49 protein-coding genes and 1 tRNA gene (2 of these 50 running past the window's edge) are annotated in these 57,005 nt (G+C 63.9%); 17 read left to right on the top strand and 33 right to left on the bottom strand.

The window, feature by feature from the left end; genetic code table 11:
• The 3 genes from bioB to ACS5Q0_RS02100 form a co-directional block, all read right to left on the bottom strand.
• Window positions 1-619, bottom strand: partial view of a biotin synthase BioB gene (gene bioB / locus ACS5Q0_RS02110; protein WP_473124937.1) — the 5' portion only. Its footprint begins 320 nt before the window's first position; only the first 619 of its 939 coding nucleotides appear in the window; its start codon is at window positions 617-619; the stop codon falls past the left edge of the window.
• Window positions 620-623: 4 nt separating this feature from the next.
• Window positions 624-1,208 carry a biotin transporter BioY gene (locus tag ACS5Q0_RS02105; RefSeq protein WP_473124936.1) on the bottom strand — a complete coding sequence of 195 codons (585 nt, stop codon included), beginning with the start codon at window positions 1,206-1,208 and terminating at the stop codon, window positions 624-626.
• Window positions 1,209-1,337: 129 nt separating this feature from the next.
• Entirely contained in the window at window positions 1,338-2,009 is a 672-nt protein-coding gene (locus ACS5Q0_RS02100) for a GntR family transcriptional regulator (protein WP_473124935.1), read from the bottom strand.
• 151 nt (window positions 2,010-2,160) lie between these two features.
• Between ACS5Q0_RS02100 and ACS5Q0_RS02095 the strand changes: the two genes are divergently transcribed.
• Window positions 2,161-2,787, top strand: coding sequence for a LysE family translocator (locus ACS5Q0_RS02095; RefSeq protein WP_473124934.1), 627 nt, complete (start codon window positions 2,161-2,163; stop codon window positions 2,785-2,787).
• A 9-nt stretch (window positions 2,788-2,796) separates the two neighbouring features.
• On the opposite strand, the gene ACS5Q0_RS02090 is transcribed toward ACS5Q0_RS02095, so the two are convergent.
• The 5 genes from ACS5Q0_RS02090 to ACS5Q0_RS02070 all read right to left on the bottom strand — a co-directional run bounded on the left by ACS5Q0_RS02090 (window position 2,797) and on the right by ACS5Q0_RS02070 (window position 8,884).
• Window positions 2,797-5,193 carry a transketolase-like TK C-terminal-containing protein gene (locus ACS5Q0_RS02090; RefSeq protein WP_473124933.1) on the bottom strand — a complete coding sequence of 799 codons (2,397 nt, stop codon included), beginning with the start codon at window positions 5,191-5,193 and terminating at the stop codon, window positions 2,797-2,799.
• 187 nt (window positions 5,194-5,380) lie between these two features.
• Window positions 5,381-6,352: a quinone oxidoreductase family protein gene (locus ACS5Q0_RS02085; RefSeq protein WP_473124932.1), complete on the bottom strand. Its 972-nt coding sequence runs from the start codon at window positions 6,350-6,352 to the stop codon at window positions 5,381-5,383.
• Between the two features lie 151 nt (window positions 6,353-6,503).
• Window positions 6,504-7,385, bottom strand: coding sequence for a LysR family transcriptional regulator (locus ACS5Q0_RS02080; RefSeq protein ID WP_473124931.1), 882 nt, complete (start codon window positions 7,383-7,385; stop codon window positions 6,504-6,506).
• 146 nt (window positions 7,386-7,531) lie between these two features.
• Window positions 7,532-8,692, bottom strand: a complete 1,161-nt coding sequence (locus ACS5Q0_RS02075; RefSeq protein ID WP_473124930.1) for an AAA family ATPase — start codon at window positions 8,690-8,692, stop codon at window positions 7,532-7,534.
• Window positions 8,693-8,809: 117 nt separating this feature from the next.
• Window positions 8,810-8,884, bottom strand: a tRNA-Gly gene (locus ACS5Q0_RS02070).
• Between the two features lie 151 nt (window positions 8,885-9,035).
• Here ACS5Q0_RS02070 and ACS5Q0_RS02065 point away from each other — a divergent pair.
• The 4 genes from ACS5Q0_RS02065 to ACS5Q0_RS02050 are packed head-to-tail and all read left to right on the top strand — an operon-like array spanning window position 9,036 to window position 11,463.
• Entirely contained in the window at window positions 9,036-9,563 is a 528-nt protein-coding gene (locus ACS5Q0_RS02065) for a prolyl-tRNA synthetase associated domain-containing protein (protein WP_473124929.1), read from the top strand.
• A gap of 51 nt (window positions 9,564-9,614) precedes the next feature.
• Complete coding sequence (gene trxA, locus ACS5Q0_RS02060) at window positions 9,615-10,520, top strand: thioredoxin (RefSeq protein ID WP_473124928.1); 906 nt, start codon at window positions 9,615-9,617, stop codon at window positions 10,518-10,520.
• Between the two features lie 29 nt (window positions 10,521-10,549).
• Window positions 10,550-11,221: an LON peptidase substrate-binding domain-containing protein gene (locus tag ACS5Q0_RS02055; protein ID WP_473124927.1), complete on the top strand. Its 672-nt coding sequence runs from the start codon at window positions 10,550-10,552 to the stop codon at window positions 11,219-11,221.
• 11 nt (window positions 11,222-11,232) lie between these two features.
• Complete coding sequence (locus tag ACS5Q0_RS02050; protein WP_473124926.1) at window positions 11,233-11,463, top strand: Trm112 family protein; 231 nt, start codon at window positions 11,233-11,235, stop codon at window positions 11,461-11,463.
• Between the two features lie 169 nt (window positions 11,464-11,632).
• Here ACS5Q0_RS02050 and ACS5Q0_RS02045 read toward each other — a convergent pair whose 3' ends face one another.
• The gene (locus tag ACS5Q0_RS02045) at window positions 11,633-11,890 is read right to left on the bottom strand and encodes a hypothetical protein (RefSeq protein ID WP_473124925.1); all 258 of its coding nucleotides are present in this window, start codon (window positions 11,888-11,890) and stop codon (window positions 11,633-11,635) included.
• 688 nt (window positions 11,891-12,578) lie between these two features.
• On the opposite strand from ACS5Q0_RS02045, the gene ACS5Q0_RS02040 reads away from it, so the two are divergent.
• Window positions 12,579-13,589 (top strand): sensor domain-containing diguanylate cyclase, encoded by a 1,011-nt coding sequence (locus ACS5Q0_RS02040; RefSeq protein ID WP_473124924.1) that lies wholly within the window; start codon window positions 12,579-12,581, stop codon window positions 13,587-13,589.
• A 472-nt stretch (window positions 13,590-14,061) separates the two neighbouring features.
• Here ACS5Q0_RS02040 and ACS5Q0_RS02035 read toward each other — a convergent pair whose 3' ends face one another.
• The 8 genes from ACS5Q0_RS02035 to ACS5Q0_RS02000 form a co-directional block, all read right to left on the bottom strand.
• The gene (locus tag ACS5Q0_RS02035) at window positions 14,062-15,366 is read right to left on the bottom strand and encodes a TRAP transporter large permease (protein WP_473124923.1); all 1,305 of its coding nucleotides are present in this window, start codon (window positions 15,364-15,366) and stop codon (window positions 14,062-14,064) included.
• A 10-nt stretch (window positions 15,367-15,376) separates the two neighbouring features.
• A complete protein-coding gene (locus ACS5Q0_RS02030) occupies window positions 15,377-15,901 on the bottom strand; it encodes a TRAP transporter small permease (RefSeq protein ID WP_473124922.1) in 525 nt (174 codons plus the stop codon).
• A 42-nt stretch (window positions 15,902-15,943) separates the two neighbouring features.
• A complete protein-coding gene (locus tag ACS5Q0_RS02025; protein WP_473124921.1) occupies window positions 15,944-16,933 on the bottom strand; it encodes a TRAP transporter substrate-binding protein in 990 nt (329 codons plus the stop codon).
• Window positions 16,934-17,225: 292 nt separating this feature from the next.
• Window positions 17,226-17,936 carry a FadR/GntR family transcriptional regulator gene (locus ACS5Q0_RS02020; protein ID WP_473124920.1) on the bottom strand — a complete coding sequence of 237 codons (711 nt, stop codon included), beginning with the start codon at window positions 17,934-17,936 and terminating at the stop codon, window positions 17,226-17,228.
• 158 nt (window positions 17,937-18,094) lie between these two features.
• Window positions 18,095-18,580 (bottom strand): RidA family protein, encoded by a 486-nt coding sequence (locus tag ACS5Q0_RS02015; protein WP_473124919.1) that lies wholly within the window; start codon window positions 18,578-18,580, stop codon window positions 18,095-18,097.
• A 47-nt stretch (window positions 18,581-18,627) separates the two neighbouring features.
• Entirely contained in the window at window positions 18,628-19,830 is a 1,203-nt protein-coding gene (locus tag ACS5Q0_RS02010) for a pyridoxal phosphate-dependent aminotransferase (protein ID WP_473124918.1), read from the bottom strand.
• Between the two features lie 75 nt (window positions 19,831-19,905).
• Entirely contained in the window at window positions 19,906-21,543 is a 1,638-nt protein-coding gene (locus ACS5Q0_RS02005; RefSeq protein WP_473124917.1) for a hydantoinase B/oxoprolinase family protein, read from the bottom strand.
• Between the two features lie 19 nt (window positions 21,544-21,562).
• Window positions 21,563-23,650 (bottom strand): hydantoinase/oxoprolinase family protein, encoded by a 2,088-nt coding sequence (locus tag ACS5Q0_RS02000; RefSeq protein ID WP_473124916.1) that lies wholly within the window; start codon window positions 23,648-23,650, stop codon window positions 21,563-21,565.
• A 331-nt stretch (window positions 23,651-23,981) separates the two neighbouring features.
• On the opposite strand from ACS5Q0_RS02000, the gene kdgD reads away from it, so the two are divergent.
• Complete coding sequence (gene kdgD, locus ACS5Q0_RS01995) at window positions 23,982-24,887, top strand: 5-dehydro-4-deoxyglucarate dehydratase (protein WP_473124915.1); 906 nt, start codon at window positions 23,982-23,984, stop codon at window positions 24,885-24,887.
• Between the two features lie 136 nt (window positions 24,888-25,023).
• Here the strand turns inward: kdgD and ACS5Q0_RS01990 are convergent, their stop codons facing one another.
• The 6 genes from ACS5Q0_RS01990 to ACS5Q0_RS01965 form a co-directional block, all read right to left on the bottom strand.
• A complete protein-coding gene (locus tag ACS5Q0_RS01990) occupies window positions 25,024-25,713 on the bottom strand; it encodes a substrate-binding domain-containing protein (protein WP_473124914.1) in 690 nt (229 codons plus the stop codon).
• Between the two features lie 38 nt (window positions 25,714-25,751).
• Complete coding sequence (gene ligK / locus ACS5Q0_RS01985) at window positions 25,752-26,435, bottom strand: 4-carboxy-4-hydroxy-2-oxoadipate aldolase/oxaloacetate decarboxylase (protein ID WP_473124913.1); 684 nt, start codon at window positions 26,433-26,435, stop codon at window positions 25,752-25,754.
• Between the two features lie 11 nt (window positions 26,436-26,446).
• Entirely contained in the window at window positions 26,447-27,475 is a 1,029-nt protein-coding gene (locus ACS5Q0_RS01980) for an amidohydrolase family protein (protein ID WP_473124912.1), read from the bottom strand.
• A 326-nt stretch (window positions 27,476-27,801) separates the two neighbouring features.
• On the bottom strand, window positions 27,802-28,278 hold the full coding sequence (locus ACS5Q0_RS01975) for a tripartite tricarboxylate transporter TctB family protein (RefSeq protein ID WP_473124911.1): 477 nt from the start codon (window positions 28,276-28,278) through the stop codon (window positions 27,802-27,804).
• On the bottom strand, window positions 28,275-29,246 hold the full coding sequence (locus tag ACS5Q0_RS01970; protein WP_473124910.1) for a tripartite tricarboxylate transporter substrate binding protein: 972 nt from the start codon (window positions 29,244-29,246) through the stop codon (window positions 28,275-28,277). The genes ACS5Q0_RS01975 and ACS5Q0_RS01970 overlap by 4 nt, the downstream gene beginning before the upstream one ends.
• Before the next feature lie 26 nt (window positions 29,247-29,272).
• Window positions 29,273-30,760, bottom strand: coding sequence for a tripartite tricarboxylate transporter permease (locus tag ACS5Q0_RS01965; RefSeq protein WP_473124909.1), 1,488 nt, complete (start codon window positions 30,758-30,760; stop codon window positions 29,273-29,275).
• 281 nt (window positions 30,761-31,041) lie between these two features.
• On the opposite strand from ACS5Q0_RS01965, the gene ACS5Q0_RS01960 reads away from it, so the two are divergent.
• From ACS5Q0_RS01960 to ACS5Q0_RS01950, 3 genes are all read left to right on the top strand, one after another.
• A complete protein-coding gene (locus ACS5Q0_RS01960) occupies window positions 31,042-32,280 on the top strand; it encodes a LysR family transcriptional regulator (protein WP_473124908.1) in 1,239 nt (412 codons plus the stop codon).
• A gap of 170 nt (window positions 32,281-32,450) precedes the next feature.
• Window positions 32,451-33,320 (top strand): NAD(P)-dependent oxidoreductase, encoded by an 870-nt coding sequence (locus ACS5Q0_RS01955; RefSeq protein WP_473124907.1) that lies wholly within the window; start codon window positions 32,451-32,453, stop codon window positions 33,318-33,320.
• A gap of 63 nt (window positions 33,321-33,383) precedes the next feature.
• The gene (locus ACS5Q0_RS01950) at window positions 33,384-36,260 is read left to right on the top strand and encodes an FAD-binding and (Fe-S)-binding domain-containing protein (protein ID WP_473124906.1); all 2,877 of its coding nucleotides are present in this window, start codon (window positions 33,384-33,386) and stop codon (window positions 36,258-36,260) included.
• A 27-nt stretch (window positions 36,261-36,287) separates the two neighbouring features.
• On the opposite strand, the gene sctX is transcribed toward ACS5Q0_RS01950, so the two are convergent.
• Both sctX and ACS5Q0_RS01940 read right to left on the bottom strand, forming a co-directional pair.
• Window positions 36,288-36,626 (bottom strand): type III secretion apparatus assembly protein SctX, encoded by a 339-nt coding sequence (gene sctX / locus ACS5Q0_RS01945; RefSeq protein ID WP_473124905.1) that lies wholly within the window; start codon window positions 36,624-36,626, stop codon window positions 36,288-36,290.
• 116 nt (window positions 36,627-36,742) lie between these two features.
• Window positions 36,743-37,624 (bottom strand): HpcH/HpaI aldolase/citrate lyase family protein, encoded by an 882-nt coding sequence (locus tag ACS5Q0_RS01940; protein WP_473124904.1) that lies wholly within the window; start codon window positions 37,622-37,624, stop codon window positions 36,743-36,745.
• 39 nt (window positions 37,625-37,663) lie between these two features.
• Here ACS5Q0_RS01940 and ACS5Q0_RS01935 point away from each other — a divergent pair, with 39 nt between their 5' ends.
• The 5 genes from ACS5Q0_RS01935 (at window position 37,664) to ACS5Q0_RS01915 (ending at window position 46,712) form a co-directional block, all read left to right on the top strand.
• Window positions 37,664-38,434 (top strand): DUF429 domain-containing protein, encoded by a 771-nt coding sequence (locus tag ACS5Q0_RS01935; RefSeq protein ID WP_473124903.1) that lies wholly within the window; start codon window positions 37,664-37,666, stop codon window positions 38,432-38,434.
• Window positions 38,431-39,369: a threonine/serine dehydratase gene (locus tag ACS5Q0_RS01930; protein WP_473124902.1), complete on the top strand. Its 939-nt coding sequence runs from the start codon at window positions 38,431-38,433 to the stop codon at window positions 39,367-39,369. Before ACS5Q0_RS01935 ends, ACS5Q0_RS01930 begins: the two co-directional genes overlap by 4 nt.
• A gap of 17 nt (window positions 39,370-39,386) precedes the next feature.
• A complete protein-coding gene (locus tag ACS5Q0_RS01925; protein ID WP_473124901.1) occupies window positions 39,387-40,067 on the top strand; it encodes a carbonic anhydrase in 681 nt (226 codons plus the stop codon).
• A 136-nt stretch (window positions 40,068-40,203) separates the two neighbouring features.
• Window positions 40,204-40,971, top strand: coding sequence for a hypothetical protein (locus tag ACS5Q0_RS01920; RefSeq protein WP_473124900.1), 768 nt, complete (start codon window positions 40,204-40,206; stop codon window positions 40,969-40,971).
• 275 nt (window positions 40,972-41,246) lie between these two features.
• Entirely contained in the window at window positions 41,247-46,712 is a 5,466-nt protein-coding gene (locus tag ACS5Q0_RS01915; protein WP_473124899.1) for a beta strand repeat-containing protein, read from the top strand.
• Between the two features lie 473 nt (window positions 46,713-47,185).
• Here the strand turns inward: ACS5Q0_RS01915 and ACS5Q0_RS01910 are convergent, their stop codons facing one another.
• The 3 genes from ACS5Q0_RS01910 to ACS5Q0_RS01900 all read right to left on the bottom strand — a co-directional run bounded on the left by ACS5Q0_RS01910 (window position 47,186) and on the right by ACS5Q0_RS01900 (window position 49,958).
• Window positions 47,186-47,905: a site-2 protease family protein gene (locus ACS5Q0_RS01910; RefSeq protein WP_473124898.1), complete on the bottom strand. Its 720-nt coding sequence runs from the start codon at window positions 47,903-47,905 to the stop codon at window positions 47,186-47,188.
• An 11-nt stretch (window positions 47,906-47,916) separates the two neighbouring features.
• Entirely contained in the window at window positions 47,917-48,813 is an 897-nt protein-coding gene (locus ACS5Q0_RS01905) for a DUF2167 domain-containing protein (protein ID WP_473124897.1), read from the bottom strand.
• A 113-nt stretch (window positions 48,814-48,926) separates the two neighbouring features.
• Window positions 48,927-49,958, bottom strand: coding sequence for an aspartate-semialdehyde dehydrogenase (locus ACS5Q0_RS01900; protein ID WP_473124896.1), 1,032 nt, complete (start codon window positions 49,956-49,958; stop codon window positions 48,927-48,929).
• A 481-nt stretch (window positions 49,959-50,439) separates the two neighbouring features.
• Here ACS5Q0_RS01900 and ACS5Q0_RS01895 point away from each other — a divergent pair, with 481 nt between their 5' ends.
• Window positions 50,440-51,222, top strand: coding sequence for a hypothetical protein (locus ACS5Q0_RS01895; RefSeq protein WP_473124895.1), 783 nt, complete (start codon window positions 50,440-50,442; stop codon window positions 51,220-51,222).
• On the opposite strand, the gene ACS5Q0_RS01890 is transcribed toward ACS5Q0_RS01895, so the two are convergent.
• The gene (locus ACS5Q0_RS01890; protein ID WP_473124894.1) at window positions 51,200-52,321 is read right to left on the bottom strand and encodes a sulfite oxidase; all 1,122 of its coding nucleotides are present in this window, start codon (window positions 52,319-52,321) and stop codon (window positions 51,200-51,202) included. The two genes, ACS5Q0_RS01895 and ACS5Q0_RS01890, sit on opposite strands and share 23 nt — an antisense overlap.
• A 134-nt stretch (window positions 52,322-52,455) precedes the next feature.
• On the opposite strand from ACS5Q0_RS01890, the gene ACS5Q0_RS01885 reads away from it, so the two are divergent.
• On the top strand, window positions 52,456-52,794 hold the full coding sequence (locus ACS5Q0_RS01885; RefSeq protein ID WP_473124893.1) for a hypothetical protein: 339 nt from the start codon (window positions 52,456-52,458) through the stop codon (window positions 52,792-52,794).
• Window positions 52,795-52,975: 181 nt separating this feature from the next.
• Here the strand turns inward: ACS5Q0_RS01885 and leuB are convergent, their stop codons facing one another.
• The 4 genes from leuB to ACS5Q0_RS01865 form a co-directional block, all read right to left on the bottom strand.
• Complete coding sequence (gene leuB, locus ACS5Q0_RS01880; RefSeq protein WP_473125000.1) at window positions 52,976-54,082, bottom strand: 3-isopropylmalate dehydrogenase; 1,107 nt, start codon at window positions 54,080-54,082, stop codon at window positions 52,976-52,978.
• A gap of 145 nt (window positions 54,083-54,227) precedes the next feature.
• A complete protein-coding gene (locus ACS5Q0_RS01875; protein ID WP_473124892.1) occupies window positions 54,228-55,637 on the bottom strand; it encodes a serine/threonine protein kinase in 1,410 nt (469 codons plus the stop codon).
• Between the two features lie 2 nt (window positions 55,638-55,639).
• Complete coding sequence (locus ACS5Q0_RS01870) at window positions 55,640-56,380, bottom strand: metallophosphoesterase family protein (RefSeq protein ID WP_473124891.1); 741 nt, start codon at window positions 56,378-56,380, stop codon at window positions 55,640-55,642.
• 70 nt (window positions 56,381-56,450) lie between these two features.
• Window positions 56,451-57,005, bottom strand: the 3' portion of a protein-coding gene (locus ACS5Q0_RS01865) for a LysE family translocator (RefSeq protein ID WP_473124890.1). 69 nt of this gene lie beyond the right edge of the window; the window shows 555 of its 624 coding nt (coding positions 70-624); its start codon lies beyond the right edge, outside the window — the gene reads right to left on this strand; the stop codon is at window positions 56,451-56,453.

Genomic DNA, 57,005 nt, shown 5'->3' with positions numbered 1-57,005 from the left:
GGAGCGATGCGCGGTCGCGGATGCTTTCGCCCATGCCGACGATCCCGCCGCAGCACAGCTGGATCCCTTCCGCGCGCACGGCGGCAAGCGTGCTAAGCCGGTCCTCATAGGTCCGTGTCGTGATGATGCGGCTGTAGTATTCGGGGCTCGTATCCAGGTTGTGGTTATAGGCCGTGAGGCCGGCCTGCGCGAGGCGGCGGGCCTGATGCGGCTTGAGCATGCCCAAGGTCACGCAGGCCTCCATCTCCAGGGCCCTCACCCCTTCCACCATGGCGATGACGGCGTCGAACGCCTTTCCGTCCCGCACCTGCCGCCAGGCCGCGCCCATGCAGAAGCGCTCCGCACCGGCCGCCTTGGCCTTTCGCGCCAGGGCGATCACGCCCTCCGGCTCCATCAGATGCTCCTTGGTGAGGCTGACTTCCCGATGGTGGGACGATTGAGGGCAATAGGCGCAATCTTCCGGGCATCCGCCCGTCTTGATGCTCAAAAGGCTCGCCCTCTGGATCCTGTTGGGATCGTGATACCGGCGGTGCGCCTCATTGGCGCGGCCGACGAGATCGAGGAGCGGAAGCGTATAGAGAGCCTCGATCTCCTCGGTGGTCCAATCGTGGCGGATCATGGTCTTAGAAGCCGGCCAGAGATTTCATCCGCGACGCCAGGCTCGACCTGGACAAGGCGGCGCTTGCGGCGGCGACGATGCCGATCTTCACGAGATCGCCCAGCAGGAACGGCGCGACCCCGAGGGCGAGAAGCCGCGGGGCGGGCACGTAGAGCAGAAGCCACGCAAGCCCGAAGCCATAGACGATCAGGAGCCCGGCGAGCATCGCGCCGCATTGCCCCAGAGCCTTTCGCCCCGCGGCAAGGTGCCCGACAACTCCCGAAGCGACGAGGAAGCCGAGGAGGTAGCCGCCCGTCGGGCCGACCATATAGGCCAAGCCGATGCCGCGCTCGGGCGAACCCGAGAAGACCGGGAGGCCGGAGGCTCCCGCGATCAGATAAGCCGCTGTGACCGAGACGGCCGCAAAGGGGCCGCACGCCACCGCGATCGCCATGACGGCCAGGGTGTGGAGGGTCATCGGAACCGGCCAGAAGGGAATCTGGACCTTGGCGCTCAGGGTCATGAGGGCGACGCCGCATGCCAGAGCCACAATGTTTCTGACAGTCAGGCGGGAAAGAACCTGTTGTTTCAGCCGGAGAGTCGAGGTCATGCCAATCATGGGACGCCTTTATCTATAAAATCGGAATCATCGCCCCAAGAGATTCCAAAATATCTATAATCCAGCAAGGTCTATTTCCGGACCTCTGGATAACCTCCCAATTTTATAGATAAAAAGCTCTCAGCCGTTGATCGCGAAGACTTCGCGGACTCGCCCTGAACGGGTCGTCACGGGCCTTTGTCCGATCCGGCGGACATGCCGCTCCAGGAGGCTGACGGCGATCTCCACATCACCTTGCTTCAGGGCCGTCAGAATCGCGCGGTGATCGTGATCGGTCCGGGCCTCCCATTCGGAGCGCCAGGCCGCGAACAGAAAGCGGGCGCTCGCCGCCTGAAGATCGTCGATGGCGGCCAGGAGGCGCGGCATGCGGCACGGCGTCAGGATCAGGCGATGGAAGCTGCGGTTGGCCTGCTCCCAGGATTGCACGTCCGCCGATTTGTCGCCCGCGCGGATGGCCTGCTCGGCCTGCTCAAAAACCGCCGGGGTCAGGTGGGGAGCGGCATGGCGCAGGGCCAACCCCTCGAGGGCGGCGCGCATCTCGGCGACTTCCCTCACCTCTTCGAGATTGAACAGGGCGACCCGGACGCCCCGGCGAGGCTCGCTGACCACGAGGCCCTGAGCCTCCAGGCGGCGAAACGACTCGCGGACGGGCACATGGCTCGCCCCAAATTCTTCGGCGATGTGGTCCTGCCGGAGCTTACTGCCCGGCTCGAGTTCACCCGCGATGATGCGCTCGGCCAGAGCGCGGCTGATCCGTCCTGCGATCGTGTTGTCGGGTGCTTTCGGTGCCATGCCTGCCAAATAATCTATAAAACCTCCCGGCACAAATCGACCAAGGTCGTCTTGGCGGCGGAAACCGGTGCGACTTGCGAGCCCCCGCCCTCCCCTCGACAGGCTTCGCATTCTGTGGCTGATTTCCTGCGATCCGGACAGGAGAACAGCCGTGCCCTTCGAGACCTGGCTCGCCTTTACCGCTGCCGCCGCCGTGCTGCTCGTCATCCCGGGACCGACCATTCTGCTGGTCGTGTCCTACGCCCTCGGACAGGGCTGGCGCACGGCCCTGCCCATGGCCGTCGGGGTCGCGCTCGGCGACTTCACCGCCATGACGCTGTCCCTGGTGGGTCTCGGCGCGCTGCTGGCCGCATCGGCGACGGTGTTCACGATCCTCAAATGGATCGGGGCCGCCTATCTCGTCTGGCTCGGGATCAAGCTCTGGCGCGCGGGCGGAAGCCTCGACGTGACGCCCCGCACGGACGCCGCCTCGTCGTGGAAGATGCTCGGCCACGCCTGGCTCGTGACGGCCCTCAATCCGAAGGGCCTCGTGTTCTTCGTGGCCTTCCTGCCGCAGTTCATCGACCCGAAGCTCGCCTTTCTGCCGCAGGTGAGCCTGTGCGCCGCGACCTTCCTGACCCTGGCCTTTGCGAATGCCTTCACCTATGCGCTCGTCGCCTCGCGGGCGCGGCGGATCATCCGCAGCCCGCGCACGATCGGCCTCGTCAACAAGACCGGCGGCAGCCTCCTGATCGGCGCCGGCATCGCCACCGTGGCCCTGAAGGCGGGGCAGGCCTGACGGCCTGCCTCACACCGCCCGCAGGTACCGCATGGGCTTGCCCGGCGCGATCATCTCGGCCGCGGCGATGATGCCCTGAGCGTCGATACCGAAATGGCGGTAGAGATCCTTGATCGTGCCCGTCTGGCCGAAATGCTCCACGCCCAGCGAGCGGGTGCGGTGGCCCATCACGGAGCCCATCCAGGCGAGCGTCGCCGGATGGCCGTCGATCACGGTCACGAGGCCGCAATGGGGCGGCACCTCGGCGAGCAGGCGCTCCACATGGGATCTCGCATGGACGAGGCCGCGCTCGCGGGCGCGCTGCGCCGCCGTCCAGCCCGCATTGAGCCGGTCGGCGGACGTGATGGCGAGCAGGCCGATGTCGCGCCGGTCCTCGGCCATGAGGCCCACCGCTTCGACGGCCTCGGGCGCGACCGCGCCCGTATAGGCGACGACCACCTGGGCGTTCGGGCCGGGCTTCCGCAGCCAGTAGGCCCCGGCCATGATGTCGTCCGCGAGGTCCGGCGTCATCTCGCGCTGGGGCTGCTCGAGGGTCCGGGTGGACAGGCGCAAATAGACCGAGCCGCCGGTCTCGTCGCGCAGCCACGTGGTCTCGTTCGGCTCGCCCTCCCCGTCGCGCTGCATGTAGTCGAAGGCCCAGCGCATGATCACGGCGAGTTCGTCGACGAAAGCCGGTTCGAACGAGGCCAGGCCGTCCTGCGCCAGGCCGACCAGCGGCGTGCCGATGGACTGGTGCGCGCCGCCCTCCGGCGCGAGCGTCACGCCGGAGGGCGTGGCGACGAGCATGAAGCGGGCGTCCTGGTAGCAGGCATAATTCAGCGCGTCCGCGCCGCGATAGATGAACGGGTCGTAGAGCGTGCCAATGGGAAGGAGCCGCTCGCCGAACAGGGAATGCGACAGGCCCAGGGCGGAGAGGACGATGAAGAGATTCATCTCCGCGATGCCGAGCTCCAGATGCTGGCCCTTGGGTGAGAACTCCCAGTTGTAGGTCGAGGGAATCCGCTCCTTCTTGAAGGTGTCGACCAGGCTCTTGCGGGCGAACAGCCCGCGCCGGTTCACCCAGGCGCCCAGATTGGTCGAGACGGTCACGTCCGGCGCGGTGGTGACGACGCGGTCCGCCAGCGCCTGATCGGAGCGGGCCAGCTCGTTGAGGATGAGCCCGAAGCCCTGCTGCGTCGACATGGAGGGATTGGCCGGGAACGAGAGCTTGTCCGGCACCGGCACCTGCGGGGCCGCATGGCGCCGCCGCCCCTCCTGCACGAAGGGCACCTTCTTCAGGAAATCCTCGAGCTCGGCCTGCGGGATTCTCACGCCCTCGAACTTGTCCCATTCATGGCCCGGGCGCACGCCCTGGGCCGCGCGCCAGACATCCATCTGCGCGGGTGTCAGCAGGCCCGAATGGTTGTCCTTGTGACCGGCCAGCGGTAGGCCGAAACCCTTGATGGTATAGGCGATGAAGCAGACGGGCCGATCGTGCCGCCTCGCCGCCTCGAACGCCTCCAGCAGGCTCGGCATGTCGTGCCCGCCGAGATTGGACATGAGGCGCGCCAGCTCCTCGTCGCTCCGCTTCTCGATGAGACGGGTGACGGGGCCCTGATCGCCGAGATCGTCGAGGAGACGCCTGCGCCAGGCGGCTCCGCCCTGGAAGGTGAGCGCGGAATAGAGCTGGTTCGGGCAGGTATCGATCCATTCCCGCAGGCGCTCGCCGCCCGGCTCGGCAAAGGCCTCCTGCATGAGCGAGCCGTATTTCAGGATCACCACGTCCCAGCCGAAATTGCGGAACAGCGCTTCGAAGCGCTCCCACAGGCCCTCACGGATCACGGCGTCGAGGCTCTGGCGGTTGTAGTCGACGATCCACCAGGTGTTGCGCACGCCGTGCTTCCAGCCTTCCAGCAGCGCCTCGAAGATGTTGCCCTCGTCCATCTCCGCATCGCCCACGAGGGAGATCATGCGGCCTTCGGGCCGGTCCTTCGCCCAGCCGTGGGCCTTCACGTAATCCTGGACGAGGCTCGCAAAGAGCGTCTGCGCCACGCCGAGGCCCACCGAGCCCGTGGAGAAATCCACATCGTCGATGTCCTTCGTGCGGGAGGGATAGGATTGCGCGCCCTTGTAGGCGCGGAAATTCTCCAGCTTCTCGCGGGTCTGGTTGCCGAAGAGATACTGGATCGCGTGGAAGATCGGGCTCGCATGGGGCTTGACCGCCACCCGGTCCTCGGGGCGCAGCACCGAAAAATACAGCGCCGTCAGAATGGTGGAGAGCGAGGCCGAGGAGGCCTGGTGCCCGCCGATCTTCAATCCGTCCTCGTTGGGGCGCAGGTGATTGGCGTTGTGAATCGTCCAGGTCGACAGCCAGAGCACCTTCCGCTCGAGCTCCGACAGAAAACGAAGATGCCGCGCGTCGGCCATGGGATCCCCTTCTCGTGTGGGAATCATCTTATATCGCCGGCTCCGCTTGGCGAGAGGAAAGTCTTGGCGACGGGAAAGTGACGCCTCGCCACATGTGCGCGGCAAGGCGCTTCCGAGGGGGAGCACCCCGAACCGGAGATTCCCTGCGAGGGCAAGCGCCCACGCAGGGACCCGGTTTCATTCATCCTCAGGGAATCAGCAGCGTCGCGCCCTGGGTTTTGCGGTTCTCGGCCTGCCGGTGCACCTCGGCAACCTGGCTGAGCGGGAAGCGCTGGCCGATATGGGCGATCAGGACCCCGGACCGCATGAGCGCGAAAACTTCGGACGCGGAGCTGTGATACATCGCGGTATCGGCGATGTGCCAATCGACATTGGCGCGCGTGAACAGCACCGAGCCGTAGCGGCTGAGGGGGCGCGGCTCGATCGGATCGATCTCGCCCGAGGCCCGCCCATAGGACACCATGGTCCCGAACGGAGCCAGGCTCCGCATGCTCGCCTCATAGGTGTCACGCCCGATGGAGTCATAGACGGCCTGGACCCCGGCGCCATTCGTGACCTTGCGGACGAAGGCGGCCACGTCGTCCTTGCCGAGCACCGCGACGTGATCGCAGCCGTTGATCCGGGCCAGCTCGACCTTCGCCTCGGAGCCGACGGTGCCGATCACCGTGGCGCCCAGCGCCTTGGCCCAGCGCGTCACGACCGTGCCGACGCCGCCCGCCGCCGCATGGACGAGGATCGTATCGCCCTTTTCGACCTTGTAGGCGCGCCGGACGAGCATGTGAGCCGTCTGGCCTTTGAAGAGCAGCGCCGCCACGCTCTCGTCCGAGAGATCGTTCGGCAGGGGAATGGCGCGGGACGCGTCCAGCGTCCGCTCGGACGAATAGGCCCCGAGCTCGTTCGTGTAAGCCACCCGGTCGCCGACCTTGAAGCCGGTGACGCCCTCGCCCACCTCGGTCACCACGGCCGTCGCCTCGACCCCGAGCACGTTCGGCAGCGGTATCTCGTACACGCCCTGGCGAAGGTAGACGTCGACATAGTTGAAGCCGATCACGGTCTGGCGCAGGCGCAGCTCGCCCGGCTTGAGGGCTTCTGCGGGAACCTCTTTCGTAACGAGAACTTCTGGACCACCACGCTGGGCCATTTCGACAATCATCGGCATGACTTACCCCTTTCGATTGAAAATTCAGGGCCGGTCATAGGCCGAGCCTTCCAGGCACCGGAAGCCACGCGCGTGGCGACACCCTTTTCATGGATGAAAAGCGAAGGCCCGAAGCGCGAACCGGAGAAGGATCAGTGAGCCCGTGGGGGGCTCAGAGGGCTGAAAGGCGGTCTCTTTCCCGCGCGCAGATATCCCGCACGAAATCCAGAACCGCGCGGACCCGCGGCGCGCGGCTGAGATCCCGGTGCGCGACGATCCAGAGATCGAGCGAACCGACCCCCGCGGGGCCGGCGAGCCGCACCAGATCGGGAACGGTGTCGGCGACGAAGCAAGGCAGGATCGCCGTTCCGACGCCCTGCCGCACCAGGGCCAATTGAACATTCATGCTGGTGGTCGTGGCGACGACCCGGCTGAGAGCCTGCTCTTTCGTCCAGCCCGCCATGGGCGTGTCCTGCATCGACGCATCCCAGCCGATGAAGTCGAACGCCCAGGGATTCTCCCTGATCTCGGGCCGGGCATCCACGAGGCTGGACACGGCGTAAAGCCCGAACCCGACCTGCCCCACCCGGCGACGGATGTGATCCCCCTCGTCGGGACGAATCAGCCGCAAGGCCAGATCGGCCTCGCGCCGCGCCAGGCTCACGGCGCGCATGCCTGTCGCGAATTCGATCTGGAGGGCCGGATAAGCCGTCCGGAAGGCCGGCATGTGCGGGGCGATCAGATGGCTGGCCAGCGCCTCTCCCGTCGCCAGGCGCACGCTCCCCTCCAAGCTCCCACGCTCCGCATCCGCCCCGCGCGCGACCGCGAGAACGGCCGCCTCCGCCGCCTCCGCCCGGCTCTGGATCTGACGGCCGGCGGAGGTGAGAACATAGCCGGTGTTCAGGCGCTCGAAGAAGACGCCCCCGAGAGCGGCTTCCAGAGCCTGTATCCTCCGGCCGATCGTCGCCTGGCTGACCCGCAGGTCCCGTGCTGCGGCCGAAAGGCTCCCTGTGCGGGCGACTGCAAGGAAATATCTGAGATCGTTCCAGTCCATCCGGCGGCACCGCGAAGCCTAAACGTCAAGATCGAAAGCCAGCCTCGTTGGTCTGGCGCATCGTGCGAAAAATGGGTTCCGGCTTTTCGCAATAAGAGACGCTCTAACGTTAGCAGAGGCCGCTTGTGCGTGCCACCGGATCGTCTTCATGCGCCCTCATCCTCCTCGGCAAAATCGCCGCTCAGGCGAAGACCGTCGATCCAGGTTTCGCCCTTTCGCTTGATCACCTGCCGTGGCGAGACCTTGCCATGACGCGCGATCGCATCGGCGAGCGGCTCGGAATGGGTCACGAGCCACACCTGCGTGCGTTTCGAAGCCGCGACGATCATGCGCGCGAGCGGCTCGAGAAGATCGGGATGAAGGCTCGTCTCCGGCTCGTTCAAGGCGATGAACGGCGGGAGGCGGTAGGACAGGAGCGCACCGGCGAGTGCCAGGAAGTGCAGCGTACCGTCCGACAATTCGGAGGATTGGAAGATCCGCTTCGGGTAATCGGGAAAGATCACGCCGAACGTGGCGAAGCGGTCTGGCTCAGGAATGACGAGCCGGGCCCCGGGAAAGGCATCGTCGAAGGCCTGATCGAGATCGGTGGTGTCCTGGCGGATATGCGCCAAGGTCGCGAAGACCGCCGCCAGGTTCGAGCCGTCGGAGGCGAGTGTCGGCGAGGTCACCGCAAGGCACGGCCGACGCAGAGACGAGCGGGCATCGGTGCGGAAATCGTGAAAGAACCGCCATTCCAGCATGGTGCGCCGGGCGAGATGCAGATCGGGAAAAGCGGCTGCGTCCTGGAGGGAGTTCAGAGCCGTCTCGGAGGGCAGGATTTCGCTGCCTAGCGGGCGTTTCAGTCCTTCCTCGTCGAGGCAATGGCCATGTGGGCCTTGCCGGTCGAGGAGCTTTCTCTCGCGTCGCGGAGTCTCGTAGACAAGCGTCTCCGCCTTGATCTGCGGCTCCAGCAGGAAACCGGCTCCATAGACTACGCCGCCGGCCGATCTAACCAGCCCCGTCTCGACCGTGTATTCGAGATTGTAGTTGTCAGCGCCCTCCTCCAACAGGCGAACGCCCAGCTTGATCCGTACCGGGTCCTTGGGATTGCGCTGGCCTGCCCAATAGACGGACTCGAAGCCGCCCTCATTCGCCAAGTCGTGGGTCAGCGTGCCGGCGGCCGCCGATTGCAGGAGCTGGAGCGAGCGGTAGAGGTTCGTCTTGCCCGTTCCATTCGCGCCGACATAGACGGTTAAAGGCTCGACGGGAAAGCGGATATGCCTCAGCGAGCGGTAGCCGGCGGCGAAGACTTCTTTGATGACGAGCATGGGCTGAACGGATCGGCGGCCAAAAGGAGGATGTGACTTTATCCGCTCCGACCGATGATCGCAAAACGAAAAGCCCGCCTGACGGCGGGCCTTCGTGAAACTCTCGATGTGAGAGAATGGAGCGGGCGAAGGGATTCGAACCCTCGACCCCAACCTTGGCAAGGTTGTGCTCTACCCCTGAGCTACACCCGCGCTCCGCGATGCGCGAGGCACCGTTGCGAGGCCGCTGATTTGCCCCAAATCGGTTCGCTTGGCAAGGGGTTTTAGGCAATCTTTTTGACGCGGCGCTTGAGCCCGGTTTCCGGGGCCGCTAGAAGCCGGGGATCTGTCGGAGTGTCCTGCCTTGGCCCACCTCTCCCCCAAAGAACTCCTGGAACGTCTCGACGCGCTGGGAATTCCATCCGAGACCGTCGAGCACGAGCCCGTCTTCACCGTGGCCGAATCGAAATCGGTCAAGGAAAGCCTTCCCGGTGCCCATTCCAAGAACTTGTTCGTGAAGGACAAGAAAGGGCGCTTCTTCCTGATTTCCGCCAAGCACGACACCGCCATCGACCTCAAGCGCACGCATGAGGTTCTCGGCGCCTCAGGCCGCCTGTCCTTCGGCACCTCCGAGCAGTTGCGCAGCCTTCTCGGCGTGGAGCCCGGTTCGGTGACCGCCTTTGCGGTGGTGAACGATACGGAAGGCAAGGTGACGATGGTGCTCGACGCCAACCTGATGGAGCACGAGCGCGTGAATTTTCATCCCCTGGTGAATTCCATGACCACTGGCGTGTCGCGGGAGGATCTGGTGAAGTTCCTGCGCGCGACGGGGCACGATCCGTTGATCCTGAAGCTGCCGGAACCGCCTGCGGAATTGCCAGACAACGGTTAAGCCCCCATCTAGGGACAAACCTTCTTCTCACGATCACCCTTCGAGGATCGCATGTTGACCGATACCCCCTCCCCCGGAATGCCGTCCGACGGTCTCGTGAAGGACACCACCACGGCCGATTTCCGCCAGGACGTCCTGGCGGAATCGATGAACCAGCCCGTGCTGGTCGATTTCTGGGCGCCGTGGTGCGGCCCCTGCAAACAGCTCACCCCCGTCCTGGAGAAGGTGGTGCGCGCCGCCGGCGGCAAGGTGAAGCTGGTGAAGATGAATATCGACGATCATCCGCAGATCGCGGGACAGCTCGGGGTGCAGTCGATCCCCGCCGTCTTCGCCTTCCAGCGCGGCCAGCCGGTGGACGGCTTCATGGGCGCCCTGCCGGAGAGCCAGCTGAAGGCCTTCATCGAGCGCCTCGTCGGCCCGCTGGGCCCCGGCGCCACGGAAGAGATCCTCGCTGAAGCGGACCGGCTCGTCGCCGCCGGCGACATGGGGGGCGCGGCCGAACTCTATGCCGCAATCCTGTCCCAGGAGCCCGACAACACGGCGGCGCTCGCCGCGCTCGTGAAGCTCCACGTGGACGTGGGCGATCTCGAAGGCGCGAAGCGCTTCCTCGCCATGGCGCCCGCCGCCAAGGCGAACGACCCAGCGATCGCAGGCGCCCGGGCCGCCGTGGAATTGGCCGAGCAGGCGGGCTCCCTGGGCGACACGGCCGAGCTTCTGCGCCGTGTCGAGGCGGATCCGCTCGATCACCAGGCGCGCTTCGATCTGGCGATTGCGCTCAACGCGCGCGGAAAGCGGGAGGAAGCCGTCAATCAGCTCCTTGAAATCGTTCGTCGCGACCGCAATTGGAACGACGACGGCGCGCGCAAGCAGCTCGTCCAGCTCTTCGAGGCCTGGGGCCCGATGGACGAGATGACCATTGCGGGACGGCGGAAGCTTTCCTCGCTCCTGTTTGCCTGACGCCTCTCGACGCCAACAGGGAGATCGGCATGGGAATGAACGCGGTATACCGAGGGCCGGATGATTGCCCATCGGTCATTCCCGTTTTTCCCCTGCCCGGCGCGCTGCTGCTGCCGCGCGGGCAGATGCCGCTCAACATCTTCGAGCCGCGCTACCTCTCCATGGTGGACGAGGCGCTCAAGACCGATCGTGTGATCGGCATGATCCAGCCGGATGCCGACAGCGACCCCAACTCCAACATTCCCAAGCTCTATTCCGTCGGCTGCGCAGGCCGCATCACGCAATTCGCCGAGACCGGCGACGGGCGCTATCTCATCACGCTGATCGGCATCGCGCGGTTCCGTATGGCGGAGGAGTTGCCGCCCATCGACCTCTTCCGCCGTTGCCGCGTGAGTTTCGAGCCGTTCGCGAACGACTTCACCGCCCGCGCGGGCGAAAGCGAGGTCGACCGGAACGGCGTCCTCAAGGCCCTTCGCGACTTCGTCGATGCCGCCCATGTGAAGGTGGATTGGCGCGGCATCGAGGAAGCGCCCAACGAGGCGCTGGTGAATGCGCTGTGCATGATGAGCCCCTTCGGCGTGCGCGAGAAGCAGGCGCTCCTCGAAGCGCCGAACCTGAAAACCCGCGCCGAAGTTCTCATCGCGCTCACCGAGATCGAACTCGCACGCGGCGGCGTCAGCTCCGACTCGACGCTGCAATAGGATCAAAACCGATGTCCGCAGAGACGAATGCCTCGCCCCAGACCGATGCTCCGCAGCCTGTCGAGGCGACCCGCATCGACCCGAAGCTCCTCGAGCTTCTCGTCTGCCCCCTCACCAAGGAAACCTTGGAATACGACGCCGCGCGCCAGGAGCTGATCAGCCGCCGCGCGAAACTCGCCTATCCCATCCGCGACGGAATCCCGATCATGCTGCCGGAAGAGGCGCGTCAGCTGACGGAATGAGAAGAACCCGTCCGTTTCTGCGATGATCGGGCAGGAGCGTCATCGCGGGATGGAGCCTCTTGTCGTCCCCTCGCCTCGTTTCGAGAAGTGACGTGACGACATGCTGCCCCAAGCTCTTTGGCGATGGGCCGCAGGACACGGCGGCATAGATGGTCCTGAAGGCCCGGTGCTACGCGCTTTCGCCCGGTTCGGACCGTTTGGCGGCCCCTTCCTTGAGGCGCTCTCTCCGTTTCAGCTCCCGGTCGATGGCTTCCCGGATAAAATCGAGCCGAACCTCGTCCGGACGTAATGTCGCAGCAATGCGTTCCGCCATCTCATCGGAAAGAGGCAGCGTGATCCGCGTCTGAAATTGCTTTTTGCGACCCACTTTAGACGGCTTCTTACGTCCTACCTTGGACGCATTGGCGTATATACGAAATTGAGTCAAGCCACGCCTCTGCACATCGATTTTTATCGTATGTATGATTGACGGGAGTATCATACATATCTTATTTCATCAATCGTACATACGATTGGGGAGCAGGAATGGCTCAACTCATAGCGGAGATGACATTCCCGCGCGCGATCATGCTCCTCCTCGGCTTTGCCTTGGTCCTCAAGGTGGTGTTGGTGCTCGCAAATGCGAGAAAGCGGCCGCGGCGGACGAAAGACGACGAGCCTGCAAGCGGATGGAATTAAGGATAGGGTCCTCGGCCGCTTCGGCGATGTCTCCCACAGACGATGGAAGAGCGCTAAACTTGGACCGGAACCCGAACAGCATCAGGTTGGGCGTATCATGGCTCGCAGGAGGGATGGTCACCGTGATTGGAGCCTGTTGCCCGTCATCATCCTGACGGGCCTGGTGATCGGCGGAGCCTTCGGTTTTGCCGTTAAGGTCTTCGGTCCATCCTTGGCATCCATAGCATCCAGCCCGGCCCGACCGACGCGATAGCCGCTGCGATCTCCAGCCCGATCGCTTTCGCAGAGGCGCCTGAATCTTCTCCCGACAAGCCGCGAGGCCGAACACGGCGAACCGAGCTTTTTGGACAGGCCCGGTAGAAGGCTCACCACACGTGAGATATGGGAGCAAGCCTCAGTCTGATGTTTTGAAGGACAGGAGTTCTGAAGTGTTTGTCGTGCCGCATCCACCCCCGAACGAAGCAGAGCGCCTCAAATTTCTTTTCTCCTGCGGAATTCTCGATACTGGAAAGGACGAGCGGTTCGACCGGATCACCCGCCTATCGGCGCGGTTCTATGATGCCGATGTCGCCTTCATCGGCTTCGTCGACGACAAGTACCAATGGATGAAGTCCATTCACGGGAGCGGCATCGCGCCATGGGCCGATCGCGACCAGACGATTTGTCAGATCGTGATCGCATCCGGACAACCCCTCGTGATCGGCGACCTGCAGGCGGATTCGCGGCTTGAGGGCCATCCTGCTCTTCCTCACCTGCCGTTCCGCTTCTATGCTGGCGTGCCTCTGATGACGGAGGACCGTGTTGCCGTCGCCTCGCTGTGCGTTCTCAAGCGGGCTCCCCAGCCGGCAGACGCGTTCGAACTGTCGCCCTTACAGGACCTGGGCGCGATCGCCATGGATGAACTGGAACTGTGGCGGGTCAACTGGGACCTGAGGCGGCTTGCGGAAACCGACAGCCTCACCGGCCTGGCCAATCGTCGCGCCCTCGACGCCGCGCTCGATCGCGCGTTGCGCCGGCTTCAGCGGACACAGCAGCCCCTGTCCCTGCTGATGGTCGACCTCGACCGCTTCAAGCTCCTGAACGATTGCTGGGGCCACCAGGCCGGGGATGAAGTCCTCCGGCGCTGCGCTCCGATCCTGTCAGGGGTCGCGGGCGGCCCCGATGACTTGGCGGCCCGCTATGGGGGTGAGGAATTTGCACTGCTGCTTCCCGATGCTGATGGCGCCGTGGCCCTGGAAGCCGCCGAGCGGCTGAGAGCGTTGCTGGCCTCGGCCAGGCTTCCGCACCCGCAGGGGATCAATGATGTCGTCACGGCGAGCATCGGCGTCGCGACCTATAGCCCAGGAAGCGCCGGCACAGCAGAGATGTTGATTGCTCAGGCCGATTCCGCTCTTTATCGGGCCAAGCAGCAGGGCCGCGATCGCGCCGTCGTTTACCCGGTTGCTTGAACGTTTCCTGCCGCGCAACGGCTTGTGACCGGCTCGGGCCAGGTTGGATGCGGCACGAAGACGATGAAGGGCCGCGCCAGAATTCTTGGATCGTTCTGGTCAGCGGCCCGTACTGTCATGCCCCCACGACAAACAAATGGATATTTGATTCGTTCGGTGTACGACAATAGAGCAGGCATATCTCTGAAGAGGTAAGCCGAAGGAACTATGCGAGCTTTCCGATTAATCGTATAAATTGAATCCATCGACCGATACTTGCCCCTACGGTCGTGCACTTCAAAGCGCCCTCGTGGCGCTCTTCTTTTACACCGAATTCCGGAAACAGCGACGAGCACGGAGCTGCACAGCAGGTTCCGGCCCTGGCGTATGCCAGCATGGCCGTCAGCTGCCCGCCTAAGGCCATGGGGCTCAGCGAAGCCGCACCGGCGGGATTGGCGCGGCTTCGATAGTTCATGCAGTGGAACTGTCCTCGTTATCCGCTCATGAAGCTCGGGAGAACGAGAACGATCGATGGGAAGACCGTAATCAGGACGAGCAGGAGCATCAGGACGAGAAAATAAGGGATCGCGGCCTTCGTGACGGCAATGATGTTCTTGCCGGTGATGCTCTGCAACACGAACAGGTTGAATCCGACGGGCGGTGTGATCTGCGCGGCTTCGATCAGGATGACGATGAAGATGCCGAACCAGATCAGATCGATGCCCGCGCTCTGCACCATCGGCAGCATGACCGAGGACGTCAGCACGATGATCGAAATGCCTTCGAGGAAGCATCCCAGGATCAGCATGAAGGCGGCCAGAACCGCGAGAAGCACGTAAGGCGAAAGCTGCATCGCATCGACCCAGGCAGCGAGCGTTCTGGGAATGTCGACGAACGCCACGGCGATCGAGAGGCAGGCGGCGCATCCGATGATGAACGAGATCATGCATGAGGTGCGGACCGCCGTCATCAGGCTGTCCATGAAGCTCGCCCAGGTCAGCGTCCTGCTGAAAGCCGCGAGGATCAGGGCTCCGATAACCCCGAACATCGCAGCCTCGGTCGGCGTCGCGATTCCTCCATAGATGGATCCGACGACCAGGCCGATCAGCAGCGCAACGGGGATGAGGCTTCGGGACTTGTTGATCCGCTGGAGGAAGCCGACCCGCGGCTCCGGCGGCGGGAGCTTCTCCTTGTTCAGCAGGCTCCAGATTGCTGTGTAGCCCATGAACAGCAGGATCAGCACGAGCCCGGGAAGAACGCCTGCGATGAAGAGCCGTCCGATCGATTGCTCGGCTGTCACGCCGTACACGATCATGACGATCGAGGGTGGAATCAGGAGGCCCAGAGTTCCCGATCCCGCAAGCGTGCCGATCGTCATGTTGAGAGGGTAGCCGCGCCGGGTGAGCTCGGGGACGCTCATGCGGCCGATCGTGGCGCAGGTCACCGCCGACGAGCCTGCGACGGCAGCCATGATGCCGCATCCGATGACATTCACATGCAGCAATCCGCCGGGCAGGCGCGACAGCCAGGGCGACAGCCCGCGGAACATGTCCGAGGACAGGTTCGTTCGGAACAGGATCTCCCCCATCCACACGAAGAGTGGCAGCGATGTCAGCGCCCAGCCCCAGCTGGAATCCCACAAGGTCGACGCGATGAGGGAGCCCATGGGGGCACTCGTGAACAGCTCCATCACGGCCATGCCGACGATGAGGAGCGTGAGCGAAACCCAGACGCCGGAAGCCAGCAGTCCGAATGTGAGTACGACAAGAACGATAGAAGCCAGAAGGGTCTGATCCATCGATTGCTCCTCAAGCTACGGGTCTATCGTCTTGAGCCGAATCGTGTCCGTGGTCATAGCGGGGTTTGCGCCCGCCGATGATCCAGAACAACTCGTCGAGAAGGGCGACCGCGAACATGGTCACCCCGAATGCAACGCCTGCCTGGGGAATCCAGAACGGCATCGCCAGTAGTCCGGGGCTCACGTCGTGATACTCATACGACTGAATGGCGAGCAGGATGACGTTCCAGGCCAGGTAACACACGGCCAGGGACGCAATCAGGCAGTTGAAGATTTCGACGACGCGCCTGGTATTGCCGGACAGGCGCTCGATCACGACCGTGATGCGCACATGTCCGCCATGGCCGAAGGTATGGGCCAGCCCGAAGAAAGTGGCTGCGGCGAGACAAAGTCCCGCCGCCTCCGTCGCATCGATGGTGACGCCTCTCATACGCCCGATGATCTGGGCGAGGATGGCGACCGCGATTCCAACCAGAAACACCGCTGCGATGTAACCGCTGAAAAGATAGAGCTTGTTCAGGATGGGCCTGATCATGAGCGGCGTTCTCCTTTTAGCCGGCTGACGGTTCCAGGCCTCTTATTTCAGTGCGGCCTGGTACTGCTCGTAGACGGCTTTTTCCTCGGCGGTCGCGTCTTTCAGCCAGTCCTGGACCATCTCCTTGCCGATCTCGTCGATGCGGTCGAGAATGTCCTTGGGAGCCTGAGCGATGGTCACACCATGATCGCGCAGCACTTGCTCACGCTCGGCGCTGGCTTCCTTGGCCAATTGCCAGCCGCGCTCAGTCGCTGCGGCACCCGCATTCATGACGATCTTCTGCAATTCCGGATCGAGCGCGCGCATGGCCCGTTCGTTGACGATGATCGCATTCTTGTTGTGCATCGTGCCGGTATACGTGAAGTTCTTCACATAGTCCCAGACCTGAACGTCGGTTCCGCTCTGAGCGCTGGTCCAGAGCGCTTGAATCATCCCCGTCGCAAATGCCTGCGGAACTTCCGCGAACGGCAGGATCAATGATTCCATCCCGAGCTTCTCTCCCATGATCTGGGTCTGCTTGGAATAGATGCGCAGCTTCTGGCCCTTCAGGTCTGCGAGCGAGGTCACGGGCTCCTTCGTGAAGAAGCCCTGCCCCGGCCAGGCGACATAGGTGATGACCCGCATGCCGTTCTTGCCGAAGAGCTTGTCGTAGAACGGCTTCTGAAACTCCATCAGCTTGTACGACTTGTCGAACGTGGGCACGACGCCGGGAATGTTGTCGAGATTGTACATCGCGGCTTCGTTGCCATAGACGCCCATGCGGATCTCGCCGATCTGCACCTGGCCCGACTGCACCGCCCGCTTGATCGCATCGAGCTTGATCAAGCTGTCGTGGGAACGCAGGTCGATCTTCAGCTTCCCGCCGCTCTTGGTCTCGACTTCCTTGATGAATTCCCGAATATTCTTGGTGAAGAAGCTGCTTTCGGGATAGCCCGAGGCCATCGTCCAGACAGTCTGCGCATATGATGCGGTCGATGTGACGAGGCAGGCTGCCGAAAGAGCCGCGGCGGCAAGATAGGCTTTGAACGACATGATGTTTTCCCTCTGTTCGATGAAGTGCCGGACGAGTTCGGGCAGCTGTGCTGCGTTGTCTCATCTCTTCTCTTGAGGACGACCGCTGTGCAGCGGATAGTATGAAAACCTGTCATCAGTTGTCATATATGTCAACCGATGACTTTCTCGACATGCGGAACACGAGGCCTGTTGAAACATCGTGAGCCCGCACGCTTGAACAGATGCCCCGAACAAGGTCGAGCACTCCCGTCATGTGCCGCGGCAGCGGCTGTTGGCGGGCGGTCTTGCTTTCGATGACTGCCAGCTCCCGTCAGCTGCGCGGGTTTTGCGCGCGGTAACGCTCCAGGCTTCCGGACAGATGGGCGCGCATTGCGTCTCGCGCGGCATTCGCGTCCCGGTCCGTAATCGCCTCCACGATGGCGGCGTGTTCCTTTTGAAGGGTCGCGTGATATTCCTGATCGGACACTCGCCTGGTCTGCAGGCTGCTCATTCGGATTCTGGGAATGATCTGCGGGCCGATGAAGCTCAGGAACTTCTCGAAATATGGATTGTTCGTCGCCTGAGCGATCGCCATGTGGAATTCAAAGTCGCTGCGGCCACGGTCCCCTTGGGTATCGCTGATCTCCTTGGCGATATCCTTGAACCTGGACTTGATCGCCTGAAGCTGCCGGGCGGAGCGGCGTTCGGCGGCCAGGGCCGCGGCCTCGAGCTCGACACTCAATCGAAGCTCCAGGATGTTGAGAATATCCGAGAGAGCCCCTTCCGATTTCTCGTCGAACGCGAAGGGGAGAAGTCTCGTTCTCTCGCTGACGAAGACGCCGATTCCCTGACGCGGGATCACAAGACCGTCGGCCCGCAGGGAGGCGATCGCTTCCCTTACGACCGTTCGGCTGACCCCGTATTGCTGACAGAGTTCCGCCTCAGTCGGGATGCGCGAGCCCGGGGCATAGACCTGCGTTTCGATCTTCTGAGTCAGTTCTTTCGTCAGTTGCGAAGAAAGGCTCTCTTTTCTGCCCAGCATGAGGCTATTCCTGTTCGAACGCGATTACATTCCAATTCAAGCTCATATGTATGACATATGAGCACAACGCGCCAGTGGACGGCCTTTCCCTGAGAAGAGCCGGCGCTGCGACGCCCAGCCCTCTCGGAACGCCTGATCGTAAGGGCAAGCCCGGCCGGCTATCCCAAGCCGCATGGATGCGGAGGGCGCTCGACCCATAGAATGGCTTCGATCTCGACGCTCATCCCGTGAGGGAGGCTTGGAACCCCGAACGACGTGCGTGCATGGCGCCCTGCATCCCCCAGCACATCAAGGAGCAGCTGGGAGCAACCGTCGACCACCGCCGGGTGCTCGGTGAATCCCTCGATGGCATTCACCATCCCGGTGAGCTTGACCACGGCGCCGATCCTTTCCAGCTCGCCCACAGCGGCCTTCGCGGCCGCCAGCAGCTGCAGTCCGGCATCGCGCGCGTGCAGGCGCGCCTCCGCGACCGAGACGTCGGCGCCGACCCGTCCGGTCATGAAGCCCCCATCGGCTCGCGATGCGCCACGGCCCGAGACGAAGAGGAGATTTCCGGCCCAGCGAAAGGGCAGATAGGCCCCGGCGGAGGGTCGAAGCATGGGCAGGGCAAGGCCCAGCTCAATCAAACGCTTTTCAGGGCTCATGACGTCCCCTCCCCGGATATCGTCCTATCGACGGAACTCTTGGACGCTCAGGCCAGTCGAGCGAGGGCACGGCCGATGCGATCGACCGCTTTCTCGAGATTGCTCCGCGATGTCGCGAACGAGATGCGGAAGCAGGGCTCCGACCCGAAGGCTGCGCCCGGCACGACCGCCACGTGAGCTTCGTTGAGGAGATAGGCCGCGAGCTGAGCATCGTCCTCGACGGCCCTTCCGTTGCCGGCCGCTCCGTTGATCAAGGCGCTGCATTCCGGGAAGACGTAGAAGGCGCCGTCCGGTGCCCGCAGCCTCAGGCCGGGAACGGATTGCAACCCCTCCAAGACGAGATCGCGACGGACCTTGTATTCTGCGAGGGCCTCCCGCACGAAGTCCTGGGGTCCCGTCAATGCGGCGGCGGCGGCGGCCTGCGAGATCGAGCACGGGTTGGAGGTGCTCTGAGACTGGATCTTCGCCATAACGGAAATCAAATCCGCGGGGCCAGCCGCGAAGCCGATGCGCCACCCGGTCATGGCATAGGCCTTCGAGACGCCGTTGACGATGAGGACCCGCTCCCGGAGTTCCGGGCATGCGCTGAGGAACGAACAGAACGGCTCCGTGCCGTAGGTGATCTGTTCGTAGATCTCGTCCGACAGGACCAGAAGATTCGGGTAGCGGGCGATCACGTCCCCCAGGGCCCGCATCTCGGCACGGGTGTAGCTGGCACCCGAAGGATTGTTCGGCGCGTTCAGCAGCAGCCAGCGGGTCTTCTCGCTCAGTGCGGCGTCGAGCTTCTCAGGCGTCAGCTTGTAGCCTTCATCATAGGTGCAGGGGAGGAGCTTGAACGTGCCTCCCAAGAGCACGACCATGTCGGTATACGAAACCCAGTATGGCGTGGGAACGAGAACCTCGTCGCCGGGTTCGAGCGTTGCCATCAGAGCGTTGAAGATGATCTGCTTGGCTCCGTTCCCCGCCGAGACCTCGGCGCGCGAGAAGACGAGATCGTTCTCCCGCCGGAACTTCTCGATGATGGCGTCCTTGAGGTCGGCGGTGCCGTCGGCGGCCGTGTAGTGGGTCTCCCCTCGGCGCATGGCCGCGATCGCCGCGTCGATGATGTGGGCCGGCGTGGCGAAATCGGGCTCGCCCACGCTCAGGTCGACGACATCGGTCCCCGAGGCCGACATCTGTTTCGCCTTCAGCGAGATGGCCATCGCCGGAGAGGCCTTGATCTTCCTGATCAGATCAGCTTCGTACTTCACCTGCATCCTCCGTGAGGCGAAGGACCGGGACTGCGGCAACGGCTCGCGCAGTCCCGGATCCTCAAGGCCTGCGGCTCAGTCGTTGAGAACGTAGTCGAACTCGAAGTCCCGCTTCACGGCTTCCGGACTGCGCTTGTCGGTCGGACCGTATCCGCCGCCGCCGGGAAGCTGCAGCACGAGCCGTCGCCCGGAGGGCACATGCTGGCGCCCCTTGGAGGCAAGCCGCGTTCCATCGTCCAGAAGCACGGCACCCGGAGCACCATCGCCTCCGCCCGCGCGCCCGCGCGCCGGATGATCGATCCGGTCGAACATCGCGTTGAAGTAGAATTCGTGCCCCTCGGTCGCCGCGATCTCGACGACCTGGCCCAATCCACCACGGAACTGGCCCGCCCCGCCTGAGCCGTTACGAAGCTCCTTGCGCCAGAAGACGACCGGGCCGACATGTTCGGTCGCCTCGATGGACATGGTGTGAACGCCGCTCGGGAAAGCCGTGGCGCTGAGCCCGTCGAGGGTCGGGCGGGCGCCCGCACCTCCGCTGTTGAACAGCAGGACTTCCGCCCGCTGGCCACCATCCCTGGGAGCCCTTTCACCTTGGAGCGGGCGCGCGCTGAGATGGAGGTTCCAGAGCGCCCCCGATCCTTCGGCCGGGATCTTTCCGGGGAGCATCTTGTGAACGGCCCCCAGGACGGCATCGGGGATGAAATGGCCCAGGACGTGACGAACCGCGACCGGGGCCGGATGCTGCGCGTTCAGGATGCATCCTTCGGGCGCGATCACCTGGAACGGCAGGAGCGAGCCGTAATTGTTCGGGATCTCCGGCGCCAGCGAGCATTTGAGGCCATAGCACGCATAGGCTTTGGAGTAGATCATCGGCACGTTGATGCCGAGTGGACTGGGGCCCGAGGTGCCGTCGAAATCAACCAGGATATGATCCGTGGCGACATCGATGCGCACCGCGATGTCGATGGGGCTGCCGTAACCGTCCACCCGCATGACGTTGTCGTAGGAGCCCCGGGGCAGCGCCGCGATCTTCTCGAGCGTCGCCGTGTAGCTTCTCTCGAAGACGAAATCCGCAAGCGCTTCGAGATCCTGCAGATGGAACTCGTCCATCATATCCATCAGGCGGCGATGCCCGATCTCGTTGCAGGCCGCGAGAGAGTACACGTCCCCGACGACCTGGTGCGCTTCGCGGACGTTATGGCGAAGGATGTTGACGAGATCGCGGTTGACGACGCCGCGCTCCACGAACTTCATGATCGGGATGAAGATGCCTTCCTCGTAGACCTCGTTGGCGTCCGGGCCGAAGCCGCGCCCGCCGACATCGACCACATGCGCCGTGCAGGCGAAGAACCCGATCAGCTGGCCGTTGCGGAACGAGGGCGTCACCATGGTGATGTCGAGCAGGTGACCGGTCCCTTTCCAGGGATCGTTCGTGATATAGACGTCGCCCTCGAAGATGTTGTCGGGGCCGATATCGTTGATGAAGTGGCCCACGGCCTCGGCCATCGCATTCACATGGCCCGGAGTGCCGGTGACGGCCTGGGCGATCATCTTGCCGCCGCGGTTGAAGACACCGGCCGAGAGATCGCCGGATTCGCGGACGCTGGTGCTGAAGGCCGTGCGGATCAGGGTGATGGCCTGTTCCTCGACGACCGAGATCAGGCGGTTCCACATGATCTGCATGTGGACATCGGACAGCGCAGAATGGGTCATGATGTAATCTCCTCGGCCTTCAGACGGATGACGCGCGGATCAGCAGGCAACCGTCTGCCTGCATCACAGCCTCTCGCCCGACGGTGACGATCGTCGATGTTTCTCGTTCGGTGATGACGGCGGGCCCCGCGATGAAATCGCCGGTCTTCATCGCGCTGCGGGCAACGACGCCAGCCTCGAGGAACCGGCCGCTCTGCGCGTCGAAGACCTGCCGCTTGCCGGATGGAACGACGGCCCGCATGCCGTGCGTCCGGGCGACGGCGCTCGGCGGCGGAACCTCGGAACTCGCCCGGAGGGACCAGCTGACGATCTCGACATCCAGACCGTCGATCAGGCGTCCGAAGAAGCGGGTATATTGATCGTCGAAATTCTTGCGGAAGGTCGCCTCGTCCGCGTCCGCATAATCGCGGACCTCTACGGGAACAGGAACCTCCCACCCCTGACCGAGGTAGCGCATATAGGCCACGCATTCGAGTTGAGGCGTGATTCCGGGCGCGCCCAGATGCACGAAGGAGGTCGCCTCGCCGATCAGGTCCTTCAGCACCGCGTTGATCTTGCCCGCATCGAAGCGGCTCAGCCGCAGGTAGGCGCTGCGCACGGACTCGTAGCCGAAGGGAGCGCGCAGGAAGCCGATGGCGGACCCGACGCCCGCGCCGGGCGGGATCAGCAACTCGCGCACGCCGAGCTTCTCGCACAGGCGGGACGCGTGGATTGGCGCCGCTCCGCCGAAGGCGATCAGTGTGAACTCGGAGAGTTCCTTGCCGTTCTCCACCGCATGCATGCGGGCGGCGTTGCTCATGTTTTCGTCGACGACTTCGCTCAATCCGAAAGCTGCGGTGGTGCTGTCGATGTCGAGCTTCGACGCCAGGTCACGCTCCACGGCGCCGTTTGAGGCCGCAGGAAGCAGCTTGAACGAACCGCCTGCGAATTCATCGGGATCCAGCCGCCCCAGGAGCAGATCGGCGTCCGTGACGGTCGGATGCTGTCCTCCGCGGCCGTAGCAGGCCGGACCGGGCTCGGATCCTGCGCTGTGAGGGCCGACACGAATCTGGCGCATGGAATCGACCGTTGCGATGGAACCGCCGCCGGCGCCGATTTCCACCATCTCGATGACCGGGATCGAGATCGGCATGCCGCTGCCTTTCTTGAACCGGTAGGTGCGGGCGACCTCGAATGTCTTTGCGGTCTTCGGAACCTGCCCCTCGATCAGACAGATCTTGGCCGTGGTGCCGCCCATGTCATAGGACAGAACCTGGTCCAGCCCGTAGCGCGCCGCGATATCGGCTGCGAAGATGGCGCCCCCGGCCGGACCGGACTCCAAGAGCCTGACCGGAAACTCGATCGCGCTTTCGACGCTGATGATGCCGCCACCGGAATGCATCATGAAGATCGGGCAGGCGACGCCCTCCTCCGAGAGACGCCCGACCAGGCGGTTGAGGTAGGAGGCCATCAGCGGTTTGACATAGGCATTGGCGCAGACGGTATTGAACCGCTGGAATTCGCGCATCTGGGGTGAGACTTCCGACGAAATCGAGACCGAGAGCTGCGGATTGCGTTTGAGGAGCGCATCGCGCACCTGACGCTCATGGACGCCGTTCAGATACGAATGAATAAAGCCGATGGCGATACTATCGAACTGGGCGGCGGCAAGGCGGTCGGCGAGTTCCGCGACCTCGGCGGAGTCGAGCGCCTTGAGGACGGATCCATCGGCCCCGATTCGCTCATCAAGGACATAGCGGTGCTTGCGTTCGACCAGGGGGGCGGGCAGGACAATGTCGAGATCGTACTGCTCGAACCGGTTTTCCGTTCGCATCTCGATGACATCGCGGAACCCTTTGGTCGTCACGAACGCCATCTTCGCACCACGGCGCTCGATCAGAGCGTTGGTCGCCAGCGTTGTCCCGTGGATGACCATGTCGATCTGTGAGAGCATCAACCCGGCCGATTCCGTGACCTGACGAATTCCGTCGACGATGGCCTGTTCGGGGAATGCATAATTGGTCAGAACCTTCGTGGAATAAAGCCGATTGCCGACTTCCATTGCGACATCGGTGAACGTACCGCCGATGTCGACGCCTACTCTGACTTGATTGCCATCAGCCGTCATTTCTGCTGCTTCTCCCGTTATGGATCTTTGCCAATGTCGCGACGCTGGTTCTTGCAACGCCGTGCTGTCGGAGCGCACTCATGCCACGGCCCACGAGCCGACCTCGGCGCACCGATGAAAGCACTTGCCCTCGAAGGTAGAATGGCCGGCTGCGGCGCGTCAAGGACATAATATGTATGATGACATGATTTCGATTCTCCTTATTTTACGGCGATGACATGGGCACCGTAGCGCTCCGTTCCTGCATGATGTAATTCATCATACAACTGTTGACCTATCCCAGTCGGGCGGCTAAGGATTGAGGACTTAGGGTTGGAAACAGGAGCTTCGAATGGATCCCCGGGATATGAAGGCGGCAATCGGCGCCGGCCTATTGTCTTTCCCTGTCACGCATTTCGATGAGGAGCATCGGTTCAACGCCGAGAGCTACCAAAGGCACGTTGCCTGGCTTGCAGAGTACAAGGCGGCGGCTCTGTTCGCCGCCGGGGGCACCGGCGAGTTCTTCTCCCTGCAGCCTCACGAGGTTCCGCAGGTCGTCCGGGCGGCGAAGGAGGCGGCGGGCGCCACGCCGATCATCGCCGGGTGCGGGTATGGCACGGAAGTTGCCGTGTCGATCGCCAAAGCGGTTGAAGCCGCCGGCGCAGATGGAATCCTGCTGCTCCCGCACTACCTGATCGATGCGCCGCAAGAGGGGCTTTATCAGCACGTGAAGCGGGTTTGCGCCTCCATCGGCATCGGTGTGATGGTCTATAATCGCGACAACTCCGTGCTTCAGCCGGAGACCCTTGCGCGACTTTGCGACGAATGTCCCAATCTCGTCGGCTTCAAGGACGGCACGGGGGATATCGGCATGATCCGCCAGGTCACGGCGACTCTCGGTGATCGGCTGACCTATCTCGGCGGCATGCCGACAGCGGAACTTTTTGCCGAAGCTTATCTGAGCGCCGGATTTACCACCTACTCCTCGGCCGTGTTCAATTTCATCCCGGCACTCGCGATGGAGTTCTACACGGCGGTGCGCGCCAACGACCGCGCGCGCTGCGAGGCGATCCTGCAAGAGTTCTTCTATCCGTTCATGCGCCTGCGCAGCCGGGCCAAAGGCTACGCGGTCTCCGCCGTCAAGGCGGGCGTGCGCCTTCAAGGCTTCTCGGCCGGTCCCGTCCGGTCGCCCCTGACGGACCTGACGGCGGAAGAAGAACAGATGCTGCAGGCGCTGATCGACCGGGTCAGGCGCTAACTTGAACGGGAGGCGGGCCCGGCCCGCCTCCCCATAACCTGCAGAGACATCGAGACAAGGTCACTGCGACTTCCTGGTTGGGAGTGATGCGGATGATCCCTGCAGCCTGCATCGTGAGACGTCGGAGGCAATGAGCCTATATGGGCTCCATGCCCTGTTTGCGCTTCGCCTCGTCTGCCTCCGCCGAGTTCAGAAATCGGATCAGGGCATAAGCTTCTTCCGGCTGGGCCGACGTTTTCGAGATGCCCATTGTAAACACGGTGGTCGCCTGGATCTCCTGCGGCAAGGGGCCGAGGATCTCGATTCCGGGGACGGACAGCAGCTCGCTGAGTTGCTGCAACCCGAGATCCGCCTCCCCTCTTGCGACCATGGTGCCCACCGGCACGCCTGGAGGCGCCTGCAGCAGGCGCTGCGCGGCCACTTCGCCCATGCCCCACCTGTCCAGCAGCCGCATGAGGTGGTCGCCGCTCGGGCCTGTGGAGTAGCAGATCTTGCCCGCAGCCAGGACAGCCTGCTTCACGGCCTCTTCGCTCTCGATGCCGGGCCGGGCCGCGCCGGAGCGGACTGCCAGCGCGATGCCGGAGCGGGCGAAGCCCGCTCGCGTCCCCGGGAGGAGATGCTCCTCGGCCTCCAGCTGCTCCATCACTTTCGACGCGAGGATGACGACATCGGTCGGCTGGCCGGCGCGAACGAGCCTCGCCGCCTCCACGCCCCCCATTGGGCGGATTGCGACCGGCACTCCCGTCCTCTGCTCATAGAGCCCGGCGAGTTCGGCCAGGATCTGCCGGGTCGCCATGGATGAAACGCCGTCAATGTGCTTTGCCAATGAGGACCTCCTCCCTCACGGGGCGTGCTCCATCAATCTCAGTCGATGTATTTCAGCCCCGCCCGGGCCAGCGGCTCGCGCATCTGATACAGGTCCAGGCCGAGCGTGCCGGCGGCCAGCGTGGCGCGCTTCTTCTCTTCGTTGGCTTCGCGCGCCGCTGCCGCTTCGGCGGTCTTGTGCACCAGGGCGGCGGGCACGACCACGACACCGTCGTCATCGGCCACGATGGCATCGCCGGGCTCCACCATCGCGCCCGCGCAGACGATCGGGATGTTCACCGAACCGAGCGTCGCCTTGACCGTGCCCTTGGCGGAAACGCACTTGCTCCACACGGGGAAACCCATCTCGGTCAAGGTTTTCACGTCGCGTACGCCCGCGTCGATGATGAGCGCTCTTGCGCCGCGCGCCTTGAAGCTCGTCGCGAGAAGATCGCCGAAATAGCCGTCCGTGCATTCGGCGCTGATGGCGGCGACCACGATATCGCCCGGCTGGATCTGTTCCGCGACGACATGCATCATCCAGTTGTCGCCCGGATGCAGCAGCACGGTGACGGCCGTGCCCGACACCTGGGCGCCGGGATAGATCGGACGCATATACGGCTTCAGGAGTCCGACGCGCCCCATCGCCTCGTGCACGGTCGAGACGCCGTATCCGGCAAGCCTGTCGACGGCGGCGCGGTCCGCGCGATTGATGTTCCGTTTGACGATTCCGAGTTCGGTCATGATGGTGTCCTTTATCGTCCACGCGCCTTCAGGGCGGCATCCAGGCGTGGATAGACGCGGCGTGCGTTGCCTTCGTAGATCTTGTAGCGGTCTTCCGAACTCAGGTTCTGAGTTGCCTCGATGTAGCGCTTGGTATCGTCGAAATGATGCCCGGTCTCGGGATCGATCCCACGCACCGCGCCGATCATCTCGCTGGCGAAGAGAATGTTCTCGACCGGGATGACCTTCGTCAGCAGATCGATGCCGGGCTGATGATAGACGCAGGTGTCGAAGAAGACGTTCTTGAGGATGTGCTCGCGCAGCTCGGGTTTGTCGAGCGCCTGGGCGAGGCCGCGATACCGGCCCCAGTGGTAAGGAGCGGCGCCGCCCCCGTGCGGAACCACGAAACGGAGCGTCGGAAAGTCCTTGAACAGATCGCCCTCGATGAGCTGCATCACCGCCGTGGTGTCGGCATTGATGTAATGCGCGCCCGTCGTATGGAAACAGGCGTTGCAGCTCGTCGACACGTGGACCATGGCCGGAATGTCGAATTCCACCATTTTCTCATAGATCGGATACCAATGCCGGTCGGTCAGAGGGGGGCTTTTCCAGTAGCCGCCGGTGGGGTCGGGATTCAGGTTGATCCCGACGAAGCCGTATTCCTTCACGCATTTCTCGAGCTCGGGAATGCACGTCTTGGGATCGACGCCCGGGCTCTGCGGCAGCATGGCCGCTCCGATGAAGTTGTCCGGGAAAAGCTGCGAGACGCGATAGCAGAGCTCGTTGCAGATGGCGGCCCATTCCGAAGAAATCGAGAAATCGCCTATATGATGCGCCATGAAGCTCGCGCGCGGGCTGAAGATCGTGAGATCCAGGCCGCGCTCCCGCATCAGGCGGAGCTGGTTGCCCTCAATCGTCTCGCGCAGCTCGTCGTCGCTGATTCTCAGCTCGGAAACCGACGGCCGCTGCGATGGATCGGAGATGCTGGCGACCTGGCGCTTGCGCCAATCCTCGAGCGCCTTCGGGGCCGTCGTGTAATGGCCATGACAATCGATGATCATCGGAACACCTTTCAAGTCGGTTGAGTGCTGTCGAAGAGATGCACCTGATGCCTTACTGGTGTGCGTGGAGCAAAACCTGAAGACAAATGAATAATCTGGTCGGATCGAACGATTCCATGCATCTGCGAAGCAATGCTACCTTGCGCGATGTTTCATCCGGAGGGCTCGCAGGGTGCGAGTTCCAGGGCTGCGTCACGAAAGCCGTCCGGGGTCGGGCGAGCATGTGGAGCGGCCTTTGCCCTCGTGACATTCGATCCGGTTTTGCGAAGGCCTGCCTGTTGCGGGCCTTCGCACTGTTTTTACGAACCGCAGGGCGGTTTGGAGGCTCAGAGCAGCGGCACGCCCAGCAGCATGCCGAAGCCGAACTGCGTTAGCGCCCAGAACATGATCCCTGTTCCGACCGCCCAAAAGGGCCTCTTCCCTCGCTCGAGGAGAAGGACCATCAGCGCGGCGCCTATGCCGAGCCCGACGGGCATCCCGAGCCAATAGACCGAACCGAAAGCCGCCAGCGTCAGCACCAGAAGGGCGAATGCCATGGCTTGAACGGGCGATCTGGTCCTGTCGCGGCCGATCACGATCTGGAACAGGTAGAACAGGCTCAGACCGAACCCCAACCCGGCCAGGATCAGCGGAAGGAACGCCGATCCCACGTCGCCCGACGCACGCACGGGCGGCATTTGTTTCGCCATCCAGAAGAATATCGTGAAGAAGGCGAGTGCCGCCGCCGCGACGACGAGTTTCTGGACGAGCAGAAGGGCGGCGGTTTCACCGCCCTCCTCTCTTGTCGTCTCGGCCGAACTCATTTCACGAGACCCACCGACTTCAGGAACTCGGTCTGATTGGCAAGCTGCCGCTGCACCATCTCAGAATAGGCCTTCTCGCCGAGGTTGATGTTCTCCTGCTTCTCACGCTTCTGGAATTCGAGCCAGTCCTTGGAGGCCTCGACCTTGTCGATCGCTTCCTGGATCTTGCCCATGACGTCGTCGGGGGTTTTGCCGTGCACCGCGACGCCGCGCCAGATCGAGTCGACGATGTCGTAACCCTGCTCCTTGAAGGTCGGCACGTTCGGGAAGAAAGGCGAGCGTTCCTCGGTGGTGATTCCGAGCAGGCGGATTTCTCCGCTCTCCACCTGCGACAGTCCGCTCGAGGGCGTCATGATCGCGACGTCCATATGCCCACCGAGCAGCGAGAGCGGAATCTTGCCGGATGCGTCGTGCGGGATCCATCCCGATTCGAATTTTCCGAGCTTGCCGAGCTGATAGAGAATGAATTGGTGGAAGCCCGCCGGAGCATGGCCGCCGACCCGGAGCTTGTTCGGATTCTCGCGCATGGAGGTGACGAAGTCGTTCAGGGTTTTGAACGGGCTGTCGGCGCGGACGGCCACGGATGACGGCTCCGCCTGCATGGCGCGGACGTAACGCAGATCCTGCAGCTTGAAGGGAATGAGGCCCTGCGCGATGCCGAAGGTCAGCGTTCCGGTGCACACGAGAATGTTGTAGCCGTCGGCCGGTTGGGCCAAGACGGTGGACACGCCCACGGCGCCCGAGCCGCCAGGGCGGTTTTGGACCGAGACGGTCCAGCCGGCCTCCTTGGTGAGCAGCTCCGCGAGCTGACGGCCATAGGTATCGAGCGCGCCGCCTGCGCCGGACCAGACCACGAGGTTGACCGCCTTTTCAGGGAAGCCGGCCGCAAATGCGCCTTTCACCTGGAGCACGAGCGGTGCTGCGCCCAGAGCGGCGAGGAGCGAGCGGCGTGATGGGTTGAACGTCATGGTGCGTTTTCCTCCTAGAGATGTTTTCAAGCTGTTTTGATTGTCTTTTCGCGCCAGGACCGCCGGGCCGGGTAAAGGATGCTCACCAGGCTGAGGACCAGGAAGATCACCGAGACGGGATCGGTCAGGAAGATGCTGTAGGAACCGCGCGACGTCACAAGAGCCGTGCGGAAATTCGTTTCCACCAGATAGCCCAGGACCAGCGCAAGCACGACGGGCGCAACGGGGAAGGAGAGCTTCTTCATGAGGTACCCGAGAGCGCCGAAGCCGATGGTCAGCCAGACGTCGAAGGCGAGGTTGCGCAGCGAGTAGGCGCCCAGGATCGCGAAGATCAGGATTCCGGCGGCCAGGACGGAGTCCGGCAGGTTGATCACCCGCGACATCCACGGCAGCGAGAGCGATGCGAGAAGGAACATGACCACGCATGCCAGCAGCAATCCGAGCAGGATCGTGTAAACGAGGACGGGCTGCTCGGTGAAGAGCTGCGGGCCGGGGCGCAAGCCGTGAAGCACGAGCGCACCCACGATGACGGCCGTGGTGGGCGAACCGGGCACGCCGAGGGCGAGAAGCGGAACCATCGCGCCGCCGACGGTCGCATTGTTCGACGATTCCGGCGCAGCGATGCCGCGCGGCTCGCCTTTGCCGAAAGGGAGCTTTGGGTTGCGCCGCATGGCATAGTCGCGGGCAACCCAGCAGGCGATGTTCCCGCCCACGCCGGGCAGGATTCCGAGGAAGGTGCCGATCACCGACCCGGAGATCATGGTGCGGATCAGCTCCTTCCATTCTTGGAACGTCAGGTACACCGCGCGCACGGCGCCCTTGGAGACGCGCCCACGGGCCTTGCCGGCGCTTTCCGCGAGAATGAAGCCTTCGGAAACCGCGAAGAGACCGATCAGGACGGCCAGCATCGGGATGCCTTCGAAGAGCGCGATCTGGTTGAAGGTGAAGCGCGGCATGCCCGCGATCGGATCGATGCCGACGAAGGCGAGCAGCAGACCGAACGCGGCGCCGATCAGACCCTTGATGAGGGACCCGCCCGAAAGGGCGGCCACCGAGGTCAGACCGAACAAGCCAACCGCGAAATAGCTCGCAGGGCCGAACTGCAATGCGAGCTTGGACAGCGGCATGGCGAGAAACAGCAGGGCGACGCCGCCGACGAGCCCGCCGATGGTCGACGCCGAGAGCGAGATCGCGAGCGCCTTGTTGGCCTGCCCCCGCTGGGTCATCGCGAACCCGTCGATCGTCGTGGCCGCGGCGGCAGCCGTGCCCGGCGTCGACAGCAGGATCGCCGAAACCGAGCCGCCATACTCCGCCGCCATATACAGCGAAATCAGCAGCAGCATCGAGTTCTCGGGTGTCATCGTATAGGTGAAGGGGATCAAAAGGCTGATGCCGATGGAGGGTCCCAGACCGGGCAAGGCCCCTACAATGATCCCGATCGCCGTGCCGGCGATGAGCGACAAGAGCCCGGAGAAGGAAAACAGCACCCCGAGGGTGTCGACGAGTATTTGCATGATGAAGCCTTCGATCGTGTCACAGGGCGCTTTTAACAGCCAAGTCTCGTTTCAGGAGACCGGGCCTGCCCAGGCCGATCGAATGGTCGCAACGTGCCCATGATGCTTCCTCCCTCCTTGGGACCTCCTATGCCTATCTACGTTTGTGAGAAAATGGACTTTCGCCCAAGCGCACACGCCGTTTGCCTTGTGATCAGGCGCATAGGTTAAAACTCCCGGCATATTGCGTCGGAATGTTCACGCGGCGATAATAGAAGTGACGAAATGTGATATAAGTTTTGATGAAACGGCCTGCCCACTTCCCGAACCTGCGCCACCTGAGGATGTTTCTGTCGGTCTGCGAGCTCGGATCTTTGAACGCGGCGGCGAAAGGCCTGAACATTGCTCAACCGGCGATTACGCAGGCCATTTCCCGCCTGGAAGAGCATTATGCCGTCCCGCTCTTGACGCGAAGAAGCGGCGGCAGCCAGCCGACGAAGGAAGGCCGTGTTCTCTGGCAACGATGCGACCGCTTCTTTCGCATTCTTCAAAGGGGAATCATGGTTGCCTCCGAACGCGCGGCGGCGCCGACCTTGTCGCAGAGCAACCATATTGTCGCGCGCCTCACGGCCTCTCAGATCTTCGCGCATGTGTCCGTGAGCCATCATGGTTCCCTGCTCCTGGCGGCGAAGGCGGACGGCATTTCCGTTTCCGCGCTTCACCGGGCGGCCCGCGATGTCGAGAGCAATCTCGGATACGAGCTCTACACCAAGACCCCGCAGGGGCTCGCCGCCAACCGGGCGGGCGCGGAACTGGCACGCCAGTTTCAGATCGCCCTTCGCGAAATCGTCACGGCCGAAGAGGAGCTGAAGGGCTCGGACGGATCGCTGAAGGGGCGGGTGCTCATCGCCTCGCTCCCCATGATCCGGTCTTCTATCCTGGGCAAGGCCATCAACCGCACCCGGGCACGGGCGCCGCAGGTGGATTTCGTCGTACTGGAGGGGGTGTACGATACGATGCTGCGGGCGCTGCGTTCCGGCGATGCCGACATGCTCATCGGCGCGATCCGCCAGCCCCCGCCCGCCGACGACGTGACCGAGACGTATCTTTTCAGCGATCCTTACACGATCATCGCGCGCAAGGGGCATCCGCTTGAAGGGAAAGACGTTTCCATCGACGATCTGGCGTCGTGCGAATGGGTCGCCCAGCGCGAGGGAACGCCCGTGCGCAATGCCCTCAATGCTCTTTTCGCGGGCCGGGGAGAAGGGCCGCGCGTGCGGATCGAAGCGCCCTCCACCTTGTTGATGCGCTCGATTCTTCTCGACAGCGACGCCCTTGCCGTTCTTTCGGTGCGGCAAGTGGCCCTGGAGGTGAAACTGGGCTTGCTCACGCCGTTGCGCTTTCACGTGTCGGCCGGAGGACGTGCCATCGGCGTCACCATGAGAAGCGATTGGCTGCCGAGCAGAACACAGCTGCTTTTCCTGGAGAGTTTCTATGAGGTGTTGTCCGAGGAAATCGAAGGGTTCGTTCCTCCGAAATAATGCCCTTTCACATTTTCTTATAGTGAATCGACAACTTCCGATGAAGCATTTCCACGGCTTTGGGTGCACAGAATCGGTCTTGGAGAGAGGCGACTTTTCCTCCGCAGCGGGGGCGCCTCCGGAGATCTTTCAAGGCAGGCCGATCCTGCACTCAGAACCGAGGTCATCACATGAAAATTGCGTATATCGGCTTTGGCGAGGCCGCACGCGCCTTCACGGACACTCTCAAGGGCAAGGGCGAGGCCGAATTCATCGCAGCTTATGACCTCAAGCAGGACGAAGCCATGGCGGCCGAGGCTCGCTCGCGCGGATTGCGGTTCGAGTCTTCCGTGAAAGCGGCCATCGAAGGCGCGGACTGGGTTTTCGCGGCCGTGACGGCCGATCAATCGCTCGAGGCGGCCAAATCGGCTCTGTCCGCTCTGAAGCCGGGCCAGCTCTACATCGACATCAACTCTGTCTCGCCGGGCCGCAAACGGGAAACGGCGGCGCTCGTGGAGGCCACAGGCGCTTCCTACCTCGACATGGCCGTGATGGCGCCCGTCCATCCGCGCGGCCACGCCACTCCGGTACTTATCGCGGGCAAGACCGCCGACGATATCGAGCCTGTTCTTGCGGCTCACGGCTTCGCGTTCGAGACCGTGGGTCACGAGGTGGGGGCTGCCACCGCCATCAAGATGGTCCGCTCGCTCTTCGTGAAGGGCCTCGAGGCGCTCACGGTGGAGACCATGCTCGCGGCGCGCGCTTCGGGTTGCCTCGACCGCGTGATGGGCTCGCTCGCGGAAACCTTTCCGGGTCTCGGCTGGCCGAAAAATATCGAATACATGTTTGAGCGGACCCTCCGCCATGGTATCCGCCGGGCGGCGGAAATGCGGGAGGTTGCGAAGACCTACGACGAGCTTGGCTTCGTCGGGCGCCTCGCGGATGCCGTCGCCGATATTCAGGAGAGCCAGGGCACGATCGACGCCAAGGACCTTCGGAAAATCGAGCTGAGCGATGCGATTTCCGAAATCGTTGAAAAGCGTCTTGCCCTCGGGAAATGACGCCGGACGGCCGATGGGGGTGGCTTGGCTGCCCCCACCGCACATGTGACGAATGACAGAGCAATGGGACCTTATGCGGATTTTCTGGCGGCGCTGAAAGCGGATGGGTTCGAGGGAGATCTCTCGGATGAACGCTCCGAGCGTCAGGTCCTGGCGACGGACAATTCGATCTATCAGGTCCTGCCCGACATCGTCGTCTTTCCAAGATCCGTTCAGGATCTCCAACGCATCGGCAGGCTTCTCGCCGAGCCTCGTTTCGAGGACATCGTGCTGCGCCCGCGCGGCGGCGGCACCGGCACCAACGGCCAATCGCTCGGTCATGGCGTGGTCGTCGAGTTCTCGCGCCATCTCACCGGCATTCTGGAGATCAACGTCGAGGAGCGCTGGGCGCGGGTGCAACCCGGCGTGATCAAGGACAGGCTCAACGAAGTGCTACGGCCGCACGGCCTCTTCTTCGCGCCCGAGCTGTCGACCTCCAATCGCGCCACGATCGGCGGGATGATCTCCACCGACGCCTGCGGCCAAGGGTCCTGCCTCTATGGCAAGACGTCGAACCACGTTCTGGAGCTGAAGGCCGTTCTGGTGGGCGGCGAGGTTCTCGAAACCAAGCCCCGCACGGCCCAGGAGATCGCCACCCTCGAAGGCCACGAGGGAGACATCCTGCGAACCCTCGAGCGGGTTGCGCGCGACAACGCCGCGCTCATTGCGGAGCGCTTCCCCAAACTGAACCGCTCGCTGACGGGCTACGATCTCGCGCATCTGCGCGATGCGGACGGGCGCATCGATCCCCGCGCCGTTCTCTGCGGCTCCGAGGGCACGCTTGCGATGCTCGCCGAGGCCAGGATCAACCTTGTCCCGATCCCGAAGGTCTCGCAGCAGATCAACGTCTTCTATGACGACTTTCAGGCGGCCCTGAAGGACGCCCGGGTCCTGGCCGGCCTCGGCGCAGCCGCCGTCGAGACCGTCGACAGCCGCGTGCTGGGCCTCGCCCAGGCGGATCCGGTCTGGGAATACGTCTCCGCCTTCTTCCCCGATGCCGAGGCCACGGGCGTGAACCTCGTCGAGTTCACCGGCGATGACGAAGCATCCGTCAAGGCGCGGATCCAGGCCGCCCTGACGCGGCTGCGCGATCCGGCGGACGGACGCCGCGGATACACCCTTGCGCGCGGGAGCGACGTCGCCAGGATCACGGAGATGCGCAAGAAGGCCGTGGGTCTCCTGGGCCGCACCGCAGGCAAGCGGCGGCCCATGCCCTTCGTGGAGGATTGCGCCGTTCCCCCTGAGAACCTCGAACCCTTCATTCGAGAGTTCCGCGCGGTGCTGGATGCCGAGGGGCTGCAATACGGCATGTTCGGCCATGTCGATGCGGGCGTGCTGCATGTGCGCCCCGCTCTCGATCTCATCGATCCGGCGGAGGAGCCGCTCATACGCCGCGTGACCGAGCGCGTCGAGGCGCTGGCGCGCCAATACGGCGGTCTGTTGTGGGGCGAGCATGGCAAGGGCGTGCGTTCGGAATTCGTGCCCCAGGTCTTCGGGCCGCTCTACCCGGCTCTCGAGGAGATCAAGCGCGCCTTCGACCCGCGCGACCAGTTGAACCCGGGCAAGATCGCCTCCACCAGAGGAGCGGCGCTTCTCAGGATCGACGGAGTGCCCCTGCGGGGAGCGGCAGACCGCCAGATCCCCGAGACCTTGCGCGCGCAATACGAGGGCGCGGTGTCGTGCAACGGCAACGGCGCCTGCTTCAGCCAAGCGCATCACGAGGTCATGTGCCCGTCCTACAAGGCCACGAACGACCGCCGGAATTCGCCCAAGGGCCGCTCGGCTCTCGTGCGCGAGTGGCTGCGCCAAGGGGGCCCGGAGGGCCGGGCCGATCCCGGCTTCGAGAGACAGGTCAAAGACGCCCTCGACGAGTGCCTCTCCTGCAAGGCCTGTGCGCGCGCCTGCCCGGTGCAGGTGGATGTGCCGCGCTTTCGCGCGCAGTTCATGGAGAGCTGGTACGCCCGCAACCCGCGTCCGATCCGCGATCATCTCCTCGGCGGCCTCGAGCGGCTTTTGCCGTTCGCGGCGGCCTTTCCGAAGCTCGCCAATCTCGCGCTGCGGGGCCCCTTCGCGCCGCTGCTCAAAGGCCTCGGCCTGACCCATGTTCCGGCGCTCCCGAGGGCTCTCGGCCGAGACGATCTTGCAGCCGTCGGGCTGAAGCCGCTGAACCTCGCAGCCCTGCCGCATCCCGACAGGGCCATCGTGATCGTGCCCGATGCCTTCACGCGCTATTTCGAGCCTCACCTGGTGCTCGATCTGGCCTTTGTGATCAAGGCGCTCGGCTTCGAGCCCTATCTCATGCCTTTCCGCCCGAACGGGAAGCCGCTGCACATTCTGGGCCGCCTCAAGGCCTTCGAAAGGCAGGCGCGCCGAATGGGCGCCAGCCTCACAAAACTGTCGGAGGCGGGTTTCACCCTCGTCGGCATCGAGCCTGCCATGACCCTCGCCTATCGAGACGAGTACCGCGATGTGGTCCCCGAAGGCGTCCCGGTTCTGTTGCCGCAACAATGGCTCGCCACGCAGGCGGAGGCCCTGGCCGCTCGCGCGGGGAACAAGGTCCCCGCGCCTATCACCCTGATGCTGCATTGCACGGAGCGCACGCTCCATCCGGGCGGCAAAGGCGAGTGGGCTTCGATCTTCAAGGCGCTCGGGCAGGACGTCTCGATCCCGAACGCGGGCTGCTGCGGCATGGCGGGCACGTGGGGACACGAGGCGCGCAACGCCGGCACGTCAGCCAGGATTTTCGATCTCTCCTGGCGGCGGCATGTGGAAGAGGCGAGTGGGACGATCCTGGCCACGGGCTTTTCCTGTCGCTGCCAAAGCGACATTCAGGCGAATGTGGAGACGCTCCACCCGTTGCAGCGAATTCGGCACCTCATCGACAGCGAGCGCATCGTTTGACGCGGCCCGCTGGGTCCGCACGATGCGCTATTTCTTGTGAAGAGCGTCCCGGTAGAGATTCACGAGTTCCCGCAATCTGGCGTCCTCGTGCATCGCCCTGGATGCTCCCTGGACCAAGGTGGACTGCGGATCCCCCGCTTCGGCGGCTTGCTTCAATCTCTCGATCGCGCCCGTCAGCGCCTGCTCGAATCGCGACGGCAGGGTCATGTCTCTGCCCAAAACGGGATGTTCCTCGGCGAACTCGATGCTCGGGATATCCTCACCCGAACGGCGCGGAAGAGAGGAATCGTGCGGAAGACCGGCGCCTCCGACGACCCGTGCGAGATCCTCATCGGTCAGCGCCGTCAAAGGGTTGTCCTGCGTCATGATTCTGTCCCCCGGGAAGCCACGCGTCTTTATAGCAAAGCTGCCCGCAGGCGCCAGATAGGAAAAAAGATCCTCGCGAGGAGAATCGGCACAGGCGCGCTTCCGGGGAGAGTTCGTCAACTCCGCCGTGCGATCGCCTCAACCAGCGCCAGCGTCCTGCGGGCCATCTCCGCATGGAGCCGTTCGACCATGCGGCCGTTGTGGCTGACGGCGCCCCTGCCTGCATTCTCCGGCGATTCGAACAGGGCGACGATGTCGCGCGCCTTCTCGACGTCGTCGTGCGAGGGCGCGAAGATCTCGTTCGCCGCCGCGATCTGACCGGGATGGATCAAGGTCTTGCCGTCGAAGCCGCAATCGCGACCCTCGGTGCATTCGGCACGAAAGCCCGCCTCGTCCGCCAGGGCGTTGTAGACGCCGTCGAGGATATCGATGCCATAGGCGCGCGCCGCGGCGAGCGCTGTCATGAGCCACGGCATCATCGCTGCACGTCCTGCCTTAAGATGCGCGCGCGTATCCTTGGCGAGATCGTTCGTGCCCATGACGAAGCAGGCGAGGCGCGACATGTCGTCCTGCGCCACCGCCGCGATCGCCTGCGTCTGCAGGATCGCGAGCGGCGTCTCGATCATGGCCCAGATTCGGACTTTTCCGGGCGCGCCGAGCGCATGCAGACGCCTGCCTGCGTCCAGCACGTCCTCGGGCGAGGAAACCTTGGGAAGGAGGACCGCGTCGGGCGCGGCCCCAGCGGCAGCGGCAAGATCCGCCTCGCCCCAGGGCGTCTTGAGGTTGTTGATGCGGATCACGAGTTCCCGCGAGCCGTAGCCGCCCTCCTTCACGGCGGCGCACACCGCATCCCGCGCCTGCGCCTTCAGGTCGGGCGCAACCGCATCCTCGAGATCGAAGATCACAACGTCGGCGGGGAGCGTCTTGGCCTTCTCGACGGCGCGGGCATTGGAGCCCGGCATGTAGAGGGCGCTGCGGCGGGGACGGATCGCGATCATGATGGCTCCTCGTTGCGCCATCGGTTCTAATCGGGTGCGATGGCGGACGCAAAGGGAGAGCAGACGATGTGGGTCGCGGGCGTGGACGGCTGCCGGGCCGGTTGGATCGCGGTGTTCATGCAGGTGGGCCGTCCCGACTCGGCCCGGATCACCGTCGCCGCGACCCTTGCCGCCATCATCGATGCGCCGGAGCAGCCGGTCATCGTCGCCGTCGACATGCCCATCGGCCTGCCCGAGCAGACGAAGGGATCCGGCCGGATGCCCGAACAGCTCATCCGCCCGCTTCTCGGGCAACGGCAATCGTCGGTCTTCGCCATTCCCTCGCGACGGGCGGTCTATGCGGAGGATTACGGCGAAGCCTGCGCCCTGGCGCTCGCCACATCCGACCCGCCGCGCAAAGTGTCGCGGCAGGGCTTCGGCATCTTTCCCAAGATCCGCGAGATCGACGCGCTGCTGCGGGAAAGGCCCGCCCTGATGGCGAGCGTCATCGAAGTGCATCCCGAACTCGCCTTCTGGGCGCTGAACGGCAGAAGGGCTCTCGACCAGCCCAAGAAGGTGAAGGGTGTCCCCTTCGAGCCCGGCATGCGCCTGCGGCGCACGCTTCTGACGCGGTCCGGACTGCTGGCAGACGCGCTCGTCGCTTCTCCTTCCCCAAGGGGAGCCGCGACCGACGATCTGCTCGATGCACTGGCAGGCTTGACCGTGGCGCTTGATCTCGCGACAGGTGGAGGTCAATCTTTTCCCGATCCGCCCGACCGTGACGCCCACGGCCTGCCGGTTGCCATCTGGACACTCAGAAGCTCGCCATGACGATCACCCGCACCGATATCGAAGAAGCGCATGCCCGCATCGCTCCCCATATCCGCCGCACCCCGCTCCTGAACGTGCCGGGCGCTTTCGGACACCAGGGATTGGTGAGCCTGAAGCTGGAATTCCTGCAGCATGTAGGCTCCTTCAAAACCCGAGGCGCCTTCAACACGATCCTGTCAAAAACGGTCCCTGCCGTAGGGGTCGCGGCGGCCTCCGGCGGCAATCACGGAGCGGCGGTGGCCTATGCCGCACGCCAGCTCGGCGTGACGGCCCGCATCTTCGTTCCCGAAATCTCGAGTCCAGCGAAGATCGCCGTGATCCGCTCCCACGGAGCGGAAGTGGTGATCGGCGGCGCCCGTTATGCCGATGCGCAGGATGCCTGCGACCGCTACGTCGCCGAGAGCGGCGCCCTGCGCATCCATCCCTTTGCCGCCGAGAGCACCATGGCCGGCCAGGGGACGGTGGGTCTCGAATGGGAGCAGGACGGCCCCGCCCTCGACACGGTTCTGGTGGCGGTCGGCGGGGGCGGGCTCGTCGGCAGCATCGCGAGCTGGTGGGCGAACCGCGTGAAGGTGGTGGGCGTTGAGCCCGAAGGCTCGCGCGCGCTCCATGCGGCCCTGCAGGCCGGAGGGCCGGTCGACGTGGAGGTGGATTCGGTGGCGGCGGATTCGCTCGGTGCCCGTAACACGGGCGACCTCGTCTATCAGGTCTGCAGCCGGACGGTGGACCATGTGGCGCTCGTCGCCGACGAGGCTATCCGCGACGCGCAGCGGGTCCTCTGGCGCGACTACCGCATCGCCACGGAGCCCGGCGGCGCGGCCGCACTGGCGGCATTGATGTCAGGGGCTTATAAACCCCAGACCAGCGAGAGGGTCGGCGTTCTCCTGTGCGGAGCCAATGTCGAACTCGCCAAGCTCGCCGAACTGACCCATTAACAGCCAAGGAACCACCCATGTTTCCCCAGCGCCTCACCGACGGCTACCGCTCCTTTCTCGACGACCGCTTTCCGCGAGAGAAGGGTCGCTTCGAGGCTCTTGCGGAGAAGGGCCAATCGCCGGAAATCATGGTGATCGGATGCTGCGACAGCCGCGTCTCGCCGGAGGTGATCTTCGATGCGAGCCCGGGCGAACTGTTCGTGGTGCGCAACGTCGCGAACCTCGTGCCGCCTTTCGAGACGGGAGGCGACTTTCACGGAACCTCGGCGGCGCTGGAATTCGCCGTGCAGGCGCTTCGCGTGAAGCACATCGTGGTGCTCGGCCATGCCCGGTGCGGAGGCGTGCGCGCTTTCGCGGACGACACCGCGCCCTTGTCGCCGGGCGATTTCATCGGCCGCTGGATGTCCTTGATCAAGCCTGCGGGAGAACGCCTCGGCCCCCCGAACGGCAGCCTCGACGAGTATCTGCCACGCCTCGAACTGGCTGCCGTCGAAAACAGCCTGAAGAATCTGATGACCTTCCCTTGCGTACGCATCCTGGTGGAGCGCGGAAAGCTCCAGCTTCACGGTGCTTATTTCGGCGTGGCCACGGGCGTGCTGCTGGTGCGCGACCCTGAAACCGGGGAGTTCAAGCCTGCCGTCAATGAGATTCCCGCGCACGTGTCGATGTTCTCCGCGCGCGATGCGGGACCGCTTTGACAGGTTGACATCCGTCACCGCGTGACATGCTGCCGCCGCGGCGGCCAACACGGAACGATCGGCTTCGCGCCGGGTTCACCGACAACACGGAGGTCATGTCGGGAGTCGATCCGTGTTGCGTCGCGGCAGGACTCATTTGGGCACCCGTGCCATCGCCGTCGCCAGTCTCGTCTGCGGATTGCATGCCGCATCCCTGCCACTGGGCGCGCAACCTTTGCGATTGCCTGCCGATCAGCCGCAAGCCGACACCGGTTTCGGCGAGCGGTATTCTCCCGGCATGCGGGCCCAGCCGGTTTTCACGCGTCCCGACGTCCAGGAACTGATCGCCTCCCTGCCGCCTTCGGCCCATCCTGCCAGCCCCTCAGCCGCCGGTGCGGAGCCCGAATCGCAGCCTCCGGAGAGCACGGCTTCCGTCGAGGTTCGGAAGCCGGGCCCTGAGAGCGCCGCAGCCGTTCCGGGACCACAGGCGGAGCCCGATCTCCCTGTGCCTCCCTACCCTCCTGATATCGACATCGCCTCAAGCCCCCCATCGACCGAGGCTGCGGAGACCGTTCGCCCCCCTCCGACGCATGTTCCGAAAAACCTGGCTGCGAAGCACGGTAGCCCGCGGCACAAGGGCAAACGAGAGACGGCGCGGAGCATGGACGTCGAGGTCACGTCGTCGATCCGCAGGAGAAGAGCCAGACCTGAGACAACCGCCCGCACGGTCAGTCCCGCCCCCTCCTCCTGCCCGACAGGAACCCCGTGCGTCTCGCAGCAGCAGACCGTCGCCATCTTCTTCGGCTTCCTTGCAGGGGCTCTCCTCGGAGGGCCGATCGGCGCCCTTGCGGGCGGGGCGTTGGGAGCTGCGGCGACAGCCGAGGCTCCGAAGAGAACGAATTCCGGCCAGGCCGCAAGGCCGTAGCCGCATGAGGCTGTTCCCGGCCAGCGGCTCTGTCACTTCGTCCGGATTGCCTGGACGTGGCCTTGCGTGAGCGGTGTCCGGCCCGTTGGCATCGGGCCTCACCGATGCCCCTGGCTCGGCCGCACTTTACTTCCCGAGCCTAGAACATTCCGCGGCAATAGGAATTTTGACTTAGCTTTGACTTTAGGAGGGGCTGCTCGTCCATTGACGGTTTATTGATATTATATAACGTATAAATCTAGCTATCTTTGCAACATTGATCGTGAGCCCCCGCCATGACTATCGTCTACGTGTCGGATACCCAAACAGAGACACAATACATCAGTTCGGGCGATCACCTCGTCATCACGCAGGCGGGACTCGTCTTCAATCCTTACAATGACCTCGCCTACGCGGTCACCTACTTCGAATTCAGCGATTACTCCGCCGTCTCCGTGTTCGGACAGATCTCAGGGGCGATTGCCGGCATCAACTTCTCCAACCAGTACAGCACGGCGTTCATAGGCTCCACGGGCATCGTCCATGGCGGCGAGAGAGGCATCGACATCGGCAATACAGGCCGGATCCTCAACAACGGCCAAGTGCAGGGCGGCCGGGTCGGGATCTTCGCGGTCTATTCCGATGTCGCGATTGCCAACAGCGGCACGATCTTCGGAGAGATCGGCATACAGGGCCTGGCGTCCCTCGATGTCGACCGGACGGAAATCAGGAATACCGGCACGATCGTCGGCATCACCCACGGCGTCTGGCTCGACAACAACAGCCGGACGACCAATGCGGGCACGATCGAAGCGATCGGAGGACCGGGAAGCATCGGCGTGCTGTTGGGCACGAGGGCCCCCGTCTTTGGCATTCCCGCCTCCCTGGCAACGTTCACCAATACGGGAAGTGTCATCGGCGACACCGCTGTTCAGGGCGGCGCCGGACGAGAGGTGATCCGCAACGGCGGCACGATCGAAGGCAACATCAATCTTCTCGGAGGCAACGACATGTTCGACGGGCGCGGCGGCATGGTGATCGGCATGATCGAACTCGGTGACGGCAACGACACGGCCTATGGCGGCGATGGGGATGATACCCTGTCCGGCGGCGATGGTGACGATGCGCTTTACGGCGAGGGCGGAAACGACGTTCTCGATGGCGGCAATGGGAACGATACGCTCGATGGCGGCGCGGGCATCGATGAAATGGCGGGTGGTATTGGCGACGACACCTACGTCGTCGACGAAGGCGATTGGGTAAGGGAAGCGGCCGGGGAAGGAAACGACACGGTGCGCGCATCCGTTTCCTTCACACTCGAAGCAAATATCGAAAACCTCTCCCTCACGGGAACGGAAAACCTGTTCGGCATCGGCAACGATCTCGCCAATGTCATCACAGGCAATGCCGGCGACAATACCCTTGATGGGCGCGAGGGCGCCGATACGCTTGCAGGCGGCGCGGGCGACGACATCTACTTTGTCGATGACGCAGGCGATGTCGTGATCGAAAGCGAGGGGGAAGGAAACGACGGGGTCGTTGCATCCGTTTCCTTCACGCTTAGAGCCAATGTCGAAAACCTCACCCTCACGGGAGCCGCCGACATCACCGGCACCGGCAACGCTCTTGCCAATGACATCACCGGCAATGCCGGCAACAACACCCTCGACGGCGGCACAGGCGCCGACACGCTCGCAGGCGGCATGGGCGACGATACCTATATCGTGGACAATGCGGGCGATGACGTTGTCGAGAGCGCCAATAGCGGCCTCGATACGGTCCAGGCCTCCGTCAGCCATGTGCTTGTCGCCAATGTCGAGCGCCTTGTCCTGACCGGAACCGCCGACATCGACGGCACCGGCAATGCGCTTGCCAATGACATCACCGGCAACGGTGGCAACAACATCCTGGATGGCGGCGCAGGCGCCGATACGCTTGCCGGCGGGCTCGGCGACGACACCTACGTGATCGACAATGTCAGTGACGTCATTCTCGAGAACGCCGGCGAAGGGCGCGACACCGTCCTGGCATCCGTATCCTTCACGCTTGGCGCTTACCTGGAGCATCTCGTTCTGACGGGGTCGAACGACCTCATCGGCACCGGCAACGATCTTGCCAACACCATTACCGGCAACAGCGGCAACAACACCCTGAATGGCGCGGCGGGTGCCGATACGCTGATCGGAGGTCTCGGCAACGACACCTACGTGGTCGACGATGCGGGTGATGTGGTCGTCGAAGAGGCCGATTCCGGCAACGATCTTGTCCTGGCCTCTGTCTCGTTCACCCTTGACGCCCATATTGAGCGCCTGACGTTGAATGGGCCCAATCATATCAACGGCACGGGGAACGACCTCGCCAACACCATCCGAGGCAATAGCGGCAACAACGTGCTCGATGGCGGCGCGGGCGCCGACACGCTCTCGGGCGGGCTCGGCAATGATACCTATATCGTCGATGATGCAGGAGATGTCGTTGTCGAGAGCACCAATGCCGGCTTGGATACAGTCCGGGCTTCCGTCGGCTACACCATCGGAGCAAATGTCGATTATCTCGTTCTGACCGGAACCGCCGATATCGATGGCACCGGCAACGCTCTTGCCAACGCGATCACCGGCAATGACGGCAACAACGTTCTGAATGGCGGCGCAGGCGCCGATACGCTCGCCGGCGGGCTCGGCGATGACACCTATATCGTCGACGATCCGGGCGATCTCATCAGTGAGAATGCAGATGAGGGAACCGACACCGTCCGCGCTTCCGTTTCTTTCAATCTCGCGCTGTCTTCCAATTTGGAAAATCTCGTCCTGACAGGAACAGGTGACATCAGCGGCACTGGCAATGCTCTGGCCAACGCGATCACGGGCAATGCCAGCAACAACGTCCTCGACGGCGGCGCCGGAGCCGATACGCTTGCAGGCGGGCTCGGCAATGATACCTACATCATCGATGACGCAGGCGACGCTGTGATCGAAAGCGAGGGGGAAGGAAGCGACGGGGTCGTCGCATCGATTTCCTTCACGCTCGGAGCGAATGTCGAAACCCTCTCCCTCACGGGCACGAACGACATCAGCGGCACCGGCAACGGGCTCGCCAACGCGATGACAGGTAACAGCGGAGCCAACGTCTTGGATGGCGGCGCGGGCGCCGACACGCTCGCGGGTGGCGCGGGTGATGACACCTACGTCATCGACGACGCAGGCGACCTCGTGATCGAGAATGCCAATGCCGGCCTCGATACGGTCCAGGCCTCCGTGAGTCATGTGCTTGCCGCCAATGTCGAGCGCCTCGTCCTGACCGGAACAGCCGATATCGGCGGCACCGGCAATGCACTGGCCAATGACATCACCGGCAATGACGGCAACAACGTCCTGGACGGCGGCACAGGCGCCGACACGCTTGCCGGCGGGATCGGCGACGATACCTACGTCGTCGACAGCACAAGCGACGTGATCATCGAAAACGGGAGCGAGGGATCGGACACGGTGATCGCCTCGGTCTCCTACACCCTGGCAGGCGATGTCGAAAATCTCGTTCTGTCGGGCACGAACGACATCAGCGGCACCGGCAACGAACTCGCCAATGTCATCGCGGGCAATGCCGGCAACAACACTCTCAATGGTGGAGCTGGCGACGACACTCTGGATGGGGGGAATGGCCTCGATACGGCCGCCTTCTCGGGGTCCAGGGCGAACTATGCCATCGTGAGACATGCTGACGGCACCGTGACCGTAACCGATACCCGTGCCGGCGGCGACGGGCAGGATACCTTGCGCAACATCGAGTCCCTGCTGTTCACGGATGGAGCGATTTCCCTCTCGCCCTCTTCGCCGACGGCACCCGTCGTGCAGGGCACAACCCGCTCGATCGATGAAAACGCCGATCCGCATACGGCGGTCGCCGTGGTGCAGTCGCCGAATGCCACGGCGGGCGAGGTGGTTTATTCCCTGGTCGCCAATCCCGGAAGCAAGTTCGCGATCGACCCGGCGAGCGGAGCGATCACGCTCGTCGGCGCAATCGATTACGAGGCAGGGCCGAACGAGGATCCGGACCTGCAGACCGAGTTCGGGGGCACGCCCCAGGAGCGCAAGTTCTACGTGCTCACGGTGAAAGCCACCGAGACCGCAACCGGCTGGGAGACGGGGGCGACGACCCTCAGGGTTTATGTCAACAACGTCAACGAGGCGCCGACCGGACTGTCGTTCTCCGACGGAACGGCGGCAGCGACGATCCGCGAAGATGCGTTCGACGGGACCGTCATCGGCACCCTTGCGGCGCTCGACCCCGATGGCGACACCGATCTCGTCTACTCGTTCGATGCGAGCGGCAGCGGCGGCACGAGCGGCAACGGCAATGCCGGAGGCCGCTTCAAGATCGAGAACGGCCAGCTGAAGGTCGCGGCCTTGACGGATATCGCGAACACCGAAACCTACACGGTCACGATCAAGGTGACCGACAGGAATGGAACCGGACGCTCGACCTACAAGGATTTCCTGATCACCGTGAATCCGGCGCCAGGAGGCGGCGGCGGGAGCAGCAATGCGCCTCCGGTGATCGGCAACGCGGGAAGCGCGGGAAGCGCGGAGGCACCCGTCATCAAGGCGGTCCTGGATACGCAAACCGCCAAGCCGTTCGAGAGCGTGATCGTCACGGATCCCGACAGCGCAACGGTGACCGCGACCATTGCACTTGACGATATCGACAAGGGCGCCTTCATCCTCGCGAACCCAGAGGGCTTCGTCTACGATGCGCAGGCTCACGTCTACATCATGACCGGCAGCGTCACGGATGTTCAGACCGCGTTGCGCAGCCTCGTGTTCGACCCGAGGGACCGGCCCAATGCGGCCGTCGGCGACGTGGAGACCACAACCTTCACCCTTACTATCACGGATCCGCAGAACGGTCAGGCGAGCAACAGCTTCGTCAAGGTCGAAGCATCGGCGGCCAATCGAGGCCCCGCGGACTTGACCCTGACAGGAAGCCTCGCCGTCGCGGAATACGCCATAACCGGGACCGTGGTCGGGGACCTCGCCGCGACCGACCCGAACAATGGAGAGCAGTTCACTTACACGCTTCTCGACGATGCCGGCGGCCGCTTCAAGATCGTGGGCACGCAGCTGCTGGTCGAGCAGGGCTCACGGTTCGATTTCGAACAGGCCAGGATGCACACGGTCAAAGTCCGGGCGGACGACGGGCACGGCGGTTTCGTGGACCAGGTCTTCACCATCGGGGTCGTCGATGTCCTCCGGGAAATCACCTCGGGTACGCTTGGAAACGATGTCTTCAAGGCCGGCAAGTACAACGACAGGCTCTCCGGCAACGCCGGCAACGACCAGCTTTTCGGCGGAGCCGGCAAGGACATTCTCAAGGGCGATGCGGGCAACGACACGCTCTGGGGCGGATCGGGCCTCGATACCCTGACCGGCGGCAGAGGCAAGGATGTCTTCGTCTTCGACACCGCGCCCAACCAGAAGACAAATCGCGACAAGATCGCCGATTTCAACGTGAAGGACGATACGCTCTGGCTCGACAACAAGGTCTTCGCCAAGCTCGGAAAGGGCACGCTCACGAAGCCGGGCAAGCTCAACAAAGCGTTCTTCGCGTTCGACGCGGCCAAGGACAAGAACGACTACCTTGTCTACCACAAGGATACCGGCGTGCTGGCCTATGACAAGGACGGCTCCGGCGCGGGCAAGGAAGTCGCGATCGCCATCCTCAAGAAGGGCCTCAAGATGACGGCCGCCGACTTCATGGTGATCTGACGAAATTTGACGAAAGGCGATGCGGCGTGGGATCCCGCGCCGCGATCGGAAACCGGCGGGAATGCGGCATCAGCCCATTCCCGCTTTTTTCCTGGTCCGCGACCTGCTTCCTCCCCTTCAGGAGGCCGCGATTGCCTCGGCTTCGGCCATCTGCACAGCGTTCAGCGCCGCACTCTTGACGCAGGTTGCCGGAAACGCGCCGGAAGGACGAAGCCGTCCGCGCCCCCCATCCTCGCGAACGCAGGAAATGGAAGGAGCATCATTCCCCGTTGCGTGCGGGAGGATGACCCCGATATCCCGTGCTGAGGCGATGATGTCCTCAAGGTCGAAGCCGGCGAGGAACAATGGCTTGAATCACAAGCGCGTCGGACGATCGTCGGATGCCCTAGAGCCGTTTCCCCTTACATGGAATCAGTTCTTTTCTTTGCCTTCATTTTGGGCGGTGAACCGGATCCACGTCGCCGAAAAAGGCTCTAGAAGGGACGGCCCGAACTCAGCATTTCATGGACGCTGTAGGTCATGATCGCGAGGGTGGCGGTGAGACCGAGATAGAGCAAGCCGTATTCCACCCGCACCTTGTTGGGCACATCGTAATAGGCGCGGTTTTCCTCTGCATTCGGATCGAAATTCCATGCACGCCAGACCTGGGGAGCAGCAAGGATCGCGACGATCAGGAGTCCCGGGCTCGGGCGATAGAGCAGCAGGGCCAGCATCATCGGCGCCCCGAGAAGCCAAATGCGGGGGGAGAGGATGGATGTGATGCGTCCGCCGTCCAGCGGCGGCACGGGCAGCAGGTTGAACAGGTTCAGGAAGAAGCCCGAATAGGAGATCGCAAGCAGCAGCGTGCTTCCTGTTCGAAGCGCCCAGAAATAGACCGCGAATGCGCCGAGTGCTCCCAGGAACGGACCCGCGATGGCCACATGCGCTTCGGTCTCCACATCCACGGGCATGTCCTTCATCTCGATCCAGGCGCCGATGAACGGAATGAAGGTTGGCGCTCCCACGGCCAGCCCTCTCTGCCGCGCGGCGAAGTAATGACCCATTTCGTGAACGAAGATGAGCCCGACGAATCCCGCCGCATACCACCAGCCGAACACCCAGGCATAGGCCACGACCGACAGCAGCATGGTGCCGCCGGTGGTGAACAGCTTGCCGAACTTGAGCCCGGTGAAAAGGAGCAGGAGCAGTTTCATCGTCTTCGGCTTCAGGCTTCCTTGCGCCTGAACAGCTTCATCACCGCCCCACCCAAAGCCAGCAGGCCGAGGATGATGACCTTGGCGAATTTGGCCGCGAAAGCGGCGATCAACGCGAAGAGACCGAGCTTCTTGGCGGCTGCGCCCGCGACCAGGGCCGCGAGGCCGTATTCGGCCACGTGATCGGTGGCGGCGTCGAAGTCGCCATAGGCCTTCCCGCTCACGTAACCGATCGACGCCAGAAGCTGCTGCGCAAGCTTCTTCTCGGCCTCGATCTGCCCGGGCGTGGTGATGAAGTTGAGGCTCACATAGCCTTCGCGGCCCAGCACATAGGTGTTGTAATTGACGCTGGCCTCTTCCTCCTTGCCGCCCTTTTCAACGGCAAGCGCCGACCAGACCAGACGGTGCGTGTCGGCCTGGTAGACGGGCTTTTCCACCCAGCCCTTCAGCACGAGCTCGGGAAAGCCGCGAGCCACGCGGTCCTTGTTATCCTCTTCCGTTCCCTTGCGCAGTTCGTCGAGGAGTTCGTCGACGTTCCAGTTCTTGGCGTCATCATCCTTGATGTAGCCCGACTTCACGAAGCGCATCGTCGCGATCCATTCCTCGTCACCGGCGGGAACGATCATGCCGATCAGATCGGAACTCGGCGTGTTGCCGAAGGAGCGCAGAAGCTCGCCGGCCTCAGGCTGCGGGATGAAGACGAACCCCTCCGGCAGGCTGACCTGGACCTGGCTCGCAAGCGGCACCAGGGCCGGTCCTTTATGAGCGACCTTCTCCGCCTTGCTCCAGGCCGCCTGCTGCTGCTCGACGATGGCCGGGCTCTGCTCGGCATGGGGTCGATCGGCGAGCGCCCCCGCAAGGCCGATCAGCAGGACAAGGGCAATGAGGGATGTGAAGCGACGGGCCATGTGATTCTCAACGAAATAACATTTCTATAATTGTGCCGTTTTTGCTCCCGTTCCGCAATATGAAAAAAGGCGGCCTCCGGCCGCCTTTCAGAACAACATCCAGCTTGAAGAACTCAAGCCGCCTGCTTCTTCGCCTTCAGCAGGCCGCGATTGGCCATGGCCTCGGCGATCTGCACGGCGTTCAGCGCCGCGCCCTTGCGCAGGTTGTCCGACACGCACCAGAAGGCGAGACCGTTCTCGACGGTGATGTCCTCGCGGATGCGCGAGATGTAGGTGGCGTCTTCGCCGGCCGCCTCGTGGGGCGTGATGTAACCGCCGGGCTCGCGCTTATCGACGACCATAACGCCGGGTGCCGCGCGCAGGATCTCGCGGGCCTCGTCCGCCGTGATCGGCTTCTCGAATTCCACGTTCACCGCTTCCGAGTGGCTGATGAAGACCGGCACGCGCACGCAGGTTGCGGTGAGCTTGATCTTCGGGTCGAGAATCTTCTTGGTCTCGGCCATCATCTTCCACTCTTCCTTCGTGTAGCCGTCCTCCATGAACACGTCGATGTGCGGAATCAGGTTGAAGGCGATGCGCTTGGGGAACTTCTTTTCCTGCACATCCTGCAGCGAATAGAGCGCCTTGGTCTGGCGGTCGAGCTCGTCCATGCCGTCCTTGCCTGCGCCGGAGACCGACTGATAGGTCGAGACGACCACGCGCTTGATGGTGGCGCGGTCATGAAGGGGCTTCAATGCCACGACGAGCTGCGCGGTCGAGCAGTTCGGGTTGGCGACAATGCCCTTCTTGATCTCGCGCAGGGCTTCGGCATTCACCTCCGGCACCACCAGCGGCACCTCCGGGTCGTAGCGCCAGGCCGAGGAGTTGTCGATCACCACCACGCCCTGCGCGGCGATCTTCGGCGACCATTCCTTGGACACCTCGCCGCCGGCGGACATGAGGCAGAGATCGACATCGGAGAAGTCATAGGTGTCGAGCGTCTTCGTCTTCAGGGTCTTGTCGCCGTAGGACACTTCCGTTCCCTGGCTGCGGCGGGAGGCCAAAGCCACCACCTCGTCAGCCGGGAACGCCCGCTCCGCCAGAATGCTCAGCATTTCGCGGCCCACATTGCCGGTCGCACCGACGACGGCGATCTTGTAACCCATTGGACTTCTCCTGTTATCGCTCTCCCCGGGACTTGTCATAAACCCTATTCGGGTGTCGCCTCTCGCCCCGACGGGAGAGAGGACCGGGGACGACGAGGCTTATTCGGCCGTCGTTTTCACGGCCGTCGTGGCGGTTTTCGTTTTGCTCGTCGTGAGGGTGAGCAGCGCCATTTGCCTTCGTCCATCCAGAGCCGCCTTCACGGGCGTGCCATCGGCTCCTGGTTTGAATTATCATATTTCCGGCGGCGGACCGGAATCCGCGTTCGCCCAAAATGCTCCAGGCCCTGTCCGGACCTCGATGCGCCCAGCAACACACCAAAGGTGCGCGTTCGTCAAGCACTCTCTGCAAGAACCAGACCTCTGGCCGCCGATCCGAGCAATAAGATTTCGTTTACCTTGCCCGGCAAAAATTTCCGAGACCCTCGGCTGATACGCTAGAACATGCTGAGGCGATCCAACCGACGGGTGTATGTGAAGCGTGATGGCACGGGCCGGTTCTCCCGCATGGGATGAGGACGAGGCGTATTTCGACGAGCGCCCGACCCGTCGTGCGCGCAGGAAGGCGATCCCCTGGTTCCGGGTGACGCTCATGTCCTGCCTCATCATCGGAGGCCTCGTCTATTTCGCCCGGCAGAAGACAGGCGAGACTCAGGTTGGGAGCCGCAAGGGCGCGCCCTCTGCTGTTCTGATCGCGCCCGCCCCCGCCTGGACGCCGCTGGCCTCCGCGCCGGCGCTCTATGCGCTCGAAGCGGCCGCAGGCCCTCTTGCCGTCGAGGCTCGGCAGCACACGAGCGGCGCGCGGGAGGATACCCTCATCCTCGGCCGTTTCGGGGATGCCCGTCATGCGAGGCTCACCCTGGTCCAGGGCACGGCGGAGCCGCCCCGCAGCTTCTTCGTGGACGCGGCACGGCGCGCCGCCCAAGCGGGACTGGCCGTCTCGCGCCTTGCGCAAAGCCGGATGGTCGCGACCAAGTTCGGTCCCGTCGAGGCCGCAGGCGCGACCTTCGTGGGCCCGCGCGAGCAGGAATGCCGGGTCGTCCGTTTCTCCGACGGCGATTCCGGGTTCGGTTTTCAGGGCTGGCTGTGCGGCGGGGATATCCTGGACGATGCGCAACTGGCCTGCTTCATCGACGGCATCGCGCTGTCGGGCGCGGGCAGCCCTTCCCTGAAAGCCCTGTTTCTGCGCGCCGAGCGGAGCCGGACGGATGCCTGCGCGGTCGCCCGGGCATCCTCGGCCGGCGTCAGGCCCCCTCCCCGACCGTGATCGCCACCCGGTGCATGACGTTGCAGCCGTAACCGTTCGGATTCCAGTTGACCGCCCTGAACGGCTGGGCGCGGCCCTGTGAATCGGTCGCGCGGGTCATGATCTCGTAATAGCCGTCTCCGGGCAGCGCGATATTGGCCGTCCAACGCACCCAGTCGTAGCGGTTGCGCGGCGGCGTCATTTGCGCGAGCAGCCAGGTCGCACCGCCATCGATGGAGCATTCCACGCGGTCCACCGCGTCGTCCCCAGCCCAGGCCGCTCCCCGGACCGCGATGCTTGTCGTCCCCGCCGCATGGCGCGAACCATGGGCTGGGGCCGTGACGATGCTGCGCACGGGCATCGATTCGAGAATTCGCGTGTCCGCCTGCCGCGCATCCGAGCCAGGAAAGAGCGGCTGGACCGGGACCCGGTAGGACAGGCCCGTCATGCCCGGCCCGTCATGCTCCCGGTCGCGAATCCAGATCCGCGTCAGCCATTTCTGGCTCAAGGAACCGGGCCAGCCGGGCACGACGAGCCGCAAGGGGCCGCCGTGAATGAACGGCAGGGGCTCGCCGTTCATGGCCCACACCAGCAGGGTATGCTCTTCCAGCGCCTTCGCGACCGGCATGCCCCGTGACATCGCCTGCTTCTCCCGGCTTCCGGTCTTGTCCGGGTCGGCTCCGAAATGGCCGGTAAAGCGGGCCGTTGCTTTGAGGCCCGCCGCCTGCAGGACATCGCGGAGGGACACGCCCGTCCATTCCGCGCAGCCGACGCCGCCATTCGTCCAGGCATTGCCTTCCGCGGGTGGCTCGAAGAACGAGCGCCCGTTGCCGCCGCATTCGAGCACCATGCGGAATGTCCTTGCCGGAAAGCGGCTCTTCAGGTCGGCGAGCGACAGATCGAGCGGATTCTCCACCTCTCCGTCGACCGTGAAGCGCCAGGTCTCCGGGTCCTCGGCCTGATCGGGGAGGAGGCCGTTGTTGCGGATGAAGAAACGGGACACAGGAGTCGTCTCGTCGTCGAGCAGCGCTTCCGGCGTCTCGGCCACGAAGGGCGCTTTGCCCAGCACGGTGAGGCGCTCTTTTCCGAACAGATCAAGGGCGTTTATCCGTTCCTGCATGCGGCTTGCCTCTTACCCTTCCGGAGATCCTCGCGATTCGAAGGAACCAATTTAGTCAGGTCGCCTTGTTCTGACAGCCTTTGAATCGATGACGCGGCCCAGCGGCCCCCGCTGGGCCGACCCTGGAGAGTGACATGATGCGCCGCCTCACCCTTCTCGGCTTGGCCTCGCTCGCGACGCTCGCGGCCGCTTCGGTCGCGGCGGAAGCGCAGGCTCAGGATCGCCCGCTCGTTTTCCGCGTTCAGCCCCGCAGCTTCCTGGATCCCGGCCCCGTCGCGCCGGTCGGATCCCTCAACCGCTACGCGACGCAGGGCGAGTTGTCCTACCTGATGAGCCCGCCCTGGATCGGGCAGCGGGAACGTTTCGGGGAAGGCGTGCTGCCTGATCCGCTTGGCGGCCCCTTCGTCGGCGCGCGCAATCCTTTCCCGAAATTCGGAGGTCCGGACGTCGAGGTGACGGGCTCGATCCGATAATTCAAAACAGCAAAAAGCCCCGGATCGTGCCGGGGCTTTTTTCGTTCCTGACGCTTGCATCGGGACTTAGAGCATCGGACCCAAAAGTGGACTTGCACTTTTGGGATCAATCCGATGCTCCACCCTCTTGAAGAGCGCATCGTTCATGCGGAAAACCGGGTCCACTTTTCCGCACGATGCGCTAGGACTGAGCCTCAAGCTCCTTGACGATGGCGTCGCCCACATCCTGCGTTCCGACCGCGTTCATGCCGGGAGCGGCGATGTCCTTGGTGCGCATGCCGGCGGCGAGCACATTGGCGATCGCCTTCTCCAGACGGTCCGCCTCCTCGATGAGACCGAAGGAATAGCGGAGCGCCATGCCGAAGGAGCCGATCATGGCGATCGGATTGGCGAGACCCTTGCCGGCGATGTCGGGAGCCGAGCCGTGCACCGGCTCATAGAGAGCCTTGCGCTTGCCCGTCTTCGGGTCTTCCGCGCCGAGCGAGGCGGAGGGCAGCATGCCGAGTGAGCCGGTGAGCATGGCGGCAATGTCGGAGAGGATGTCGCCGAAGAGGTTGTCGGTGACGATCACGTCGAACTGCTTGGGCCAGCGCACGAGCTGCATGGCGCAGTTGTCGGCGAGCACGTGCTCAAGCTCGACGTCCGCATATTCCGCCTTGCCTATGCGCGACACCACCTGACGCCAGAACACGCCGGTCTTCATCACGTTCATCTTCTCGGCGGAGGAGACCTTGTTGCGCCGCTTCTTGGCGAGATCGAAGGCGACGCGTGCGATGCGCTCGACCTCATGAGTGGTGTAGACCTGCGTGTCGACGGCCCGCTGGGAGCCGTCCTCCAGGGTCACGATCTCCTTCGGCTCGCCGAAATAGACGCCGCCGGTGAGCTCGCGCACGATCATGATGTCGAGGCCTTCCACCACCTCGCGCTTCAGCGACGAGGCGTCGGCCAGCGCCGGATAGCAGATGGCGGGACGCAGATTCGCGAAGAGGCCGAGATCCTTGCGCAGGCGCAGCAGGCCGGCTTCCGGACGCACGTCATAAGGGACGCCGTCCCATTTCGGGCCTCCCACCGCGCCGAAGAGCACCGCGTCGGCGGCCTGTGCCAGGCCCATGGCCTCCTCGGAGATGGCCTTGCCGTGCGCGTCATAGGCCGAGCCGCCGACGAGGTCCGTCTCGGTCTCGAAGCCGATGCCGCGCTTGCGGAACCAGCCCACGACCTTCTCGACCTCGCGCATGACCTCCGGACCGATGCCGTCGCCGGGAAGAAGGAGAAGCTTGTGCGTTGCCATGATGCTGTGTCCCTGCTCGATCTGCTTCGTCATCCCCGGGTCAGATCCGGGGATGGTCATGACGGCAGGGTTTAGGCGTCCTACCCTTGCCTTGGCAAGCGTTTCCGCCTTGGCCGTTAGGCGTAAGCGCCTGCGAAATGCGTGATCACTCCTCCGCCTGCCGCCGGTCGCGGGGCGTGCGCACCACGGTCACCGAGCAAGGCGCCTCCGCCACCACCTTGGACGAGACGCTGCCGAGATAGCGGCGCAGCGCGGAGGAGACCCGCGCCCCGATGACGATGTGGTCCACGTTGTTGTGGCGCGCGTAGTCGACGAGGGCGGCTGCTGGGTCGATCGCCTCCAGCACGCTGTAGGTGATCCGCTCCTTTGGAATTTCGAGGCCTCCGCCCCAGTGCTTGAGCTGGATGAGGCGCTGCATGTGGAGACTGCGCCCCTCCTCGTCCTCCAGCACGTCGACGGTGAGGCGCGAGAGCTTGAGGACGTTCACGCAGGCCACGCGCGCTTCCGTCTCCATGGACAGGATACGCCCGAGGAGGACGCGTTGCGCCTCGTTCAGATCCTCGTTTCCGGGCGCGAGATCGATGGCGACGAGAATAATCGGGGCCTGCGAGAGCTGGCGCACGATGTTGGGGGCTTCGAGAGGCTGCGCCTTGCGCGCCTTCAGCCAGCGGCGGAAGGTCTTCATGCCGCTGTCGCGCTCCAGCCTCTCGGCGCGCTCCGTGAGCGTGACCAGGGCCGGATTTTCCAGGTCGAGCGCGAGCTGCGCCGCCGTCGCATAGCGGTCGTTCGGGTCCACCTCCAGGCAGCGCAGAATGATCTCCTGCAACCACGGCGGGCACTCGGGATTCAGCGCCCGCGGCGGCACCGGATCGCGCCACAGGCGGCGGCGGATCTGGCCGCCTTTCGGCTTGCCGAAGGGGCGCTCGCCCGTCACGAAGAAATACAGCATCGCGCCCAGCGCGAAGAGATCGCTGCGCGGATCGGCGCGATCCTCCAGCACCTGCTCGGGCGCCATGTAGGGCGTGGTGCCGAGGGGTTCGCGGAACTCCTCCGCCAGAAGGTCGGGGAGCTGTTCGTGCCGCGCGAAGCCGAAATCGACGAGCACCGCCTCGCCGGTTTCGCGAAACATGACGTTGCTGGGCTTCACGTCGAGATGGATGACCTTCTGAAGATGCAGGTCATGCAGGGCGCTGGCGACCTTCGCGCCGATCCGGGCCACCTCCTGCCACGGCAACGGCACGTCGGAGAGGCGCGCCTTCAGGGATTCCCCCTGAATGCGCTCCATCGCGATATAGGCCTGGGGATCGAGCGGTCCCGCGGCGATGAAACGGGGCACGTGCGGCCCCGACAGACGCGGCATGATCATCTGCTCGGTCTCGAAACAGACGATGGGAATGGGATCGTCGCTGTCGATGAGCATGGGGAATTTCATGACCAGCGGCGCGGGATCGTCCTCCCGCTCCGCCGACCAGATCTGGGCCATGCCGCCGGTGCTCAAATGCTCCTTGAGCGTGAACCCGTCGATCACCATGCCCGGCTCGAGGCGAAGGCGCATGCTCAGCGACCTTCCTCAAGACGCTGGGCGAGCCTTTCGGGCAGACCGGCCTCGCGCACCTTCCTGGCCGCCGTGGCGGTGTCATAGGGCACGCGGAAATAGCGCAGGCTCTGTCGCGCCGTATCGAACACGGCGTAATTCGCAGCCGGAACGCCGTCGCGCGGCTGCCCCACCGCACCGATCACGGCCAGCCACGTGCGGGTGGCCAGAAGCGGAATCTCGTTGTCTCCGACCGGCGCGAAGGAGCCCACCTTCGCGGTCGTGCTCATGTGGTAGAGCATCGGCACGTGCACATGCCCGCAGAAGGTGATGTGCGCATCCACCCGGCTGAAATGCCTCGCGGCCTCCAGCGTGTCGGTGATGTAGTTCCAGCTCCGCGGGGCATATCCGTTGGCATGGACGTAGAGAACGCTTCCCTCCTCGTGCACGAGGGGAAGATCCGCCAGGAAGGCGCGCTGTTCCATGCCCAGCTGCCCGCGGGTCCAGCGGATCGATTCCTGGGCCAGGCTGTTCATGTCCTCGTCGGAACCGTCGATGGCGGCGTCGTGATTGCCGAGAAGCGCCACGGCGCCTTCGCTCACGAGCATTCTCACCGTATCGACCACCCAGGCCGGATCGGCCCCGTAGCCGACATAATCGCCCAGAAGGATGAACCGGTCGACCGAAAGCGAGCGGGCATGGGCGAGGCAGGCCGAGAAGGCTTCGCGATTGCCATGGATGTCGGTCAGGAGCGCGATGAGCATGGGGGCACTAAACCCCTAACCCTTCCTTAACGCAACCTTGCCTGGGCCTGTCGGAAAGGGGTTTTCCCCCTCAAGCCGCTTTCCTGGTAAACAGGAGCGCGATCCCGAAGCCGATCATGGTGACGCCGGAAAGCCGGTTCAACCAGCCGAACACATGTCCGTTGCGGGCGAGCCGGTTCAGCCGGTGTCCGAGCACGGAATAGAGAAAGACCGCGACCACTTCGAGCGCGAGGAAGATGGCGCCTACGATGGCGAAGCTGAGCCAATAGGTACCGGGCTCGATGAATTGCGGAAGGAAGGCGGTGAAGATCAGGATCGCCTTGGGATTGCCGATGGCGGTCCAGAACTCCTGGAAGGCCAAGGCCTTCAAAGGCCGCCGCGCAGCCGGGGCCGCAGGCGCGTCGATGGCGGCGCTTCCTTTGAGGATCTTGACGCCGAGCCAGATCAGATAGGCCGCGCCGACCCATTTGAGGAGCCAGAAGGCCGTCTCGGAGGCGGCCAGCACGGCTCCGACCCCGAGCGCCGTCAGGGCGATCATGAGCGCGAAGGCGACGAGGCGGCCGGACGATGCCATCACGGCGGTGCGGACTCCCTCCTGCAGCCCATAGGTCAGGGAGAGCAGGTT

The organism is Microvirga sp. HS2 (genome assembly GCF_055792805.1).
This window is presented reverse-complemented; position numbering and strand designations above follow the sequence as displayed.

What these genes read in the sequence shown, in the direction of transcription:
- ACS5Q0_RS02105 (WP_473124936.1), bottom strand. Translation starts at nt 1,208, where the DNA reads ATGACCTCGACTCTCCGGCTGAAACAACAGGTTCTTTCCCGCCTGACT.
- ACS5Q0_RS02100 (WP_473124935.1), bottom strand. Translation starts at nt 2,009, where the DNA reads ATGGCACCGAAAGCACCCGACAACACGATCGCAGGACGGATCAGCCGC.
- ACS5Q0_RS02090 (WP_473124933.1), bottom strand. Translation starts at nt 5,193, where the DNA reads ATGGCCGACGCGCGGCATCTTCGTTTTCTGTCGGAGCTCGAGCGGAAG.
- ACS5Q0_RS02085 (WP_473124932.1), bottom strand. Translation starts at nt 6,352, where the DNA reads ATGCCGATGATTGTCGAAATGGCCCAGCGTGGTGGTCCAGAAGTTCTC.
- ACS5Q0_RS02080 (WP_473124931.1), bottom strand. Translation starts at nt 7,385, where the DNA reads ATGGACTGGAACGATCTCAGATATTTCCTTGCAGTCGCCCGCACAGGG.
- ACS5Q0_RS02075 (WP_473124930.1), bottom strand. Translation starts at nt 8,692, where the DNA reads ATGCTCGTCATCAAAGAAGTCTTCGCCGCCGGCTACCGCTCGCTGAGG.
- trxA (WP_473124928.1), top strand. Translation starts at nt 9,615, where the DNA reads ATGTTGACCGATACCCCCTCCCCCGGAATGCCGTCCGACGGTCTCGTG.
- ACS5Q0_RS02055 (WP_473124927.1), top strand. Translation starts at nt 10,550, where the DNA reads ATGGGAATGAACGCGGTATACCGAGGGCCGGATGATTGCCCATCGGTC.
- ACS5Q0_RS02050 (WP_473124926.1), top strand. Translation starts at nt 11,233, where the DNA reads ATGTCCGCAGAGACGAATGCCTCGCCCCAGACCGATGCTCCGCAGCCT.
- ACS5Q0_RS02035 (WP_473124923.1), bottom strand. Translation starts at nt 15,366, where the DNA reads ATGGATCAGACCCTTCTGGCTTCTATCGTTCTTGTCGTACTCACATTC.
- ACS5Q0_RS02030 (WP_473124922.1), bottom strand. Translation starts at nt 15,901, where the DNA reads ATGATCAGGCCCATCCTGAACAAGCTCTATCTTTTCAGCGGTTACATC.
- ACS5Q0_RS02025 (WP_473124921.1), bottom strand. Translation starts at nt 16,933, where the DNA reads ATGTCGTTCAAAGCCTATCTTGCCGCCGCGGCTCTTTCGGCAGCCTGC.
- ACS5Q0_RS02020 (WP_473124920.1), bottom strand. Translation starts at nt 17,936, where the DNA reads ATGCTGGGCAGAAAAGAGAGCCTTTCTTCGCAACTGACGAAAGAACTG.
- ACS5Q0_RS02015 (WP_473124919.1), bottom strand. Translation starts at nt 18,580, where the DNA reads ATGAGCCCTGAAAAGCGTTTGATTGAGCTGGGCCTTGCCCTGCCCATG.
- ACS5Q0_RS02005 (WP_473124917.1), bottom strand. Translation starts at nt 21,543, where the DNA reads ATGACCCATTCTGCGCTGTCCGATGTCCACATGCAGATCATGTGGAAC.
- ACS5Q0_RS02000 (WP_473124916.1), bottom strand. Translation starts at nt 23,650, where the DNA reads ATGACGGCTGATGGCAATCAAGTCAGAGTAGGCGTCGACATCGGCGGT.
- kdgD (WP_473124915.1), top strand. Translation starts at nt 23,982, where the DNA reads ATGGATCCCCGGGATATGAAGGCGGCAATCGGCGCCGGCCTATTGTCT.
- ligK (WP_473124913.1), bottom strand. Translation starts at nt 26,435, where the DNA reads ATGACCGAACTCGGAATCGTCAAACGGAACATCAATCGCGCGGACCGC.
- ACS5Q0_RS01980 (WP_473124912.1), bottom strand. Translation starts at nt 27,475, where the DNA reads ATGATCATCGATTGTCATGGCCATTACACGACGGCCCCGAAGGCGCTC.
- ACS5Q0_RS01975 (WP_473124911.1), bottom strand. Translation starts at nt 28,278, where the DNA reads ATGAGTTCGGCCGAGACGACAAGAGAGGAGGGCGGTGAAACCGCCGCC.
- ACS5Q0_RS01970 (WP_473124910.1), bottom strand. Translation starts at nt 29,246, where the DNA reads ATGACGTTCAACCCATCACGCCGCTCGCTCCTCGCCGCTCTGGGCGCA.
- ACS5Q0_RS01965 (WP_473124909.1), bottom strand. Translation starts at nt 30,760, where the DNA reads ATGCAAATACTCGTCGACACCCTCGGGGTGCTGTTTTCCTTCTCCGGG.
- ACS5Q0_RS01960 (WP_473124908.1), top strand. Translation starts at nt 31,042, where the DNA reads ATGAAACGGCCTGCCCACTTCCCGAACCTGCGCCACCTGAGGATGTTT.
- ACS5Q0_RS01955 (WP_473124907.1), top strand. Translation starts at nt 32,451, where the DNA reads ATGAAAATTGCGTATATCGGCTTTGGCGAGGCCGCACGCGCCTTCACG.
- ACS5Q0_RS01950 (WP_473124906.1), top strand. Translation starts at nt 33,384, where the DNA reads ATGGGACCTTATGCGGATTTTCTGGCGGCGCTGAAAGCGGATGGGTTC.
- sctX (WP_473124905.1), bottom strand. Translation starts at nt 36,626, where the DNA reads ATGACGCAGGACAACCCTTTGACGGCGCTGACCGATGAGGATCTCGCA.
- ACS5Q0_RS01940 (WP_473124904.1), bottom strand. Translation starts at nt 37,624, where the DNA reads ATGATCGCGATCCGTCCCCGCCGCAGCGCCCTCTACATGCCGGGCTCC.
- ACS5Q0_RS01935 (WP_473124903.1), top strand. Translation starts at nt 37,664, where the DNA reads ATGGCGGACGCAAAGGGAGAGCAGACGATGTGGGTCGCGGGCGTGGAC.
- ACS5Q0_RS01930 (WP_473124902.1), top strand. Translation starts at nt 38,431, where the DNA reads ATGACGATCACCCGCACCGATATCGAAGAAGCGCATGCCCGCATCGCT.
- ACS5Q0_RS01925 (WP_473124901.1), top strand. Translation starts at nt 39,387, where the DNA reads ATGTTTCCCCAGCGCCTCACCGACGGCTACCGCTCCTTTCTCGACGAC.
- ACS5Q0_RS01915 (WP_473124899.1), top strand. Translation starts at nt 41,247, where the DNA reads ATGACTATCGTCTACGTGTCGGATACCCAAACAGAGACACAATACATC.
- ACS5Q0_RS01910 (WP_473124898.1), bottom strand. Translation starts at nt 47,905, where the DNA reads ATGAAACTGCTCCTGCTCCTTTTCACCGGGCTCAAGTTCGGCAAGCTG.
- ACS5Q0_RS01905 (WP_473124897.1), bottom strand. Translation starts at nt 48,813, where the DNA reads ATGGCCCGTCGCTTCACATCCCTCATTGCCCTTGTCCTGCTGATCGGC.
- ACS5Q0_RS01900 (WP_473124896.1), bottom strand. Translation starts at nt 49,958, where the DNA reads ATGGGTTACAAGATCGCCGTCGTCGGTGCGACCGGCAATGTGGGCCGC.
- ACS5Q0_RS01895 (WP_473124895.1), top strand. Translation starts at nt 50,440, where the DNA reads ATGGCACGGGCCGGTTCTCCCGCATGGGATGAGGACGAGGCGTATTTC.
- ACS5Q0_RS01890 (WP_473124894.1), bottom strand. Translation starts at nt 52,321, where the DNA reads ATGCAGGAACGGATAAACGCCCTTGATCTGTTCGGAAAAGAGCGCCTC.
- ACS5Q0_RS01885 (WP_473124893.1), top strand. Translation starts at nt 52,456, where the DNA reads ATGATGCGCCGCCTCACCCTTCTCGGCTTGGCCTCGCTCGCGACGCTC.
- leuB (WP_473125000.1), bottom strand. Translation starts at nt 54,082, where the DNA reads ATGGCAACGCACAAGCTTCTCCTTCTTCCCGGCGACGGCATCGGTCCG.
- ACS5Q0_RS01875 (WP_473124892.1), bottom strand. Translation starts at nt 55,637, where the DNA reads ATGCGCCTTCGCCTCGAGCCGGGCATGGTGATCGACGGGTTCACGCTC.
- ACS5Q0_RS01870 (WP_473124891.1), bottom strand. Translation starts at nt 56,380, where the DNA reads ATGCTCATCGCGCTCCTGACCGACATCCATGGCAATCGCGAAGCCTTC.